Source organism: Herbaspirillum sp. Her2, from assembly GCF_057961375.1.
This window is the reverse complement of sequence record NZ_CM176331.1, coordinates 401,418-458,741: the sequence shown is the minus strand read 5'-3', so window position 1 is coordinate 458,741 and position 57,324 is coordinate 401,418. Positions and strand designations below refer to the sequence as shown.

General features: G+C 61.1%; 50 protein-coding genes, 1 tRNA gene and 2 pseudogenes (1 of these 53 cut by a window edge). 21 read left to right on the top strand and 32 right to left on the bottom strand.

Annotated elements, in window-relative coordinates; all coding sequences use genetic code 11:
- The 3 genes from ACWHXP_RS02030 to ACWHXP_RS02020 all read right to left on the bottom strand — a co-directional run.
- Positions 1-454, bottom strand: the start of a protein-coding gene (locus tag ACWHXP_RS02030) for an efflux RND transporter periplasmic adaptor subunit (RefSeq protein WP_489634608.1). 758 nt of this gene lie to the left of the window's left edge; the window shows 454 of its 1,212 coding nt (coding positions 1-454); its start codon is at positions 452-454; the stop codon falls past the left edge of the window.
- Between the two features lie 114 nt (positions 455-568).
- Entirely contained in the window at positions 569-3,235 is a 2,667-nt protein-coding gene (gene mdoH / locus ACWHXP_RS02025) for a glucans biosynthesis glucosyltransferase MdoH (RefSeq protein WP_489634609.1), read from the bottom strand.
- Complete coding sequence (locus ACWHXP_RS02020; RefSeq protein ID WP_489634610.1) at positions 3,208-4,833, bottom strand: glucan biosynthesis protein G; 1,626 nt, start codon at positions 4,831-4,833, stop codon at positions 3,208-3,210. Before ACWHXP_RS02020 ends, mdoH begins: the two co-directional genes overlap by 28 nt.
- A gap of 345 nt (positions 4,834-5,178) precedes the next feature.
- Between ACWHXP_RS02020 and ACWHXP_RS02015 the strand changes: the two genes are divergently transcribed.
- Both ACWHXP_RS02015 and ACWHXP_RS02010 read left to right on the top strand, forming a co-directional pair.
- Complete coding sequence (locus ACWHXP_RS02015; protein ID WP_310159853.1) at positions 5,179-5,673, top strand: dihydrofolate reductase; 495 nt, start codon at positions 5,179-5,181, stop codon at positions 5,671-5,673.
- A 211-nt stretch (positions 5,674-5,884) separates the two neighbouring features.
- A complete protein-coding gene (locus ACWHXP_RS02010; protein WP_121045317.1) occupies positions 5,885-8,137 on the top strand; it encodes an arginine/lysine/ornithine decarboxylase in 2,253 nt (750 codons plus the stop codon).
- 82 nt (positions 8,138-8,219) lie between these two features.
- Here ACWHXP_RS02010 and ACWHXP_RS02005 read toward each other — a convergent pair whose 3' ends face one another.
- Positions 8,220-8,750 carry a chromate transporter gene (locus ACWHXP_RS02005; RefSeq protein ID WP_088754808.1) on the bottom strand — a complete coding sequence of 177 codons (531 nt, stop codon included), beginning with the start codon at positions 8,748-8,750 and terminating at the stop codon, positions 8,220-8,222.
- Complete coding sequence (locus tag ACWHXP_RS02000) at positions 8,747-9,379, bottom strand: chromate transporter (protein WP_489635884.1); 633 nt, start codon at positions 9,377-9,379, stop codon at positions 8,747-8,749. Before ACWHXP_RS02000 ends, ACWHXP_RS02005 begins: the two co-directional genes overlap by 4 nt.
- A 100-nt stretch (positions 9,380-9,479) precedes the next feature.
- On the opposite strand from ACWHXP_RS02000, the gene ACWHXP_RS01995 reads away from it, so the two are divergent.
- Positions 9,480-10,406, top strand: a complete 927-nt coding sequence (locus ACWHXP_RS01995; RefSeq protein ID WP_489634611.1) for a LysR family transcriptional regulator — start codon at positions 9,480-9,482, stop codon at positions 10,404-10,406.
- A gap of 104 nt (positions 10,407-10,510) precedes the next feature.
- On the opposite strand, the gene dcd is transcribed toward ACWHXP_RS01995, so the two are convergent.
- Entirely contained in the window at positions 10,511-11,080 is a 570-nt protein-coding gene (dcd, locus tag ACWHXP_RS01990; protein WP_039784915.1) for a dCTP deaminase, read from the bottom strand.
- A 122-nt stretch (positions 11,081-11,202) separates the two neighbouring features.
- A complete protein-coding gene (locus ACWHXP_RS01985) occupies positions 11,203-12,024 on the bottom strand; it encodes an enhanced serine sensitivity protein SseB C-terminal domain-containing protein (RefSeq protein WP_489634612.1) in 822 nt (273 codons plus the stop codon).
- Between the two features lie 115 nt (positions 12,025-12,139).
- Here ACWHXP_RS01985 and ACWHXP_RS01980 point away from each other — a divergent pair, with 115 nt between their 5' ends.
- Positions 12,140-13,594: a HEAT repeat domain-containing protein gene (locus tag ACWHXP_RS01980; protein ID WP_489634613.1), complete on the top strand. Its 1,455-nt coding sequence runs from the start codon at positions 12,140-12,142 to the stop codon at positions 13,592-13,594.
- Positions 13,595-13,761: 167 nt separating this feature from the next.
- On the opposite strand, the gene hrpA is transcribed toward ACWHXP_RS01980, so the two are convergent.
- On the bottom strand, positions 13,762-17,820 hold the full coding sequence (gene hrpA, locus ACWHXP_RS01975; protein ID WP_489634614.1) for an ATP-dependent RNA helicase HrpA: 4,059 nt from the start codon (positions 17,818-17,820) through the stop codon (positions 13,762-13,764).
- A 185-nt stretch (positions 17,821-18,005) separates the two neighbouring features.
- Between hrpA and argA the strand changes: the two genes are divergently transcribed.
- The 3 genes from argA to ACWHXP_RS01960 all read left to right on the top strand — a co-directional run bounded on the left by argA (position 18,006) and on the right by ACWHXP_RS01960 (position 22,592).
- Positions 18,006-19,319, top strand: a complete 1,314-nt coding sequence (argA, locus tag ACWHXP_RS01970; protein WP_199725134.1) for an amino-acid N-acetyltransferase — start codon at positions 18,006-18,008, stop codon at positions 19,317-19,319.
- A 97-nt stretch (positions 19,320-19,416) separates the two neighbouring features.
- A complete protein-coding gene (locus ACWHXP_RS01965; protein ID WP_008331210.1) occupies positions 19,417-19,689 on the top strand; it encodes an oxidative damage protection protein in 273 nt (90 codons plus the stop codon).
- Positions 19,690-19,838: 149 nt separating this feature from the next.
- Positions 19,839-22,592: a M16 family metallopeptidase gene (locus ACWHXP_RS01960; protein WP_489634615.1), complete on the top strand. Its 2,754-nt coding sequence runs from the start codon at positions 19,839-19,841 to the stop codon at positions 22,590-22,592.
- An 88-nt stretch (positions 22,593-22,680) separates the two neighbouring features.
- Here the strand turns inward: ACWHXP_RS01960 and rpiA are convergent, their stop codons facing one another.
- The 3 genes from rpiA to ACWHXP_RS01945 form a co-directional block, all read right to left on the bottom strand.
- On the bottom strand, positions 22,681-23,361 hold the full coding sequence (gene rpiA / locus ACWHXP_RS01955; protein ID WP_039784469.1) for a ribose-5-phosphate isomerase RpiA: 681 nt from the start codon (positions 23,359-23,361) through the stop codon (positions 22,681-22,683).
- Between the two features lie 85 nt (positions 23,362-23,446).
- Positions 23,447-25,210, bottom strand: coding sequence for a cation:proton antiporter (locus ACWHXP_RS01950; protein WP_134223087.1), 1,764 nt, complete (start codon positions 25,208-25,210; stop codon positions 23,447-23,449).
- A 478-nt stretch (positions 25,211-25,688) separates the two neighbouring features.
- Positions 25,689-26,201, bottom strand: a complete 513-nt coding sequence (locus ACWHXP_RS01945) for an Lrp/AsnC family transcriptional regulator (RefSeq protein ID WP_008331218.1) — start codon at positions 26,199-26,201, stop codon at positions 25,689-25,691.
- 202 nt (positions 26,202-26,403) lie between these two features.
- Between ACWHXP_RS01945 and ACWHXP_RS01940 the strand changes: the two genes are divergently transcribed.
- Positions 26,404-27,546 carry a branched-chain amino acid ABC transporter substrate-binding protein gene (locus tag ACWHXP_RS01940; RefSeq protein WP_039784467.1) on the top strand — a complete coding sequence of 381 codons (1,143 nt, stop codon included), beginning with the start codon at positions 26,404-26,406 and terminating at the stop codon, positions 27,544-27,546.
- A 212-nt stretch (positions 27,547-27,758) separates the two neighbouring features.
- Here the strand turns inward: ACWHXP_RS01940 and ACWHXP_RS01935 are convergent, their stop codons facing one another.
- The gene (locus ACWHXP_RS01935) at positions 27,759-28,085 is read right to left on the bottom strand and encodes a plasmid stabilization protein (protein WP_489634616.1); all 327 of its coding nucleotides are present in this window, start codon (positions 28,083-28,085) and stop codon (positions 27,759-27,761) included.
- A gap of 297 nt (positions 28,086-28,382) precedes the next feature.
- Here ACWHXP_RS01935 and ACWHXP_RS01930 point away from each other — a divergent pair, with 297 nt between their 5' ends.
- The 3 genes from ACWHXP_RS01930 to ACWHXP_RS01920 all read left to right on the top strand — a co-directional run bounded on the left by ACWHXP_RS01930 (position 28,383) and on the right by ACWHXP_RS01920 (position 29,561).
- Positions 28,383-28,889 (top strand): hypothetical protein, encoded by a 507-nt coding sequence (locus ACWHXP_RS01930; RefSeq protein ID WP_209582772.1) that lies wholly within the window; start codon positions 28,383-28,385, stop codon positions 28,887-28,889.
- Positions 28,890-29,007: 118 nt separating this feature from the next.
- A tRNA-Thr gene (locus ACWHXP_RS01925) sits at positions 29,008-29,083 on the top strand.
- Positions 29,084-29,306: 223 nt separating this feature from the next.
- Positions 29,307-29,561: a hypothetical protein gene (locus tag ACWHXP_RS01920; RefSeq protein ID WP_489634617.1), complete on the top strand. Its 255-nt coding sequence runs from the start codon at positions 29,307-29,309 to the stop codon at positions 29,559-29,561.
- A gap of 181 nt (positions 29,562-29,742) precedes the next feature.
- Here ACWHXP_RS01920 and ACWHXP_RS01915 read toward each other — a convergent pair.
- Positions 29,743-30,067, bottom strand: a pseudogene (locus tag ACWHXP_RS01915) (replication endonuclease); the annotation flags it as partial.
- 244 nt (positions 30,068-30,311) lie between these two features.
- Between ACWHXP_RS01915 and ACWHXP_RS01910 the strand changes: the two are divergent.
- The 3 genes from ACWHXP_RS01910 to ACWHXP_RS01900 all read left to right on the top strand — a co-directional run bounded on the left by ACWHXP_RS01910 (position 30,312) and on the right by ACWHXP_RS01900 (position 33,033).
- Positions 30,312-30,662: a hypothetical protein gene (locus ACWHXP_RS01910; protein WP_310838959.1), complete on the top strand. Its 351-nt coding sequence runs from the start codon at positions 30,312-30,314 to the stop codon at positions 30,660-30,662.
- Between the two features lie 145 nt (positions 30,663-30,807).
- Complete coding sequence (locus ACWHXP_RS01905; RefSeq protein WP_489623547.1) at positions 30,808-31,155, top strand: hypothetical protein; 348 nt, start codon at positions 30,808-30,810, stop codon at positions 31,153-31,155.
- Positions 31,156-31,446: 291 nt separating this feature from the next.
- Positions 31,447-33,033 carry a methyl-accepting chemotaxis protein gene (locus ACWHXP_RS01900; RefSeq protein ID WP_489634618.1) on the top strand — a complete coding sequence of 529 codons (1,587 nt, stop codon included), beginning with the start codon at positions 31,447-31,449 and terminating at the stop codon, positions 33,031-33,033.
- A 125-nt stretch (positions 33,034-33,158) separates the two neighbouring features.
- On the opposite strand, the pseudogene ACWHXP_RS01895 reads toward ACWHXP_RS01900, so the two are convergent.
- From ACWHXP_RS01895 to ACWHXP_RS01870, 6 genes and pseudogenes are all read right to left on the bottom strand, one after another.
- A pseudogene (locus tag ACWHXP_RS01895) lies at positions 33,159-33,374 on the bottom strand (chemotaxis protein CheW); the annotation flags it as partial.
- Between the two features lie 137 nt (positions 33,375-33,511).
- Positions 33,512-35,122 carry a methyl-accepting chemotaxis protein gene (locus ACWHXP_RS01890; protein ID WP_489634619.1) on the bottom strand — a complete coding sequence of 537 codons (1,611 nt, stop codon included), beginning with the start codon at positions 35,120-35,122 and terminating at the stop codon, positions 33,512-33,514.
- A 280-nt stretch (positions 35,123-35,402) separates the two neighbouring features.
- Positions 35,403-35,687, bottom strand: coding sequence for a hypothetical protein (locus ACWHXP_RS01885; RefSeq protein WP_489634620.1), 285 nt, complete (start codon positions 35,685-35,687; stop codon positions 35,403-35,405).
- 453 nt (positions 35,688-36,140) lie between these two features.
- Positions 36,141-37,763: a methyl-accepting chemotaxis protein gene (locus ACWHXP_RS01880; RefSeq protein WP_489623551.1), complete on the bottom strand. Its 1,623-nt coding sequence runs from the start codon at positions 37,761-37,763 to the stop codon at positions 36,141-36,143.
- 370 nt (positions 37,764-38,133) lie between these two features.
- On the bottom strand, positions 38,134-38,700 hold the full coding sequence (locus ACWHXP_RS01875) for a hypothetical protein (RefSeq protein ID WP_489634621.1): 567 nt from the start codon (positions 38,698-38,700) through the stop codon (positions 38,134-38,136).
- A gap of 80 nt (positions 38,701-38,780) precedes the next feature.
- A complete protein-coding gene (locus ACWHXP_RS01870; RefSeq protein WP_121043219.1) occupies positions 38,781-39,122 on the bottom strand; it encodes a hypothetical protein in 342 nt (113 codons plus the stop codon).
- Between the two features lie 240 nt (positions 39,123-39,362).
- On the opposite strand from ACWHXP_RS01870, the gene ACWHXP_RS01865 reads away from it, so the two are divergent.
- Positions 39,363-40,553 (top strand): tetrahydrodipicolinate N-succinyltransferase N-terminal domain-containing protein, encoded by a 1,191-nt coding sequence (locus tag ACWHXP_RS01865; protein WP_489623554.1) that lies wholly within the window; start codon positions 39,363-39,365, stop codon positions 40,551-40,553.
- Positions 40,554-40,676: 123 nt separating this feature from the next.
- On the opposite strand, the gene ACWHXP_RS01860 is transcribed toward ACWHXP_RS01865, so the two are convergent.
- Positions 40,677-41,600, bottom strand: a complete 924-nt coding sequence (locus ACWHXP_RS01860) for a DNA/RNA non-specific endonuclease (RefSeq protein ID WP_489634622.1) — start codon at positions 41,598-41,600, stop codon at positions 40,677-40,679.
- Positions 41,601-41,831: 231 nt separating this feature from the next.
- Between ACWHXP_RS01860 and ACWHXP_RS01855 the strand changes: the two genes are divergently transcribed.
- Entirely contained in the window at positions 41,832-43,166 is a 1,335-nt protein-coding gene (locus tag ACWHXP_RS01855) for a methyl-accepting chemotaxis protein (RefSeq protein ID WP_489634623.1), read from the top strand.
- Between the two features lie 196 nt (positions 43,167-43,362).
- Entirely contained in the window at positions 43,363-43,611 is a 249-nt protein-coding gene (locus ACWHXP_RS01850; RefSeq protein WP_489634624.1) for a hypothetical protein, read from the top strand.
- A 14-nt stretch (positions 43,612-43,625) separates the two neighbouring features.
- Here ACWHXP_RS01850 and ACWHXP_RS01845 read toward each other — a convergent pair whose 3' ends face one another.
- The gene (locus ACWHXP_RS01845) at positions 43,626-44,252 is read right to left on the bottom strand and encodes a LysE family translocator (RefSeq protein WP_121043231.1); all 627 of its coding nucleotides are present in this window, start codon (positions 44,250-44,252) and stop codon (positions 43,626-43,628) included.
- Between the two features lie 225 nt (positions 44,253-44,477).
- Here ACWHXP_RS01845 and ACWHXP_RS01840 point away from each other — a divergent pair, with 225 nt between their 5' ends.
- Both ACWHXP_RS01840 and ACWHXP_RS01835 read left to right on the top strand, forming a co-directional pair.
- Complete coding sequence (locus ACWHXP_RS01840; protein ID WP_134223093.1) at positions 44,478-44,855, top strand: response regulator; 378 nt, start codon at positions 44,478-44,480, stop codon at positions 44,853-44,855.
- Between the two features lie 201 nt (positions 44,856-45,056).
- A complete protein-coding gene (locus ACWHXP_RS01835) occupies positions 45,057-45,359 on the top strand; it encodes a hypothetical protein (protein WP_034333405.1) in 303 nt (100 codons plus the stop codon).
- 90 nt (positions 45,360-45,449) lie between these two features.
- Here ACWHXP_RS01835 and ACWHXP_RS01830 read toward each other — a convergent pair whose 3' ends face one another.
- The 7 genes from ACWHXP_RS01830 to ACWHXP_RS01800 form a co-directional block, all read right to left on the bottom strand.
- Complete coding sequence (locus tag ACWHXP_RS01830) at positions 45,450-45,635, bottom strand: hypothetical protein (protein WP_232729560.1); 186 nt, start codon at positions 45,633-45,635, stop codon at positions 45,450-45,452.
- Positions 45,636-45,837: 202 nt separating this feature from the next.
- Positions 45,838-46,578, bottom strand: a complete 741-nt coding sequence (locus tag ACWHXP_RS01825; RefSeq protein ID WP_489623560.1) for a hypothetical protein — start codon at positions 46,576-46,578, stop codon at positions 45,838-45,840.
- A 61-nt stretch (positions 46,579-46,639) separates the two neighbouring features.
- The gene (locus ACWHXP_RS01820) at positions 46,640-47,263 is read right to left on the bottom strand and encodes an OmpA family protein (protein WP_489634625.1); all 624 of its coding nucleotides are present in this window, start codon (positions 47,261-47,263) and stop codon (positions 46,640-46,642) included.
- Positions 47,256-47,723 carry a FecR family protein gene (locus ACWHXP_RS01815; protein ID WP_252695523.1) on the bottom strand — a complete coding sequence of 156 codons (468 nt, stop codon included), beginning with the start codon at positions 47,721-47,723 and terminating at the stop codon, positions 47,256-47,258. Before ACWHXP_RS01815 ends, ACWHXP_RS01820 begins: the two co-directional genes overlap by 8 nt.
- A gap of 175 nt (positions 47,724-47,898) precedes the next feature.
- Positions 47,899-48,573, bottom strand: a complete 675-nt coding sequence (locus tag ACWHXP_RS01810; protein WP_286864414.1) for an SOS response-associated peptidase — start codon at positions 48,571-48,573, stop codon at positions 47,899-47,901.
- Positions 48,574-48,782: 209 nt separating this feature from the next.
- A complete protein-coding gene (locus tag ACWHXP_RS01805) occupies positions 48,783-48,905 on the bottom strand; it encodes a hypothetical protein (protein ID WP_255475323.1) in 123 nt (40 codons plus the stop codon).
- A 174-nt stretch (positions 48,906-49,079) separates the two neighbouring features.
- Complete coding sequence (locus ACWHXP_RS01800) at positions 49,080-50,459, bottom strand: iron-containing redox enzyme family protein (RefSeq protein ID WP_489634626.1); 1,380 nt, start codon at positions 50,457-50,459, stop codon at positions 49,080-49,082.
- A gap of 172 nt (positions 50,460-50,631) precedes the next feature.
- Between ACWHXP_RS01800 and ACWHXP_RS01795 the strand changes: the two genes are divergently transcribed.
- Positions 50,632-50,880, top strand: coding sequence for a DUF3297 family protein (locus ACWHXP_RS01795; protein WP_034334548.1), 249 nt, complete (start codon positions 50,632-50,634; stop codon positions 50,878-50,880).
- Positions 50,881-51,090: 210 nt separating this feature from the next.
- Here the strand turns inward: ACWHXP_RS01795 and ACWHXP_RS01790 are convergent, their stop codons facing one another.
- The 4 genes from ACWHXP_RS01790 to ACWHXP_RS01775 form a co-directional block, all read right to left on the bottom strand.
- Positions 51,091-53,031, bottom strand: coding sequence for a methyl-accepting chemotaxis protein (locus ACWHXP_RS01790; protein ID WP_489623564.1), 1,941 nt, complete (start codon positions 53,029-53,031; stop codon positions 51,091-51,093).
- A 463-nt stretch (positions 53,032-53,494) separates the two neighbouring features.
- Positions 53,495-55,036: a methyl-accepting chemotaxis protein gene (locus ACWHXP_RS01785; protein WP_489623565.1), complete on the bottom strand. Its 1,542-nt coding sequence runs from the start codon at positions 55,034-55,036 to the stop codon at positions 53,495-53,497.
- 243 nt (positions 55,037-55,279) lie between these two features.
- A complete protein-coding gene (locus tag ACWHXP_RS01780) occupies positions 55,280-56,074 on the bottom strand; it encodes a substrate-binding periplasmic protein (protein ID WP_489625578.1) in 795 nt (264 codons plus the stop codon).
- A 317-nt stretch (positions 56,075-56,391) separates the two neighbouring features.
- A complete protein-coding gene (locus tag ACWHXP_RS01775; protein ID WP_489634627.1) occupies positions 56,392-56,664 on the bottom strand; it encodes a hypothetical protein in 273 nt (90 codons plus the stop codon).
- 229 nt (positions 56,665-56,893) lie between these two features.
- Between ACWHXP_RS01775 and ACWHXP_RS01770 the strand changes: the two genes are divergently transcribed.
- Complete coding sequence (locus ACWHXP_RS01770; RefSeq protein WP_034334554.1) at positions 56,894-57,202, top strand: hypothetical protein; 309 nt, start codon at positions 56,894-56,896, stop codon at positions 57,200-57,202.
- The last annotated feature ends 122 nt before the right edge of the window (positions 57,203-57,324 follow it).

The following is a 57,324-nucleotide window of genomic DNA, read 5'->3' as shown; positions in this document are numbered from 1 at the left end:
GGAACTGCAGTTGCGCAAAGTCCAGCTGCGCATTCTGTCCGGCCAGCTCGGCCTTCAGTCGTGCCAGCGTGGCACGGTTGCTTTCGATGCGGCTGTTCTGCACGGCCGGCGCGACGGTGGCCAGCAGGCGTCCGGCCTTGACTGCCTCGCCGATCACCACTTCCACGTCCGAGATCTGGCCGGCCACCTTGGAGCCGACGTCCACATAATCCTGGGCCACCACATTGCCGGTGGCGTTGACGACCTGCTCCAGGTCGGCACGTTCGACGGCCACCGTTTCCAGCTTCACCGGAATCGGCTTGGGCGGAGCAGGCGGCGGCGACTGCCGCGCATAGAGCGCATAGCCGCCGCCCAGCACCAGCACCAACGCGACGACACTCCACCAGGCTTTCTGCCGGGCAGGCGCATGGGTGGTCGGGACTACGTGCGGGAGTGGGTCGTGCGGCTCGGTCATGTCACAGGCGGCAAACGTTGAATCAAGTCAGGGTCAACAAAGCGTGATGATCCCTGCAAAAGATGACGGCCGAATGTCTTCGGCCGTCCCCTGTTCCGGTCGTGGTCCGCCCCCTCAGGCGGCCAGTGCCGGTGATGCGACGGCGGCGGCAGGTGCCGCTTGCTGGCGCGCGGCATGCCAGTCCGGATGGACCTCGGCAGCACCGCTCCAGACCGCCTGGTGCAGTTGCGACAGCAGGCCCGGTTCTTCCAGGATGCTGTTTTTCTGCTTGTCGTTGAGCGCGTCCGGCCCATCCTTGAGCGCGGTGCGCACCAGCTTCTCGCGCAGGTGCTGCGTCAGTTGCGGCACGTGCGGATGCGCATGCGCCGTGGCACAGACCAGCGCATTGAAGGACGGATCGACCACGGCCTCGACGAAGCCCGGCAGCGGCGGGGTCTCTTCATGATGGCGCACGGTTTCGCGCAGCTCGAACGGTGGCGTGGTCTCCTCAGGGATCTTGAACAGACCCGCACGGCGGAAGCCACGGCCATACGTCACACGCGAGGACAGTACCGATACCGGCACCGACACCGCCAGCGAACCGGCAATCGGAATGAGCCAATAGATGAAGGACGGATTGAGCCAGTACACCAGCGCACCCCATGCCACGCCCAGCACCGAGTGCCAGCCATGGCGGCGTACCGCCTCGCCCCAGCCGGTTTCATTGTCGGCACGCGGCGGCGACTTCCAGCCGGCATTCCAGCCGAGGAAGGCCCCCAGCACGAAGCGGGTGTGGAACAGCATGCGCACCGGCGCCAGCGCCATCGAGAACAGCAGCTCGATCACCATGCTCACGAACAGCGCCAGCGCACCGCCGAAGCCGCGCGCGCCCTTCACCGCAAACAGCAGCACGGCCAGGATCTTGGGGAGGAACAGGATGGTGGCGGTGGCCGAGACCAGCGCCAGTGCCTTCTCCGGATGCCATTCCGGCCAGATCGGGAAGAGCTGGCGCGGTGCCGTGAAATACTGCGGATCGATCAGCGTATGCGCTGCCAGCAGCACCGTGGAGAGGATCAGGAACAGCCCCCACAGCGGTGCCGACACGTAAGCCATCACACCGGTGACGAACACCGCGCGATGCACCGCGTGCATGCCACGCGCCAGGAACAGGCGGAAGTTCATCAGGTTGCCCTGGCACCAGCGGCGGTCCCGACTGAGTTCATCGAGCAGGTTGGGCGGCATTTCTTCGTAGCTGCCGTCCAGGTCATAGGCGATCCACACCGACCAGCCTGCACGACGCATCAGCGACGCCTCCACGAAGTCGTGCGACATGATCGGACCGGACAGGTTGCCCTTGCCCGGCAGCGGCGCCAGCGCGCAGTACTTCATGAAGGGCTGCAGGCGGATGATGGCGTTGTGGCCCCAGAAGTGCGACTCGCCCAGTTGCCAGTAATGCAGGCCGGCCGTAAACAGCGGGCCATACACGCGGGTCGAGAATTGCTGGATGCGCGCATACAAGGTATCGCGCCCGGCTGCGCGCGGTGCGGTCTGGATGATGCCCGCGCCCGGATGGGCTTCCATCAGGCGGGTCAGCTTGGTGAGGCATTCGCCGGTCATGACGCTGTCGGCGTCGAGCACCACCATGTAGCGGTAATCGGCCCCCCAGCGGCGGCAGAAGTCGTCCAGGTTGCCGCTCTTGCGCTTGACGCGGCGACGGCGGTGACGATAGAAGATGCGTCCGAAACCGCCGGTCTCGCGGCAGAGGCGGTCCCATGCCGCAGTCTCGGCGGCGCAGATGTCGGCTTCGCCGCTGTCGCTCAGGATGAAGAAATCGAAGTGCTGGATCTGCCCGGTGCGTTCCAGCGACTCGTAAGTCGCGCGCAGGCCGGCGAAGACGCGTGCCACATCTTCGTTGCAGATGGGCATGACGATGGCCGTGCGGGCCTCCGGCGCGATCTCGGTATGGCCGGCCTTCTCGTGCGAGATGAGGTACTTGTCATCACCGCGCATGAGGAGCAGGAAGCCGGTCATGGCCGTCCAGAACCCGGCCGAGACCCACAGGAACAGCAGTCCGAACAGGAACAGCACCACCATCTCCAGCGGCTTGGTGCCGTGATACGGCAGCACGTCGCTCATGAAATAGGTGGCCATGGAGGTCTGCAGCGCCATCAGCACCAGCAGCGTAATACGGCGGATGTTGCCCGTATGCTGCCAGTGCCCCTTGGGATCGGGGGCCTCGGACTGGTCCAGGTGATCCTCGATGTAGCGCGGTTCGTCATCCACCGGCGGCGCGGCTTCAGCCACCTTGGCGCGGCCCTTGCGGGCGCGGCGCCAGCGGCTGGGACGGCGTTCCAGGCGGCGGTTTTCCTCTTCCACCCAGCGCGAGAAAGGATTGAGTTCGCCCCACGGGCGCGGCACCATCGATTTGCGATGCATCGGCGGGCCGACCGGAATGCGCGGCTGGCCGCGCTCTTCACCAATGGGAGGAACGGGCGCACCCTGCACCGCCTGTGCCGCCTGGGCAACTGGGACGGCCGCCGGTTGCGCGGCGGGATACATGAGACGCAGGCGCGCATCGACCGAAGCTTGCGCTGCGGCCGGTACCAGGCTGGCATCGCGCCCGGAGGCCTCGGCCAGCACGCGGTGCAGGTCGGCCACCGGATCGCCGGAGCCGATTGCACCCGCGCGCGCAGCCAGGTCCTGGCGTTGCTCAGGCGACAGCGGCAGACGCGCGAGGTAATCCTCCAGCGTCTGCGAGGCTGCCGAAGTCTGCCTTAGTTGGGGGGTAATATGTAGCTCCACGTTTCAGACAAAGTTGTGCCGCCGTTGGCATTGCGCAGGAAACCGCGCAGCTCGACGGGCTTGTTTTCTTCCAGGCGGCGCAGCTTGACTTCCACGCGCCAGCCGCCGGTCATTTCGTTCTTGCGGGTGGTGACGCTGGCCAGCTTGCCATTGGCATCGGCCTCGACCACGCCTTCCACGCGCGCATTGGCGGGCAGCTTCTTGAGGTTGCCGCCGTCGAAGTCGATCGCCAGCTGCTGCACCTCATCCTGCTTGCCTTCCTGCTTGGGACGGTAGCCGTGGCCGAACAGGGTCTGCGTGACGAAGGCCAGTGGCGGACGCTTCTCGTTGTCCTTCTGCCAGGACAGGCGGTATTCCACGTTCAGCGGCTGGCCCGGCTTGGGCAGCGTGCTGGGAATCCAGTAGGCCACGATGTTGTCGTTGGTCTCGTCGGGCGTGGGAATCTGCACCAGCTCCACGCGGCCCGAACCCCACTTGCCCTTGGGCTCGACCCAGGCGCTGGGGCGCGACTGGTAGTTGTAGTCCAGGTCTTCGTAGTGCGAGAAATTGCGGTCGCGCTGCATCAGGCCAAAGCCCTGCGGATTGTCGAAGGAGAACGAAGTGACCAGCAGGCGCTTGGGGTTCACCAGCGGACGCCACAGCCATTCGCCGGTACCCGACTGCATCGACAGGCCGTCCGAATCATGCACTTCCGGACGGAAGTCATCAGCCGGACCCGGCTGGTTCTCGCCGAAGAGGAACATGCTGGTCAGCGGGGCGATGCCCAGCTTGGTGACATTGCTGCGCAGGTAGAGCTGGGCCTTGACGTCCATGGCGGTATCCACGCCAGGCTTGAGGACGAAGCGATAAGCCCCGGTAGCGCGCGGCGAATCCAGCAGCGCATAGATCACCAGTTCCTTGGCATCGCCCGAGGGACGCTCCAGCCAGAATTCGGTGAAGCGCGGGAATTCCTCGCCCGAATAGAGTGCGGTATCGATGGCCAGCCCGCGCGCGGAGAGGCCATAGCTCTGCCCCTTGCCCATGGCGCGGAAGTAGCTGGCACCGTGGAAGGTCAGCACGTCATCCTTGACCTTGGCCGAGTTGAGCGGGAAGCGGATGCGGAACCCGGCAAAGCCGATGTTGCGCAGGGTGCGCGGATCGACGCTGCGGTTGGCGCTGTAATCGAAGAGCGCCGGATTGAAATGGATCTCGCGCACGGCGTCGCCGACCACTTCATTGATCTTGACCGGCTCGGTATAGCTCGCGCCCAGATGGATGAAGGACAGTTCGAAAGGCAGCTTCTGGGCGCGCCAATACGACTTGTCATCGCGGAAGTAGATCTGGCTGGCCTGCTCGTAGCTCAGGTCCTTGAGCGACTTGGGCAGGTCATCGGCGGGCTTCTTGTACGACTTGCCGGCCAGCGCCTTGGCGCGGGCGGCCACCGTATTGAAATCAAAGGCCAGGGCAGCTTGTGGCAAGGCCAGCGCCAGCAGACCCGCCAGGGTCGCCGGAGCGGCGAGGCGACGCCACCAGGTCGATCGTGCGGCACTGCGCCGGGAAACGAGTCCCTCGCGCGGCCAGGAGGTGGTGTGAAGCAGCATTATTGTTTTGTCTGACATGCAATTTTCTGGTTGATTGCCCCGGCAGACACTGGAAGCAGCGCCGCACCGGAAAGCAGGCGCTAGTTTACCCAAATGTGGCGGGGATTGTTCGCTAGTTCATATGAAGATGGCATGCTTGCAGAGGGAATCGCCCTGAGGGACAGTATTTCCTGAATGAAACTTCATTCGACTGCAAACCCGGCCCCGGCGCGCGCAAGCGGCCAGCCGGTTCAGGTATAAGGGCAGGTGGCGGCGCATAAAGTTCCGTGCTGCAGCATGGCTGCTGTAACATTATGCTTCTGTCGCCCTTGCATCCGGCCGTGCGCCGGGCTGCAGGCCTTCCGTCCGAACCCAGATTCCCGCATGACCACAGCTTCCGGCTCCCTCACCATCGTCGTCGCCACCGACCTCAACAACGGCATCGGCATTCGCAACACCCTGCCCTGGCATCTGCCGGAAGACCTGGCCCATTTCAAGCGCACCACCTCGGGGCATGCCATCCTGATGGGCCGCAAGACCTTTGAATCGATCGGCCGGCCGCTGCCCAACCGGCGCAACATCGTCATCACCCGCAATGCCGAATGGCAACACGCGGGCGTGGAGACGGCGGCCTCGCTGCAGGACGCCGCCGCGCTGGCGCAGGGTGCACCGGCCTTCATCATCGGCGGTGCGCAGATCTATGCGGAAGCCCTGCCGCTGGTGGACCGGCTCATCATCACCCGCATCAACCAGGCTTTTGATTGCGACGCCTTCTTCCCGGCCCTGGACCCGCTGCTGTGGCAGGAGACGGCACGTGAGGACCACCGGTCCGAAACTTCCGGATTGGACTACGCTTTTGTGACATACGAAAGACGTTGAACCACGTCGGCGCGAGGCTGTTGTTTTTTCCCTTTTTTGCTTAAACTGCGCACCTCTTTAGCGCAGTTGGCGCGCACGTTGCGCGCATATCTGCGACAATCCCGCTTTCATTTTTCCGGCGCGCAAGCACTGCCAGCCCAGGCGCTTTTCTTTTCACCCCCTGCGCGCGCCCGCCTACCCGGTCCCACGCGCGCAAAGCCTGGAGAAATCCATGAAATTCCGATTCCCCATCGTCATCATCGACGAAGACTTCCGCTCCGAAAACACCTCGGGCCTGGGCATCCGCGCCCTGGCCGACGCCATCGAAGCCGAAGGCATGGAAGTGCTGGGCGTGACCAGCTACGGCGACCTGGCCCAGTTCGCCCAGCAGCAGTCGCGCGCCTCGGCCTTCATCCTGTCCATCGACGATGAAGAAATGGGTGCCGGCTCTGACGAAGAAACCGACCACGCCCTCAAGGCCCTGCGTGCCTTCGTGAGCGAAATTCGTCACAAGAACGCCGACATCCCCATCTACCTCTACGGTGAAACCCGCACCTCGCGCCACATTCCCAACGATGTGCTGCGCGAACTGCACGGTTTCATTCACATGTTCGAAGATACGCCGGAGTTCGTGGCGCGCCACATCATCCGCGAAGCCAAGTCCTACCTGGACGGCCTGGCCCCGCCGTTCTTCCGCGCCCTGGTCGATTACGCCCAGGATGGTTCCTATTCCTGGCACTGCCCCGGCCACTCCGGCGGCGTGGCTTTCCTGAAGTCGCCCGTGGGCCAGATGTTCCACCAGTTCTTCGGCGAACGCATGCTGCGCGCCGACGTCTGCAATGCCGTGGAAGAACTGGGCCAGCTGCTGGACCACACCGGCCCGGTGGCCAACTCGGAACGCAATGCGGCGCGCATCTTCAATGCCGACCACTGCTACTTCGTCACCAACGGTACCTCGACCTCCAACAAGATGGTCTGGCACTCGACCGTGGCACCGGGCGACATCGTCGTGGTGGACCGCAACTGCCACAAGTCCATCCTGCACTCCATCATCATGACCGGCGCGATTCCCGTGTTCCTGATGCCCACGCGTAACCACCTGGGCATCATCGGACCGATCCCGCTGGAAGAGTTCACCCTGGAAAGCATCCAGCGCAAGATCGAAGCCAACCCCTTCGCCCGCGAAGCCAAGAACAAGAAGCCGCGCATCCTGACCATCACCCAGTCGACCTACGACGGCGTGGTCTACAACGTCGAGACCCTGAAGGACATGCTCGACGGCGAGATCGAAACCCTGCACTTCGACGAAGCCTGGCTGCCGCACGCGACCTTCCACGACTTCTACAAGGACATGCACGCCATCGGCAAGGACCGTCCGCGCGCCAAGAAGTCGCTGATCTTCTCGACCCAGTCGACCCACAAGCTGCTGGCCGGCCTGTCGCAGGCCTCGCAGATCCTGGTGCGCGAGTCGGAAACCGTGAAGCTCGATGAAGATGCCTTCAACGAAGCCTTCCTGATGCACACCTCGACCTCGCCGCAATACTCGATCATCGCCTCCTGCGACGTCGCAGCCGCCATGATGGAAGCGCCGGGCGGCACGGCGCTGGTGGAAGAAAGCATCCTGGAAGCGCTGGACTTCCGCCGCGCCATGAAGAAGATCGACCAGGAATTCGGCGATGAATGGTGGTTCCAGGTCTGGGGCCCCAACAGCTTCGCCGCCGACGGCATCGGCGAGCGCGAAGACTGGGTCATCAAGGCCGAGGACGACTGGCACGGTTTCGGCAACCTGGCACCGGGCTTCAACATGCTGGACCCGATCAAGGCCACCATCGTCACCCCCGGCCTGGCCCTGAACGGCCAGTTCGGCGAGAACGGCATCCCGGCCTCCATCGTGACCAAGTACCTGGCCGAGCACGGCGTGATCGTGGAGAAGTGCGGCCTGTATTCCTTCTTCATCATGTTCACCATCGGCATCACCAAGGGCCGCTGGAACACCCTGGTGACGGCGCTGCAGCAGTTCAAGGACGACTACGACAAGAACCAGCCGATCTGGCGCATCCTGCCCGAGTTCGCGCAGCGCAATCCGCGCTACGAGCGCCTGGGCCTGCGCGACCTGTGCCAGCAGATCCACGAGACCTACCGCGCCTACGACGTGGCCCGCCTGACCACCGAGATGTATCTCTCGGACATGCAGCCGGCCATGAAGCCTTCGGACGCCTTCTCCAAGATGGCGCACCGCGAGATCGAGCGCGTCCCCCTGGACGAACTCGAAGGCCGCGTCACCTCGATCCTGCTGACTCCCTATCCGCCGGGCATCCCCCTGCTGATCCCGGGCGAGATCTTCAACAAGACCATCGTCGATTACCTGAAGTTTGCGCGTGATTTCAACGAGAAATTCCCGGGCTTCGAAACCGACGTGCATGGCCTGGTCAAGCGTGAAGTCAACGGCCGCCGCGATTACTTCGTGGATTGCGTCAAGCAGTAAGCCTCAGCGCTGCACGTAAAAAAAAACAGCCGATGCCTGCGAGGGCATCGGCTGTTTTGTTTTCGCTCCGGCAGAGGCGCCGTCAGAAAGTACCGAGATAGAAGAATCCCGCCAACGCCCCGCCAAACAACAACCACAACGGATGGATTTTTGTCTTGAGCGCGATGATGGCAGTGGCCGCCGTGATCGCCGCCAGGAAGCCGTGGGTGATCGACGCCTGCGTGATCAACAGCGCCGACGCCGCGACCAGCCCGCCCGTAACCGGCAGCAGCCCGGCCTGAACGTGCCGCCGCCAGGGCTTGTCCTTGAACCTCTCCCAGACGTGCAACATGATGATGGTGATGAGGGAGGACGGCCCGAACTTGGCCAGGCTGGTCACCAGCATCCCCCAGAAGCCGGCCACATGCCAGCCCACCAGCGTGACCACCATCAGGTTGGGACCGGGTGCCGCCTGCCCCAAGGCGAACAGCGCACTGAAATCCTCGGCGCTCATCCAGTGATGCACTTCCACTACCTGGCGCTGCATCTCCGGCAGGATGGTATTGCCGCCACCGAAGGCCAGCACCGACAACTGCGTGAAGATGATGGCCAATGCGATCAGGGTCTGGCTCATTGCGCGCCCTCCTTCTTGCCCTCACGCTGCGCCGGCACAGCCTGCGGCTTGGCGGCAAAGCGATCACCGTAACGTGCGGTGAGGACCACGCTGATGGGTGTCATCACCAGCATCACCCACAGCAAGGGGATACGCAGGAAGGCGATGGCGATGAAGCAGATCACCGCCACGGCCGCCAGCACCAGATTCTTGCGCAGCGGCAGCGCGATCTTGACGGCCATCTGGATCAGCAGGCCCGCAGCCGCCGCAGCCAGTCCGGCGAACAGATGCTTGAGGTTGGGATCATGCTGGAAATGCTGGTAGATCATCCCCAGCAGGATCACCACCATGGAAGGCACGGCGATCAAGCCGGTGATGCCCGCCACGGCGCCCTTCCAGCCCCGGAACTTCATGCCCAGCGCCACCGACAGGTTGATGATGTTGCCCCCGGGCAGGAACTGGCACAGGCCCAGCAACTCGACGAATTCAGGATCGGTCAGCCATTTTCGGCGTTCGACGATCATGCGGTGTGCCAGCGGCAGCGCGCCGCCAAAGGCGGTCATGCCCAGGCCGAGAAAGCCCAGGAACAATTCCCTGGTAGCGGGGATAGGCCGTTGCTCGGCCAGGAGGTCAGGAGTGCTCATCATCATCTCATGCAAGCGCGGCGTGATTGCCGCATGCATGAAAGGCTACGCTTGAGGAGGGTTTTTGTCTAATATATGTCAGACACCCTATCCATATTTTACCGATATGTCACCATCCATCGACCTGCGCCTGTTGCGCTACTTCATTGCCGTGGCTGAAGAGGGCCACCTGACCAAGGCGGCCGAGCGCATCGGCATCCAGCAGCCGCCGCTGTCGCAACAGATCCGCCTGCTGGAGCGCGAACTGGGCGTGACGCTGTTCAACCGCCTGCCGCGCGGCATGGAACTCACCGACAGCGGCACCGCCCTGTTCAACGATGCCCGCGCCCTGCTGGCGCAACTCGATACGACGGTGGCCAGCGTGCGCCGCATCGCCCAGGGCAAGATGGGACGCATCGCCGTGGGCTTCACCGAATCGGCCTCGCTGCATCCCTTCGTGCATTCGGTCATTCGCGCCTTCCGTGCCGATGCGCCGGACGTGGCGATGACGGTGGAAGAAAGCAATACGAATGAACTGATCGAAGCACTGCGCGCCAAGCGGCTGGACCTGGCCTTCGTGCGTTCTCCCGTGGGGGATTCCGGCGGCCTGACCATCGAGACCATGCTGGTGGAAGACATGGTGGCCGCGTTGCCGATCGACCATCCGCTGGCCGAGCAAGGCAAGCGCAAGAGCATCGCCCTGCACGCGCTGGCCGAGGAATCCTTCATCATGACACGCCGGCCCAACGGCCCCGGCCTGTACGACACCATCATCGCGGCCTGCCATGCGGCGGGCTTCTCGCCACAGGTGATCCAGGAGGCGCGCAAGAATCTCTCCACGCTCTCGCTGGTGGCGGCGGGCGTAGGGGTGGCCGTCATCCCGGCGTCGATGACGCGGGTCAATGCGGAGGGAGTGGTGTACCTCAAACTGAGCGGCGCAGCCGAGCTGAAAGCGCCGCTGCACCTGGCTTACCGCACCGGCAGCATCAGCAGCGCGGCACGGCTGATGCGTGAAGAGGCGCTGAAACTGAGTGCGGGACGCAAGCGGCGCTGATGTCGGCAGGCATATTGCCGAGATATGGCAATCCGTTGATCGATACAAAAATGGCTTCCCGCAGGAAGCCATTTTTTGTACTGCCGATATGGTTTATATCGTTTTCAGGTCTTGGGCAAGGTCACGCCATGCTGTCCCTGGTACTTGCCGCCGCGATCCTTGTAGGAGGTCTCGCAGACTTCATCGCTTTCGAAGAAGAGCACCTGGGCGCAGCCTTCACCGGCATAGATCTTGGCGGGCAGCGGCGTGGTGTTGGAGAACTCCAGGGTCACGTAGCCTTCCCATTCCGGTTCGAAGGGGGTGACGTTGACGATGATGCCGCAGCGCGCGTAGGTGGACTTGCCCAGGCAGATGGTCAGGACGCTGCGCGGGATGCGGAAGTATTCGACGGTACGCGCCAGGGCGAAGGAGTTGGGGGGGATGATGCAGACATCGCCCTTGAAATCCACGAAGGATTTTTCGTCGAAGTTCTTGGGATCGACGATGGTGGAATTGATGTTGGTGAAGATCTTGAATTCGTTGGCACAGCGGATATCGTAGCCATAGGACGAGGTGCCGTAGGAAACGATCTTGCTGCCGTCAGCGGCCAGGCGCACCTGCCCGGGCTCGTAGGGTTCGATCATTCCTTCCTGCTCCGCCATGCGGCGGATCCACTTGTCTGACTTGATGGCCATGGTATTCAACGTATTCAAAGAATCCGGCATTTTACGCGAAAACCGGCCCAAGTTGGGCCATCGCGGGCCATCCTGGCACGCCCGGGCCTGCCGCAGCTGCCCGGCAGGCCTGCTTGCCTCAGTTATCGTCCCCCGCCGAACAGGGACTTGAAGAAACCCACGCGTTCGGGTTGGCGGCGTTCATAGAAGGGCTTGGTCTCGGTCAGCATGAAGTCGGCGATGCTGTTGCCGGCCTCCACGCGCAACATGTCCACCGGTGCATTGGCCGGTCCGTGCTCGGCGATCACGTGCGTGATCTCGCGCATCAGGCGTTCCATGTGGCTGGCGGGAAGATCGACGCCTATCACCAAGGTGGGCTGTGGATCGTGACCAGGGTTGTGCATGAGAGCGAGATAGGCGGCCTTGACCTTGTCGTGGCGGGTAAAGAACGCCGACAGCGCGTCCAGCATCGCCTGCGGCGGCTGATCCGGCACACCCAGCTGCACATTGGCACCGCCCATGTCGCGCGAGGGCGGCACGCCGCCGTTGTCTTGCTGCAGCACGTGGGCCACTTCGCCGGGGACGAAGTACTTGGGGAGGGGGCTGTCAGGATAGAGGATGAAAATCGTCCGGCCATCGCCACACATGCGGAAGAGCTCGCGCACCGTCATGCCCAGACAGGAAGCGCCTTCCTCGAAGGCTTGCCCGATTTCCTCCATGGAACTGAACATGGGCAGCATCATCTCGCCGTCTTCGCCGGGCCAGCGCATGATCTGGACCTGCTCGCGGTTGCCGTCGGGCGGCAGGTTGCCGCGCACGAACACGGTGGACTCCAGGAGCATGCGATAGAAGGCCGGACGCGCTTCCGGGTCTTCGTGGGCCCGGCGCAGGGCTTCTTCGAGGGGGGTGACGGCAGGGGAGGATTCGGCTTGCATGGCGCTCTCTTTCTGGTTGTTGGGGTCCATGCCGTACCGTTCCGGCGAATGGCACAAGGCGCACTTTTGAGCAGGCTGCAAATCGAAGGTTCCCATCTTGTGGGATATCGGCGACAATGAACCGATATTTCCAAAAGGAAACAATATGTTCTTCCTGATTGCGCGTTTGCTCAAGGCCTGGACCCGCCCCATTCCCGGCCCGACCGGCGAAGGCAGCCGGGACCACCTGCCGCACGCCGACGGTGGCGAGCCTGCCGACTGGGGGCCGCGTGTTCACCTGCCGGGCCACGGAGACATTGCATTGCGCCGCGCCTTGCCCAGAGTCGCCGCCATGGAGAAGCCGGAACTGGTCTGCGAGTGCATCACGCAGCATTCGGGCTATCTGCGCCAAGCCGGCATCGAACGCGCGATGGTGTTGAATGACACGCGCTACCTGCCGCTGCTGGCGGCTCGCCTCAACGATTGGAGCGCTCCGGTACGACAGGCAGCGCAGCAGGCACTGGCGCATTACCGCAGCACGCATCCTGCGGCCGATTTCGTCCCCGCCCTGGCCGCGTTGCATGGCGCGGCACGCGGGCAGCGCTCGGACCGCGCGTGGATCGCCGCATTCGTGCTAGGGCTTGATGCGGAAGACAGTGCGGATTGGCTGAAGTCTGCGCTGACGTCACGCGATGCGCCCCTGCGGCGCGCAGCGTATGCGCTGGCAATGGATTACCTGCCGCAACGACTGGACGAACTGGTGGCCTTCGGCTTGGGCTCGCGCGATCTGATGCAGGCGCACCGGGCGCTGCTCGCCCTGCCCCGGCTCGATGACGAGCGTCGTCGTGCGCATACACCGTTGGGCCTGCGCTCGCCGTTCGGACAGGTGCGCCAGTTCTCGGTCGACCATGCGCCTGCGCCGTTGCCCCGGGAAACGCTGCTGACGCTGCTGTTCGATCCGATGCCGCGCATCCGGCAGACGGCGGCAGCGCAACTGGCAGCGTTGGGAGAGGATGTGAAGGGCCACGTGCATCAGGCCATCCAGGGTGGACAACTGGCCGCGCGTCCGCTGTGCGCCGCACTGGCGCTGCTGGTGCAGTGGCGGCAGCCGGATGTGGAGAATTTGTTGCGCCACCATGCGGACGATGCGCGCGAACGGGTGCGGCGACAGGCCTTGTTCCTGTGGGCCAGAGTGTTGCCGCAGGAACGCGATGCCGTGGCCTTGCGGGCTCTGCTGGACGCGGCGGGCTCAGTGCGCAAGCTGGCGGTGCAGCTGTGCCGGGATGGCGCCTACATCCGCTTTGAGGATATCGCCACCATGCTGCGTGAGCATGGACATCAGACGGCGGCGCTATCGCTCTGTGCGCGCCATCCCTGGGATATGGTGGCTTGTGTCGTTTTCATTGACAGCCTCGGGGAGCGTCAGCCCTGTCAGGATGAACGCCTGCGCGCCGCGCTGATACCGTGGCTGGGCAATGCGGAGGCTGGATGGACCAGTCCGCAGCCTTGGCATCTCGCGTTGATGCAGGAGCGGGATGGGGTGCGGAGGCTGCGGCGGATCATGTCGCCGGGTTGGGATGCGGAGTTGGATGCGTTGCTGAGCGGGTTGATGGAGCGGTGATGGACTGAAGGGCCGATGCAAGTTTCTGGTGTGACGCTGTGTTGACACTGCTTCGCCAGCGAGAGTGTTGCGGGTACCAGCGGCTTTTTGGCTCACATCACTTCTGCACTTTCTTCTTTCGCACAACATCCGCCAGGACGAAGAGCAAGCCTCCGTCTGGCTCATCCTTACCGCTGCATGCTCTCCCACACCTTCTGCAAACGCTTCACCGACACCGGCATCGGCGTCTTCAGTTCCTGCGCATAAAGCGACACGCGCAGTTCCTCCAGCATCCAGCGGAACTCGGTCATCTTGGGATCAACCCGGCCGGCGCGGTCCTTCAGGGCGCGCTGGTAGGGCAAGGCCACCGAATTCCACTCTGCCAGCAGGCGCGTATCGCGGGCGGGATCGGCGCGCAGCTTGTCCAACCGCACGTTGATGGCCTTGAGGTAACGTGGATAGTGGCTAAGATTTCCGTAATCCGTTTCCGCCACGAAACGCTTGCCCACCAGTTGCGACAACTGCGCCTGCATGTCAGCCGCCGCAGCCGCATGGGCCTTGATGCCCTGCAACTTCTTGGGCAGGGCGTGATATTCGGCCAGCACCTGGCCGCACAGGCGCGCAATCTCGTTGACCAGCAAACCCAGACGCGCCTTGCCTTCATCACGGCGGCGGTTGAATTCATCGGCGTTGCGCGGCAGCGGGTCCTGCAGGAAAGCCCGTTCCAGACCGGCGTTGAGGATCTGTTCACGCAACTCTTCCTGCGAACCCAGCGCCATGAATTGCATGCCCATCTGCTGCAGGCCCGGAATGTTCTTCTCCAGATACTTCAGCTGCTCCTTCATCTGCAAGGCAAACAGCCGACGCAGGCCGGCGTAATGGAAACGCGCCGCCTCGGCCGGATCATCGAAAACTTCCAGATCGCAATGCGTCTTGCGATCCACCAGCGCCGGGAATCCAATCAGTGTCTGCGCCTGCTTGCCACTGCCACGCGTGATCTCCAGCAGCTCCGGCAATTCACCGAAACTCCAGCTGGTGAGATTGCTGTACTCGCCCACCGAAGCGGGAGCCGCCGGGGCTGCGCTCGGACCGGGCTTGCCGGGTGCGGCAGCGGGCGCGGGTGCGGCGCTGTCCTCATCCTCGCGCGGGGCAATGGCCACCTGCTCGGCCAGCTTCTGGAACTGCTGGCGCGCCTGCCCGCCGAATTCGGCCTGCAGGGCAGCGAGATTGCGGCCCATCTCCAGCTGGCGTCCATGCTCGTCGACGATCTTGAAGTTCATCGCATGGTGCGCCGACAGCGTCTCCTGCTTGAAGTCGCTGGGCTTGACCAGAATCGTGATCTGCTCGCGGATGTCGGCAATGATGGCGTCGATCAGGTTGCCCCGGCCGAAGGTCTTGCGCTCTTCCATGCGGTCGCAGAAACGCGCAGCGTAATCGGGCAGCGGCACACAATGGCGGCGCAGTTTCTGCGGCAGGGATTTGAGCAGCAGGTGCACCTTCTCCTTCAACATGCCCGGCACCAGCCAGTCACAGCGGTCCGACGAGACCTGGTTGAGCGCATACAGCGGTACGGTGAGGGTCACGCCATCGCGCGCCGCACCGGGTTCGAAGTGATAGCTCAAGGCCATGGCGATGCCCGCCACGTTCATGGTCTTGGGGAAGAGCTCGGTGGTTACGCCCGCTGCCTCGTGACGCATCAGGTCGTCACGGTTCAGGTACAGCAGCTTGGGATCGGCGGCCGTCGCCTCCTTGTGCCACTTCTCGAAATCGACCCCATTGCAGATGTCGTGCGGGATCAGCTTGTCGTAGAAACCGATGATCAGTTCATCGTCCACCAGCACATCGAGGCGGCGCGATTTGTGTTCCAGGTTCTCGATCTCGCGCACCAGCTTCTGGTTATGCGCAAAGAACGGCGCGCGCGTCTCGAAGTCGCCACCGACCAGCGCGTCGCGGATGAAGATCTCACGCGCTTCAGTCGGGTTGATCTTGCCGTAGTTGATGCGGCGCTGGCTGTACACCACCAGCCCATAGAGCGTGGCGCGCTCGGAGGCGGTGACCTGGGCGGCACGCTTTTCCCAGCGCGGCTCGCCCCAGGATTTCTTGAGCAGATGGCCGCCGAGTTTTTCCAGCCACTCGGGCTGGATGTTGGCCACGCAGCGCGCGTACAGGCGCGCAGTGTCGACCAGCTCGGCCGCCATCACCCAGCGGCCGGGCTTCTTGGTCAGGTGCGCACCGGGCCAGATGTTGAACTTGATGCCGCGCGCGCCCAGGTATTGCGCATCGTCCTCGCTCTTGAAACCGACGTTGCCCAGCAAGCCGGTCAGCAAGGCCAGGTGCAGTTGATCGTAAGTGGCCGGTGCTTCGTTCAGACGCCAGCCCTGTTCCTTGACGATGGTCAGCAGCTGCGAATGGACATCGCGCCATTCACGCAGGCGCAGTTGCGAGAGGAAATTCTCGCGGCAATGTTCCTGCAACTGGCGATTCGATTTCTTGTGCGCGATGGCCTCTTCGAACCACTTCCAGATCTTGAGATAGCTGGCAAATTCCGACTTCTCGTCGGCGAATTTCTTGTGCGCGTTGTCAGCCGCATGCTGCGCATCCATGGGCCGGTCACGCGGGTCCTGCACGGAGACCGCTGCGGCGATGATGAGCAATTCGGTCAGGCAGGCATTGTCGCGGCCGGCCAGGATCATGCGCCCCACGCGCGGATCCAGCGGCAGGCGGGCCAGCTGCTTGCCCAGCGCGGTCAGGCGATTGACGCCGCCCTGCTCTTCCACCGCGCCCAGTTCCTGCAGCAGCTGGTAGCCGTCGGCAATGGCGCGGCCCAGCGGCGGTTCGATGAAGGGGAAGCTCTCCACATCCGTCAGATGCAGCGACTTCATGCGCAGGATGACCGAGGCCAGCGAAGAGCGCAGGATCTCGGGGTCGGTGAACTTGGGGCGCTGCAGGAAATCCTGCTCGTCATACAGGCGGATGCACACACCCGCCGCCACCCGGCCGCAACGGCCGGCACGCTGGTTCGCTGCCGATTGCGCCACCGGTTCGATCTGCAACTGCTCGACCTTGTTGCGGTAGCTGTAACGCTTCACACGGGCCAGACCGGCATCGACCACATAGCGGATGCCCGGCACGGTCAGTGAAGTTTCGGCCACATTGGTCGCCAGCACGATGCGGCGGGCATTGCTGGTCTTGAAGACGCGCTCCTGCTCCTGGGCGGAGAGGCGCGCAAACAGCGGCAGGATCTCCACATGCGGCGGATGATGCTTGCGCAGCGCTTCGGCAGCATCGCGAATCTCGCGCTCACCCGGCAGGAACACCAGCACATCACCGGAACCGATACGCGCCAGTTCGTCCACGGCATCGACCACGGCATCCATCAGGTCGCGCTGTTCGCGGTCCTTCTGGGCCTGGCTGGCGCGGCCTTCGGCGCGTGCACGCGCCTGCGCGACTTCGGTGGAAACGCCGCTGCGGTCAGCATTGTCGATGGGACGATAGCGGATCTCCACCGGGTACAGGCGGCCCGAGACCTCGATCACCGGGGCCGGCACGAGCTCGCCCTTGACCTCGCGGCCGAAATGGCGGGCGAAGCGGTCGGCATCGATGGTGGCCGAGGTGATGATGATCTTCAGGTCGGGGCGCTTGGGCAGCAACTGCTTCAGGTAGCCCAGCAGGAAATCGATGTTGAGGCTGCGTTCATGCGCCTCGTCAATGATGATGGTGTCGTACTGGCGCAGCAGCGGATCGGTCTGCGTCTCGGCCAGCAGGATGCCGTCGGTCATCAGCTTGATCCACGCGCCCTTGGACAGCGTGTCGTTGAAGCGGACCTTGTAGCCGACCAACTCGCCCGGCGGGGAATTGAGTTCCTGGGCGATGCGCTTGGCGGTGGAAGAGGCGGCGATACGGCGCGGCTGGGTGTGACCGATCAGGCCCTTCTCGCCACGACCCAGCTCCAGGCAGATCTTGGGCAACTGGGTGGTCTTGCCGGAACCGGTCTCGCCGCTGACGATGATGACCTGATGGGCCCGCAGGGCCTCGGCGATCTCGTGGCGGCGGCCGGAAACCGGCAGCTCTTCGGGGAAAGTGACCGGCGGCAGCGGATTGCGCACGGGCAGCGCGGCATGGACGGCAGGCTCGGCGGCGGTGCGACGCGGACCTCGCTGCTCGCGCGGGCCGCGCGGACGATCTTGTTGCGGGTTCTGCTGCGCCTGGCCGCCGGGGGGAGTGTTGGGTGCTTTGGTAACGGACATGAGGCCGACATTATACCTGCCACCGCCCGCCCGGACAGGCTGCATGCGGCTGGACGGCCGATGGTGCAGGTTTGGGGGCGGCTTGCGGGCCGGTTGGCTCCGCTTTGCAACATCCGCACAAGAAATCTGCCCCGAAGCGGCCCGCAAGCCTACGGCCCGCCGCGACGCTGGTTATAATGCGCGTCATGGAAAAACAGACCGAATTCGTCAACTGGCTGCGTTCCGTCGCGCCCTATGTCCACGCCTTCCGCGGCAAGACCTTCGTGGTCGCCTTCCCGGGTGAGCTGGTCACGGCCGGCGGCTTGCAGGTGCTGGCCCAGGATCTCTCGCTGCTGCATGCGCTGGGCATCCGCGTAGTGGTGGTGCATGGCTCGCGTCCGCAGGTGGCCGAACAGCTGGCCCTGCGCAATGTCGAGGCGCGCTTCCAGAACGGCTTGCGCGTGACCGACAGCGCCGCCCTCGAGTGCGCCAAGGAAGCCGCAGGCGAACTACGCCTGGACATCGAGGCTGCCTTCAGCCAGGGCTTGCCGAATACACCCATGGCGCATTCGGCCATCCGTGTGATCTCCGGCAACTTCGTCACCGCCCGCCCGATGGGCGTGATTGATGGCGTGGACCTGCAACTGACCGGCGTGGTGCGCAAGATCGCCGCCGACGTCATCCAGCCCATCATGAACGCAGGCGGCATCGTGCTGCTCTCGCCGCTGGGTTTCTCGCCCACCGGCGAAGCCTTCAACCTGACCATGGAAGACGTGGCCGTGTCCGCCGCCATCGCGCTGCGCGCCGAAAAACTGATCTTCCTGTCTGAAACCCCGCTGATGAAGGATGCCGGCGGCGCTGAAATCCGCGAGCTGTCTTCTCACCAGGCCGAGGCCGTGCTGTCGGCCGGCTTCCTGCCTTCGGATGCGGCCTTCTATCTGGCCAGCGTGGTCAAGGCCTGTAACGCCGGCGTCTCGCGCGCCCACATCGTGCCCTTCTCCACCGATGGCTCGGCCTTGCTGGAACTGTTCACCCACGATGGCGTGGGCACCATGGTCACCTACGAGAACCTGGAAAGCCTGCGCCAGGCCACCATCGAGGACGTCGGCGGCATCCTGAAACTGATCGAACCGCTGGAAGCCGATGGCACCCTGGTCAAGCGCGGCCGCGAACTGATCGAACGGGAAATCCATTACTTCTCCGTGATCGAGCACGACAACGTCATCTTCGGCTGTGCTGCGCTGTATCCCTTCCCCAAGGAACGCATGGGCGAGATGGCCTGCCTCACCGTCAACCCGGAAGTGCAGGGCCAGGGCGACGGCGACCGTATCCTGAAGCACATCGAAACCCGTGCCCGCGAAGCCGGGCTGACCAAGCTCTTCGTGCTCACCACCCGTACCTCGCACTGGTTCCTGAAGCGCGGCTTCGTGCTGGCCGGTGTCAACGACCTGCCGCAAGATCGCCAGCAGATCTACAACTGGCAGCGCAAGTCGCAGGTATTGATCAAGAATTTGTATTAATCATTTTTCCGTCAGGACGTGAGCAGGCTCAACCGCTGACCCCCATCGCTGGCCCGCCCGTCCCAGGCATTTCAACTTAACGAACCAAGGAATCGACATGGCACGCATGGTCCATTGCATCAAACTGAACAAGGAAGCCGAAGGCCTGGACTTCCCGCCCTATCCGGGCGAGCTGGGCAAACGCATTTATGAAAGTGTCTCCAAGGAAGCCTGGGCCGCCTGGCTCAAGCACCAGACCATGCTGGTCAACGAAAACCGCCTGATGCTGGCCGACGCCCGTGCCCGCAAGTATCTGGCCGCGCAGATGGAGAAGCACTTCTTCGGTGAAGGTGCCGATGCCGCCGCCGGTTACGTGCCGCCGAGCGAATAAGCTGCCCTCTGATCGCTTGAGCAAGGCCGCAACGCCGCCCTGGTTCGCCACGGCGGCGTTTGTTTTGGCTGACGCATCGCGGCAGCCGGCTCGTCTACAATGCCGACTCCGAACCCTGATTCCCTACCGACTTCCCGCTGGAGCTCATCTTGTCCCTGCGTCATCTGCGCCTTGCCGTGCTTGCCGTCAGTCTCGGCTTTACTTTTGTTTCCCCCTGGGCCCACGCGGCCACGGCCAGCGCTGCACCGACGCTGCCAGCCGGCGTCACGCAAGGCCCCAGCGCCGAGGGCATCAGCGAATACCGCTTTGCCAATGGCTTCAAGCTGCTCCTGCTGCCGGACGATTCCAAGCCCACGGTCACCGTCAACATCACCTACCTGGTCGGCTCGCGCCACGAGAACTATGGCGAGACCGGCATGGCGCACCTGCTGGAACACCTGATGTTCAAGGGCTCGCCGCACAACCCGGCGATCCCGCAGGAATTCAGCAAGCGCGGCATGAACTTCAACGGCACCACCTGGCTGGACCGCACCAACTACTACGAGACTTTCGAGGCCGGCAAGGACAACCTGCAATGGGCGATCGCCATGGAAGCCGACCGCATGGTCAATTCCCGTATCGCACGCAAGGATCTCGACAGCGAGATGACGGTGGTGCGCAACGAGTTTGAATCCGGCGAGACCTCGCCCTCGCGCGTGATGTTGAAGCGCATGCAGAGCGTGGCCTACGACTGGCACAGCTATGGCCGCAACACCATCGGCGCGCGCAGCGACATCGAGAACGTGCGCATCGAGAACCTGCAAGCCTTCTACCGCACCTACTACCAGCCCGACAATGCGGTGCTGCTCATTGCCGGCAAGTTCGATCCGACACAGGTACTGCAATGGGTCAACCAGAGCTTCGGCCGCCTGCCCAAGCCCAAGCGCAAGCTGCCTGAATTCTGGACCGTGGAGCCGACTCAGGACGGCGAACGCCAGTTCGCCATTCGCCGCCGTGGCGACCTGCAACTGGTGGCGCTGGGCTACAAGATGCCCTCCGCGCTGCATCCGGATGCCACCGCCCTCTCGTTTGCCAGCGACATCCTGACCGACACGCCCAATGGCCGCCTGCACAAGCTGCTGGTGGAAAAGGGACTGGCCACGCAGGTCTATGCGATGCCGCTGAGCGGCTACGCGCCGGGGCTGCAGATGATCGTGGCGCAGGTCAAGGCAGGCGCTGACATCGAACCGGTCAAGCAGGCCATGATCAGCGCCGTCGAATCCTTCAGCACCACCCCGCCGACCGCCGAGGAACTGGCGCGCCTGCGCCGCGAGAGCGCCAACAACTTCGAGACGCTGCAAAACAATCCGCAGCAGATGGCAGTGGCGATGTCCAATGCGATTGCACGCGGCGACTGGCGCCTGGTCTTCATCGAACGCGACCTGGAACAGCGCCTGACCAGCGCTGACATCGCAGCGGCGGCTGGCCGCTACTTCCGCCGCGACAACCGTACGGTCGGTCTCTACCTGCCGGAAGATCATCCGCAGCGTGCCGAGGTCCCGCCCGCACCGAGCGTGGAATCGCTGCTGGCGCAATACCAGCCGCGCCCGGCCATCGCCTCGGGCGAAGCCTTTGATCCGGCACCGGGCAACATCGAGCAGCGTACCACCCGCATTGCGCCGGGCCAGCCGCCCCACACCGCACTGAAGCTGGCACTGCTGCCCAAGCAATCGCGTGGGCAGACGGTCTCGGTGAGCATGAACCTGGAGTTTGGCGATGCCGATAGCCTGTTCGGCCAGCGTGCGGTCGCCTCGCTGACGGCGGCCATGCTCATGCGCGGCACGCGCGATCTGGATCGCCGCCAGCTGGCGGACGAATTCACGCGCCTGAAGATCAACGGCAACGTCTATCGCTTCCAGACCACGCGCGAGAATCTGGTCCCGGCGTTTGCGCTGGTAGGCGAAGTGCTGCGCCATCCGCGCATGGATCCGGCTGAATTCGCGCAGTTGAAGAATGAGACCGTGGCGGCGCTGGAAGCCACGCGCAAGGAGCCGGACGCGCGTGCCGGCGAAGCGCTGCAACTGCACTTCAACCATTACCCGGACGGCGACTGGCGCGCTGCGCAGACGCTGGAACAACGCATCGCTGCCGTGCAGGCGGTGACGCTGGAACAGGTGCAGGCCTTCCATCGCCGCTTCTACGGGGCCTCGCATGGTGAAGTCGCGGTAGTCGGAGACTTCGATGCGGAGGCTGCACGCAAGGCCATCGATGCAGCCTTCGGCGGCTGGACCAGTGCCGCCCCCTATGCGCGCGTGCTGCAGACCTGGGCCGACATCCCGCCCAAGCGCATCCTCATCGATACGCCGGACAAGGAAAACGGTGTCTACCTGGCCCGCCAGAACATCCGCCTGCGCGATGATGATCCCGACTATCCGGCCTTGGCCGTGGCCAATTACCTGCTCGGCGGCTCCAGCCTGAAGTCGCGCCTGGCGGATCGCATCCGCCAGAAGGATGGTTTGTCCTATGGCATCAACAGCGGCTTGCAGGTCGGTGCCATCAGCGATGCAGGCTACTTCAGCGTGCGCGCAATCGCTGCCCCGCAGAACCTGGACAAGGTCGATGCCGCCGTGCGCGAAGAAATCGCCCTTCTCATCAAGGATGGCTTCACCGAGGAGGAACTGCTGCGCGCCAAGTCCGGCATCCTGCAGCAACGCAACCAGCAGCGCGCCGGTGATGGCGGCATCGCCACCAGCTGGAGCGCGCTGATGAACCTGAACCGCAGCTTCCTGTGGCAGCAGCAGCTGGACCTGAAGCTGGCCGACCTGACGCTGGCGCAATTGAATGCGGCCGTGCGCAAGTACATCGATCCGGCGCGCATGACCGTGGTGATTGCTCGGGATGAGGCCAAGGCCAGCCAGCCGTGAGGCATCCGCCTGAAATCATCGAGATGAAAAAAATGCCCGTGTCCTGCGACACGGGCATTTTTGTTTGCGACCAAGAAAACGGAGCTTCTCAGAACTCCAGTTTCTTGACGCCTTCGGCCGTCCCCAGCAGGCAGACATTGGCCCCTTGGCGCGCGAAGAGGCCATTGGTGACCACGCCGACGATGTTGTTGATCTTGTCTTCGATGTCGGCCGGATCGGTGATGGCCAGGCCCAGCACGTCGATGATGTAGCAGCCGTTGTCGGTAACCAGCGGCTTGCCGTCGCCATTCTTGTTCAGGCGCAGGCGCGGCTCACCGCCCAGCGCGGCCAGCTTGCGGGCCACCACGGCGTGCGACATCGGGATCACTTCCACCGGCAGCGGGAAAGTACCCAGCACATCCACCAGCTTGGAACCATCTGCGATACAGACGAACTTCTGCGCCACGGATGCCACGATCTTCTCGCGCGTGAGTGCAGCGCCGCCGCCCTTGATCATGGCGCCGCTGCCATTGATTTCATCGGCACCGTCGATATAGACCGGCATGGTCTCGACCTCGTTGAGATCGAACACGGTGATCCCGTGCGAACGCAGGCGCTCGGCAGTCGCTTCGGAGGATGCCACGGCGCCCTTGATGCGGTGCTTGATCTTGCCCAGTTCATCGATGAAGAAATTGGCCGTGGAGCCGGTGCCCACGCCGATGATTTCGCCGTCGACCACGTAGTCGATGGCGGCCTTGGCGACGGCTTGCTTGAGTTCGTCTTGAGTCATGATGGTTCAGTTCAACGTAAATAAAACCGGGAGCGTTCCCTTTTTGGCAACGCAAAAAATTCTCACCTTGCAGGATCGGCAATGCTCAATGCACGTCATCCGGCTGTTCATCCAGGGTCTCGAAGAGCGCGATCTGCAGGCGCGAATGCAGCTTGACCAGCTTGCTCCAGAGCAACCACAGCAGCCCGGCGGCCCCGGCCAGCACGAAGGCCAGCAGGTTCAGCGGCGGCAGGATACTGGCACTCAGCACGAAGATCAGCAGCATGATGCCCACGATGGACATGATGGGCAAGATCTCCGAGACGATCTTGCGCACGCCCGAAGTATACGCTCCCGCGAACTCGGGCTTGACACTGACCTCTGCCAGCAGCATCGACAGCGCCTGCAGCTTGCGGTAAGTGGCGATCAGGAAGGGCAAGGAAATCACCAGCGCGCAACCCCAGATGATGGCCTTCTGCACCTCCGGATCGGGCGTCCACGCCGAGAGCTGACGCGAGAGGCCATCGACGAAGAAGGCCCCCGCCAGGAACACTGCAATCACCAGCGCCAGGTTCACCATCACCTGCATGAGGATACGGCGGATGATGCGCGTGAGTTCGGCGCGGTCGCCCGTTGGCTGCAGGCTTTCCAGCCAGCGCGAATACATGCCCAGCAGGCCCGAGACGCGCGCCGGCACCAGCGTGACCGCCTTGGCCGAGAGCGGGTCGGCGGCCTTGATGAGGTAAGGGGTGAGCAGCGCCGTCACCGCCGAGACCGCCACCACGATGGGATAGAGGAAATCGCTGGTGACCTTCAGACTCTGGCCAAGTGCGGCGATGATGAAGGAGAACTCGCCGATCTGCGCCAGGCCCATGCCCACGCGCATCGGCGTGCGGCCGCCCTGCCCGGCCACGAAGGTGCCCAGGCCGCAGCTGATGAGTTTGCCGAAGACCACGGCCAGCGTGATGATGGTGATCGGCATCCAGTACTTGACCAGCACGTTGGGATCAAACAGCAGGCCGATGGCCACGAAGAAGATGGCCGAGAACATGTCGCGGATCGGTTCCACCAGGCGTTCGATGCGGTGCAGCTGGCGCGATTCGGCCATGACCGCGCCGACCAGGAAGGCGCCCAGGGCCACGCTGTATTGCAGCTTCATCACCAGCAGGCAGAAGCCGAACAGCACGCCCAGCACAGCCACCAGCAGCATCTCGTTGCTCTTGAAGCGGGCGATGAAACTGAGCAGGCGCGGCACCGCGAGAATACCGACCACCAGCGAGACCGTCATGAACAGCACCAGCTTGCCCACCGTCGTAAAGACTTCTGTGGAATCCACCGAGCCGCTGGTGGCCACACCGGAAAGCAGCGCGATCATGCCGATGGCGAGGATGTCCTCGACGATCAGGATGCCGAAGATGATCTGCGCGAACTTTTCGTTCTTCATGCCCAGTTCATTCAAGGCCTTGACGATGATGGTCGTGGAGGACACGGCCAGCATCGCGCCCAGGAAGATGGCGTCCATGCGCTTCCAGCCGAAGTAGAGGCCGATCTCGTAGCCGATCCAGATCATCAGCAGGATCTCGGCCGCTGCCGCGATGAAGGCGGTGGCACCGACCTTGGCCAGTTTCTTCAGGCTGAATTCCAGCCCCAGCGAGAACAGCAGGAAGATCACCCCGAGCTCCGACAGAATGTGCACGGTCTTCTCATCCTGGATCAGGTCATAGGGCGGCGTGTGCGGACCGATGATCACGCCGGCCACGATGTAGCCCAGCACCACCGGCTGCTTCAGCTTGTTGAAGACAACGGTGACAATGCCGGCAATGAGCATGATGATGGCCATGTCCTGGATGAATAACTCGACTTCGTGCATCGTGCGGGATTTCCTTTCTGTGGTTCTGCAGCGTGCTGCAGGAGTGGCTGGATGGCTTCGCAGAACCTGCGGCACCGGGCAAGGCTGCGCCCTGCGGCATGGGCCGCGGACGGTGGATGATAGGGATTGCGGGTACTGCTGGCGGGCCGGCCACACGGGCCCGGCGCTGGGTGCTGATCTGTGTCCGCTCTTGTTGCTGATGACCACGGTACTGCTTCAGCGAAGACGCAGTGGCGGGAGGAGCTCTTCATCGCACGCTGCGGGATGCCCCCGAAAATAACACAACTGACAACCGCACTGCAATGCAAAGTACGTGCCTGCCCTGCCGTGCGAACACTCCTGCACAACGGGATCGCCGGCCAGCAAAATGAAAAAGTTAGTAAATCCAGGGGCCGTCCGAGGGATGGACGCCCCGAAATCTAACAAAACGCAATGGATGAGCTTGGCCGCCAATCCCGCGCGGGCAGGCGGCAAGCGTTCAGCCGGGCACGCGCACCTGTACTTCGACCGCCTTTTCATCGAAGGCGATGCGGGTGGTGAACTTGGCCCGCTTCATCGGGAAGCGCGACTGGAAGTGGCGCACATTGCCTGATCCCGAGATCACACGTCTGACGAACTGGTAGTAGGCATCCATGTCGATGACATGGACCGCCAGGAAGTAATCGTATTCGCCGGAGACGAAGTAGCACTGCATCACCTCGGCCTCCTTGGCCATGCGCTGCTCGAAGTCCTGCATGTGCTGGTCGGACTGGTTGTTCAGCGAGATCTCCAGGAAGGCCAGCATGCCGTAGCCGAGTGCGAAGGGATCGACCATGGCCACCTCGGCGCTGATGATGCCGGCCTCGCGCAGTTCGCGGATGCGGCGCAGGCAGGTCGGTTGCGAGATGTGCAGTTTTTCAGCCAGAACGCGCGTGGAGATCTGGTTGTCCTTCTGCAGCATGTTGAGCAGTTTGCGATCCACCTTGTCGAGGGTGTGAAGTTTGGCAGCCATGGGACAGAGTCGAGGATGATGGTTCAGGCCGGCCATTCAAAAATTGCTTGGCTTGGCCGATTCTTATGTTGTACCGTCGCATTATTCAGAAAGTCGGGGACGAAAGCAAAGCAGCACGCCTGGTCACCGCAACAAGGATCTGAATAACTGTGTTGTGAGACAAAACATTAAAAGTGGTCAATCCAATCTACAGAGGAGTGTTATGAAATTCAAGAGCGCCATTATTCCATTAACTGCCGCCATCGGTCTGGCATTCGCAGGCGCCGCGCATGCCCAGGAAGTCGTCAAGATCGCCCACGTGGGCCCGCTCTCCGGCCCCAACGCCCACATGGGCAAGGACAACGAGAACGGCGCGCGCATGGCCGTCGAAGAACTGAACGCCAAGGGTTTCACCATTGGCGGCAAGAAGGTCAAGTTCGAACTGCTGGGTGAAGACGATGCTTCCGATCCCAAGCAAGCCACTGCGGTCGCCACCAAGCTGGTTGACCAGAAGGTCGCCGCCGTGATCGGCCACCTGAACTCCGGCACCACCATTCCGGCCTCCAAGATCTACAGCGATGCCGGCATCCCGCAAGTGTCCCCCTCGGCCACCAATCCGAAGTATACCCAGCAAGGCTTCAAGACCACTTTCCGCGTGGTCGCCAACGATGCGCAGCTGGGCGCCGCACTGGGCAAGTATGCCGTGCAGAAGCTGGGCACCAAGCAGATCGCCGTGATCGATGACCGTACCGCCTATGGTCAGGGCGTGGCAGAAGAATTCGCCAAGGGCGCCAAGGCGGCCGGCGGTACCATCGTCGGCACCCAGTTCACCAATGACAAGGCCACCGACTTCAACGCCATCCTGACCTCACTCAAGGGCAAGAAGCCGGATGTGATCTTCTTCGGCGGCATGGACGCCGTGGGCGGCCCGATGCTGCGCCAGATGAAGCAGCTGGGCATCGGCGCCAAGTTCATGGGCGGTGATGGCATCTGTACCGGCTCCCTGCCGGGCCTGGCCGGTGATGGCCTGGGCGAAGACCAGGTGATCTGCGCCGAAGCCGGTGGCGTGGACGCTTCCGGCAAGAAGGGCATGGATGACTTCCGCGCAGCTTACAAGAAGAAGTTCGGCATCGATGTGGTCTACAACGCGGCCTATGCCTACGATGCCACGATGACCGTGGCTGACGCCATGGCCAAGGCCGGCTCCGCCGATCCCAAGAAGTACCTGCCCGAACTGGCCAAGATCAGCCACAAGGGCGTGACCGGCGTGATCGCCTTCGATGCAAAGGGCGATGTCAAGGATGGTTCGCTGACCCTGTACACGTACAAGGGTGGACAGCGTACCGTGCTGGCGGTGACCAAGTAAGGTCGGTCGCCCTGCCCTGCGGGCTGGCTTGCGGGCTGGACTTCAGGGCATGAAACAAAGCAGCGCCCCCGATGCAGATCGGGGGCGCTGTCGTTTGGCGACCTACTCGCGCATATTTTTTTAATTGTTTACGCTTTACGCCGGTTTACTTAGTTTTGGAACAGGGTATTGCGGACGGTTCTTTAGTTTTTGCGTGACGTTGCCATTTCCACTTATCGGGAAAGCGCCTTTTCCAGTGCAGCCTTGTTCATCGACGAACGCCCCTTGATACCGCGCGCTGCCGCTTCCGCATACAACTGCTTGAACGTGCGGCCGCGAGATCCGGCATGAGAGCGCAGGCCGCCCCGTCGAGAGGGTGACATATCTTGGGTGGACGTCTTGCTGGCCGTCTTGGATTCACCGTGCTGGGCCCGTTCCTTGTTGACGGTCCGGGCCGCGATCTCCTCGGCGCGCCGGGTGCTGGTGCCGCGTTTGACGGCACCGGACTTGATGTGTTCATACTGGCGTTCACGTTTCTTGCTCCATGCGGTCTGCGGCATGATGGCCTCCTCTGCGGTTGCGCCAGCCGGTGACATTCTGCACGGACTGGCTAGGGATAAGATCAGTGCTGATGGATCGATGTTGCGCTCGCCTATGCCGCCCTTGCATCCCGCTTCGTCTGAAAACGCTGTAAGACTGATGGAGGTCCCGGTCAGCTTCCTGCTTGCCGATGCCCGCAGCGCGCGGCCGTAGCCGATATTGATTCCCCGCAGCAACAAACAACGATGATCCGTGGCGACAACCTTTATGCAACTCATCAGTCCAATCGCTCATCACAAAACGGACGGGAGGAATCAATGAAACAGATCACGGCGGTCTTTGGTGTAGTGCATGCGGTGATCGCGCTGTTGTTTGCACTGGGTGCCCTGGCGCTGATCGCCATTGCGGCGAGCATGGGTTACGAGGCGGTCAGCGAAGGCCTGGGGCTGCCGCAGGCCCAGGAGCTGATCGAGGCCATCGGCATCCTGGCGGCTGCGGTGGTGGCATTCCAGATTGCCGAGACCATTACGGAGGAAGAGGTGGTGCGCGACGCCAACATCAGCGCGCCGACGCGGGTGCGGCGCTTCCTGTCACGGTTTTTCGTGGTGGTGATCGTGGCACTGGCTATCGAGGGCCTGGTGATGACCTTCCGTGCCGCGCATGAGGAAGCGGCGGACATGATCTATGCTGCCGCTCTGCTGGTCGGGACCGGTGTCTTGCTGGCGGCGTGGGGATATTTCATTTATTGCAACCGTTCTGCTGAGGAATTGGAACCGGATGCCATGGAAGAGGCCAAGGAAGAGGACAAGAAAATTGATGGCTGAGCGCGATGTTGTCGGACTAGCGCAGGGCTGGCGGGCCTGCACGAGGGGGCAGAAAGCCGAAAATTTCTGGCCGGGGTGTGGAAGAAGCGGAAAGAACCCGTTATAATCGCGGACTTTTGCTGATGTAGCTCAGTTGGTAGAGCAACTGATTCGTAATCAGTAGGTCGACGGTTCGATTCCGCCCATCAGCACCAGAACAGAAGCGGCTTGCAGCGATGCAGGCCGCTTTTTTTTGCTCCGCAATTCTGGCTTTGCTCCGCAAACTTTGTACTTACGGTCACTGCTCGACCTTAACTCGCATTACGTTCTCTTGAAACCTGCGGTCTTGTGATAGCGAGAAAAGCCGAGAACATTGGTTGAACTCACCCGACGCACTGGATAAAGCCCAGCTATACCAGCAGCTCGACCTTGGCAATAATGGCAACGCCACACAAGTCAGTTTCTTCCCTGGTGACCGACGATGGCAAGCGCACTGAAGGATTTGAGGGATGTCAATTTGGTAGGGTCATAGTCTTTCAAGACAATATAACGCTTACCTGCGCACAGTACGGCTACCAATATGCATATAGGCCGGATGCTGTAATTCTTGCCAAACCCATGACTTTCCAAAATGCCACCACCTACGATTACAAAATGATCGTTGCAGATGAAGTCTACGACATGCGCCGCTAAACGCTCTCTTCAAGCAATCGAACATGCGTCACTTCGTAGGAATGACCTTCTGTCTGCGCCGCTTCCGAACGTAGATCTCCGTGGTGGTCACGCTCCTGTTGCCGAGCTGTCCTTGAATTGCCCTGCCATCACGCCGTCATCGGGTGTATTGAACGTAATGCGGTCCATGGCCTGCGATGGTATCCGGCACGGGCACCACGCGTGACCAGAGGGTACGCCTTGACGGCACCCCAGGCATCCAGTGAGCGGCGCTGCTCATCTGCGGTTATGGTCGGCGCTGGCCATGTCGGCATGTCATCCACCACCGGCCGGGTCCGGGGACATGCACCTGGCGCCAGCCAGGCATGCTCAATCTGCGCTGCCTGGTCGGGCTGGAACATGACCGGTATCGGCGCGGTCTTCGGCTCGAAGGACACATCGGCCGCAAAGTCAGATCCGGCGGGCTGCGTACAGTTATTTACACGAGTCCGAGGTGGTGGTTTTCGGACAGGTGTTCCGTAATGCCGACTGTCGGGATGATTTCGAGCGCGTACTTGCTGCGAAAAAAGCGCGGTGAGTATTTTTAAGCTTTATCCCCGCGTTCGCGGACTTAATCCTAACCGTTGAGAGCGCGCGCGCGAGGTTCCATGAGGATTAACATTAAAGGCATCGATACGATCTAACCTGCGGAACCCTTTTTGAGCTCAACCGTCAATTCGATGAACACCGACACAGGTGTCGAATAACGGGGGGGCTCCACAAAGGGGAAAAATGCTTTACGCGCACAAACAAGATATTGCTCATCGCCATTTAACGGTCCTTGTAGGGCTTGCCGAAATGTCGCAAAAAGGGGAAATCGTCAGCGATCTCGTCCGCACCGTTGTCAGAAGATGTATGGTCACAATGCGAGCCACCGGGGCCGATTGTGCAGACATTCGAAGCATTTTTGGTCGCGCACTCTCCCGCTATTCCACCGAGTTGAACAGCGGCTTTCTTTCGAAGGACTCGGTTTTTAAGGTTGCGGAGCAGTTTCTAGAGCTTCTGTTGTTTTTCGAAGAGCAAAAAACCTTTTTCGATACCAATTCCTTGGGTGGGCCTGCCTACGATCGGATTCACCATTAAACGGCGGCCGTTCCTGTGAATCTCCATCTATCGCCTCTACTGCCTCTAGAGAGCAATACCATTAAACGATATCAGGGAATGTCAGGTTCTTCCCGATATCAACTCCTTCCTCAGCCATGTATAACTATCCAATGAGGAAATCAACATGCCATATGAAATTCTTAAACAGATCGTACAGCGCCATTTACTCACGATCCGTGAAGTTGCGAAAAAAGCCGCACAGGGAGAAATCGTCGGAGACCTGGTGCGTGCGCAAGTCAGAAAATGCTTGATCGAGATGCATGCGGCAGGAGCAGAGCCAGAGCATATCCGCGACATCTTCGATAATCTGGAGGATGGTTTGGATAAGAAATGCGCGGTAGTTGAGCCGAAATTCTGGCAGCTTCTGATGACTATGAAGCTTCACGTAGAGTTTCTCCTTTTTATAGAGGAGAACGACTATTCAAACGGTCCATCAATTAGGTGCCCTGGACCTGTATCTGACATTCATTAATTGTCCTTAGGATCCTAAAGCACGCTACCCGGGTTAGAAAATTATTTTTTAATTCCGCAGGCTCGACGAAAGCTCCGACTCTGAAAAGAGTGGGAGCTTTTGATTTTATAGAGTGCAAATTCTTACGAAATGTCAGGTTCCCGTTTCGAAAGAACATTAGATTTTAATCATCGACTAGATGTTTTTTTCAGAGGGTATCGGAAGGCCGATTAGTCTCACCGTCAAATTATTCGGATGATCCAAGAGCCTAAGATTTTTTATTTAACTGCAAATTGACTGTGAAAGTATGTGATGAAATTATCGAATATGAAGGTGGCCAATCGGCTCTATCTTGGATTTGGTTTGTTATTGCTGATGTCGATAGGCTTGACCATTTTCAGCTTCACTCGGCTGGCAGCGCTCAACTCGGACGTCAGATTTCTGGTGGATGACCGCTATGCGAAGACGCTGCTCGTAGATGCTATCGGCAAGGATGTCAATGTCATCGCGCGCGCGGTACGCAACGTCGCGCTGACCACGGATGAAGCTGTTAGAACGGCGGAATTGGAACGAATCAGCAAAGCACGCAAGGCCATTGCAGAACGGGAGGCTAAGCTTGATGGCATGATCACCACGGAGGCAGGAAAGAAATTCCTCGTGGCAGTCCAGGCATCTAGTCAAGACTATTATGAGGAGCAGCAGAAGCTGCTCAACATGCTAGCCTCAGGCGACACTGACAACGGGCGCAGGATGTTCTTTGGTTCGGTACGTGCCAAGCAGAATGCCATGTTCACCGCGCTACAAGAGTTCTCTGACTATCAGCGTGCTTTGATGGACCAGACTGTAGCAACCAGTCAAGAGACTTACCACACAGCGGCGATGATGCTCGTGATCGTTGGAATGCTATCGGTCTTGGTGAGTTTGGCTGCAACCTTGGTGATTTCGCGCAGCGTCACGGGACAGTTAGGTGGTGAACCCGCCTACGCCATGAATATCGCGAGCGACATTGCTGGCGGCGACCTGGATCGCCCAATTTCGCTTCGCAAGGGCGATAGCAGCAGTCTACTGGCCTCAATGGGCAGCATGCGTGATCGTCTAGCCGATATCGTAGGCGAGGTGCGCGCGGGGACAGATACAATCGCGACGGCCTCTGATCAGATTGCCAGGGGCAATCTGGATCTTTCGTCCCGAACCGAAGAGCAGGCAAGCTCATTGGAGGAGACGGCGTCTGCAATGGAAGAATTAACCGCCACCGTCAAACAGAATGCCGACAATGCTGTACAGGCAAATGAGCTGGCCTCTGCTGCGTCCGAAATTGCCGTCTCAGGCGGGAAAGTGGTGGGGGAAGTGGTCGAAACGATGAATGCGATCAATGAATCGTCTAAGGAAATTACAAATATCGTCACCGTAATCGATGCAATCGCTTTCCAGACAAATATCCTCGCTCTGAATGCGGCGGTGGAAGCTGCCCGCGCAGGTGAGCAAGGTCGAGGATTTGCAGTGGTCGCAAGCGAGGTACGAACCTTGGCTCAACGTTCTGCTACCGCCGCAAAGGAGGTTAAGCAACTCATCGAGCATTCGGTGGGACAGGTGCAAAAAGGCAGCAAACTGGTGGCACAAGCAGGGGAAACGATGACTAATATCGTTGGAAGCGTAGCGCGCGTTACCGATATCGTGAGCGAGATTTCCTCGGCCAGCCGGGAGCAGAGCGAAGGGATCGAGCAAATCAACCTTGCGGTCACACAGATGGATGAAGTGACGCAACAAAATGCAGCGCTAGTCGAGGAAGCCGCGGCTGCAGCGCAATCCATGCAGGATCAAGCGGAAAAACTCTCTCGTACGGTCAGCATCTTCCGATTGCCCGCCCGCACGCACACCCTATCTCTCGCCGCAAGTTAATGCTGGGCCGCACCGCATCTACTCTTGAAAAATCTCTCCCGTGAAGTCTCCGGCAACGGCGTCCCTGCCTGCACGCACAGAGCTGATGTCGTACTCTAAGCACAGCTGGGGACAGGTGTGCCGGCGTCCACCTGCACCAACATCGGCGACGTCATGCCCGCTGCCGCAGTGATGGGCATCATCGGAACGATTTCCCGGATCTTGAAAACATTGATGCCGTAAAGTTCTCCCGGCCTGTCGGTGGAGCCATCCGGAGTTCCGACACGGAAGAGCAGCAGTTCGAATTTATTGGTGGAAGTCAGGTTCGTGCGCCCATCGATTTCTTTTTGAAAATTGTCCATGATGGTTTGGTGAAGATGGAGATGCCTTGTTCTTTTGCTGAAGAACACTGAGCGTATGAGGGATGCCTATCGGGCGGCTGTACCAACGCACAGCCACCTAAAGCATAGGCATGAAGGCAAGGTTGTTAAGCTTGTCCTCAGGCGGGCAGCGTTTCGAACTGACGCCGCGGGATCTCGGCCACTACTGCGCCGGCCGTCGAAGACAGCTTGAAGGTACTGACCAGTTGCGTCAGCGAGGCCGCTTCCTGCTTCATCGTTGACGATGCAGCAGAAGCTTCTTCGACGAGTGCGGCGTTTCGCTGCGTCGCCTCATCGATTTGTGCGATGGCCTGGTTGATCTGCTCAAGTCCTCGGGTCTGCTCGGCGCTGGCAACGCTGATTTCCTGGACGATGCCCGAGACGTTCTTGATGCTCTCGACCACCCTGTCCATTGTCGCGCCGGCCTGGTTGACCTGTTGCTCGCCAGTGGCGATCCTGGTCACCGACTGATTGATCAATGCTTCGATTTCCTTCGCAGCGCTGGCGGACCGGTGGGCAAGCGCCCGCACCTCTGCTGCCACGACAGCGAATCCCCGCCCTTGCTCGCCCGCCCGGGCGGCTTCCACAGCGGCATTCAAGGCAAGTATGTTGGTCTGGAACGCGATACCGTCGATGACGCTGATGATTTCCACGATTTCGCGGGATGAACCGCTGATGGCTCTCATCGTATCGACCACAAGAGCAACTGCTTCGCCGCCCTCGGCCGCAATGTTCGAAGCATCGTTGGCCAGTCGATTGGCGTGAACCGCGTTCTCTGAATTCTGTTTGACGGTTGCCGTAAGCTGCTCCATGGCGGACGCAGTTTCCTCCAGCGAACTGGCCTGCTGTTCCGTACGCGCCGACAGGTCGACAGTTCCGCGTTGAATTTCTCCGGAAGCCGCGCCAATGGTGTGTGTCCCCTCGCGAACATCGGTGACGATGGCGGCGAGACTTTCATTCATATCCTTCAACGCGCCGACCAGCTCACCCACTTCGTCGCGGCTGTCCACCTTGATGCGGCTGGTAAGGTCACCGTCACGCACCTTTCGGGCAATCTCTACCGCACTCGCCAAGGGTGCTGCGATCGATCGGGTCAGCTTCCATGCGATCAGCATCCCGACGACCAATGCCAGCACACTGATACCCACCATCATCAATTTAGACCGTGAATAGGCGCGCTCCGCAGCGGCTGCGTTTTCCTGAGAGTTCTGATAGAGGTAATCGTTGATTTTCTGAACGTGCGTAATGACCGACTGAAGAATCGGCATGCATTCCTTGTTCAGGGCAACTCGCGCCTCGTCATTCTTCAAGGCCATGGCGAGCGCTACCACCTTTACCGCCACCGGGTAATACTGCTTTTCGAGATCGGCCAGTTGCTCGACCAGCTGACGTTCGGCATCAGAAGCTGCCGACTCGGCCACCAATCGTTTCATTTCCGCGAGCCCGTCATTGATATCCTTTTGCGTCTTGGCCACCAGCAGCGCGTCGTTCTTTTGCAAAGCGGGATCAGTGATGAGAGTGAGGTTGCGCGCAGCAATGGCACGCAACGTGATGCCAAACTGTGTCTTGGCAAGCGCCTTCAGTTTCCCCTCGTCCACTGAGGTCAGGAATTCTATACGGTCATTCAGTGAAGATATTTGCCGAAGACCGAATCCGGCGACACAGACAAGCAAAAAGATGACAGCAGCCAGTCCTAAGGTAAGACGCTGGCCGATCTTGAGATTCTTCATACTCCCCCCACGAGAATTGAAAAAGCGCAGCTTGTAGTTATAGGAGCATCACCCTATCTCAACGACCAGGAAATTCCCTGTAACCGGAAAAAATCTTTGAAGAAAAGCAGCAAAACATGATTTGGATCAAAGTTAGCCCGCAAGACCCTGGCGTGATGGATGAGGATCTACGAGTTTCCCCCAAGGACTTGTCCGCGATCGGCCGTGCCAGAAATCTGTAAAGGGCGAAAATGGCCATTAGATCCCCTTGCCAGGCCAAGCCTGGCAAGCCGAGATGAGATTAAGCAGGCAACAAATCAGCCGCCAACATTTCCTTGGCGAACCGCAGGGCCTCCGCGTATCGAGGATGCTCTAAGCGAGGCTGACCTAGTTCCTCTTCCACCGCATTCCGCAATATCAATATTGCGTCAGACTCTTTGACAATGCCTGAAGAACTGATATGGGCAACCGCATTGGAAAGAACCGGGAGCATCCGGCTGGTGAAATCCAATCCGCTGACTGCCAGGTAGGCAACGTTCTTGACGAGAATCATATGATGGCTGACGGCTAAGGCGGCGATGCTCATAGTTGCCTCCAAGAGAATTTTCAGCTCAAGCATAAAACAGCTGTTTTCCTGGCAGCATCAGGAAATCCCTGAAAATCCACTGGCAATGGCTCGCACTGACCTGCACTGTGTGGATGATGGACATCCTCAGCAACAGCACTCGGCCATGGAAGCGTTGGGTATGTCGCCAATCGGATAACGACGAATGCCATTCGCATTCCGCGCGAAGAATAGCGCTCCGCAAATCTAAATTGACCGCTGCCAAATTAGCTTTGCTGGCGGCACTTTTTTTGAATTGCGGAGCAAGGACCGACCTAAACTATTGATTTATATAATTTCCTCCGCGGATTCGAAATCAATAGGTCGACGGTTCGATTCCGCCCATCAGCACCGGAACAAAAAGCGGCCTGCAGTAATGCAGGCCGCTTTTTTTCGCCCGCGCCAAGCGGGCGATCTGCCATGTTTTCGGTCTTGTCAGCGCAGTGCCACGGCTCTGACAGCCGCTACCTTGTTTCTTCCAATGCCGGTGACCGTAGCGAAACCTTTTGCATCATCGAGCTTGAATGTGGACACCAATCCAGCCAATTCTCCCGCCTGCTCCATCATCGCATTCGCAGCAGCAGCGGCCTCTTCGACCAACGCAGAATTCTGTTGAGTCGCTTCGTCCATGTGGGTGATGGCGAGATTGACTTGAGTGATTCCGTGACTCTGCTCCTGGCTCGCATGGGAAATTTCCGCCACCACATCGGTCACCCGCTTGACACTGGTGACCACATTTTCCATGGTCATCCCGGCTTGTTCGACCAGGCTGCTTCCCTGGGCAATCTGCGCTACGGAATCATTGATCAGTTCGGTGATCTCTTTTGCCGCCGTAGCGCTCCTTTGTGCCAGGCTACGGACCTCCGATGCAACGACAGCAAAGCCGCGCCCCTGCTCACCGGCCCTTGCTGCCTCGACGGCAGCATTCAATGCAAGGATATTCGTCTGGAACGCAATCCCGTCAATCACGCTGATGATGTCGACGATCTTTCGTGAGGAAGCATTGATACCTTCCATTGTGCTGACCACCTTGCCAACCACCTCGCCCCCTTGGGTGGCAACGCCCGAAGCGGATACCGCCAGCTCGCTTGCCTGCTTGGCGTTATCAGCATTCTGCTTCACGGTGGACATCAGTTCTTCCATCGCCGAAGCGGTCTCTTCCAAGGCACCTGCCTGTTGTTCAGTACGCGCAGACAAATCCAGATTGCCAGTCGCGATCTCGGTAGATGCCTGCTCGATGGCGTGGGTGCCCTCTCTCACCCTGCCCACGATGCCAACCAGGCTGTCGCGCATCTTCTTGATAGCAAACAGCAAGCTGGTGGTGTCGCCCGCCTTCACGTTCACCTCAGAAGTCAGATCACCGGCCGCGATCTGCTGTGCAATATCTGCTGCATAGGCAGGCTCTCCCCCCAGCTGCCTCAACAGGCCGCGTGTAATCGCGAATGCGACAAGGGCCGAGATGAGTGCCACGATGATGGTCAAGACCGCAACCACTACAGACGCCTTGGACGCCATGGCGATAGTGTCCTCATGTGCCTTGTCGTTCTCGGCGTCCACCTCAGCGATGAGCTTGTTGATATCGAGTACGATCTGGCGGCGCAGCGGACTACATTCGTTGACCAGGAAGTCACGAAATTCTTCCGACTTTCCACCTTCACGATAGATACGCGGGCGCTTCAACTCCTCGGCCATCTGCAACAGACCGGCACGCACCTTTTCAAAACCTTTGTTGCCCGCAAAATGCGGCTCCATGTCTTTGAGCGCCTTCAGATAGAGCTGTTTTTGCTCATCAACGATGGCCAGCTCCTTCTGCGCATCCGCATCGGTTCTGAAGACATAGGCGTTGCGCGCGGCAAGGCCTGTCTGATCGAGAGCCTCCCGTGCAAGGTACAGCGGCACCAATCGCTCATCCTGAACTGCGTCCGCCGCCTTGATGGACACAGTCAGCGAATTGATGCTGCTCAGTGCTATTCCAGCGAGCAAAAACGTCAGCATCAAAAGCGCTGCGAACGCTAACGCCAGCTTGGTTCCAATCTTCATATTTCTGAGCGCGGTCATTGTTTCCCCTTTGGGTTAAATACGAGCATTTTTAATTGATCAATCCAAATGGGAATTAATCTCTACCGCCTCGAAATATAAAGTAGACCGAAATTATTAGATTTAGGGATTTTCCTTAGAAAGTCGCGTTGTGGTTTGATACACAAAATAAAGCGAGTAGTAACCCGATTTCATTGACGATGTGCCTATACTCGCTGGCTCTGTTTGTGAAACGTGGGAATGAGCACCATCCGGTCCAACCGAATACAACAGCTAACCGGATCCGGCACGATTCACCGGACACGCAGCCACCTTGATCCATCATCAAACGAGATCGAGAGATCCAAAACCGCACCCCGCACGTTTCACGCGTAATGTCTGAATGTGTTCATCAATGGAAAACAATGGCCCCATCGTGCGCACACATGGAAAACGCTTTCTTCCAGTTGTCATACGATTCCCGGAAATAATTTTCCGCATGTTCCCTGGCTTGATCGGCGTAGCGCATGAAATCTTTATAAATCTTCTTGCAGACGACCGGACCAATGACTCCCTCAGCATCAGAAAAATTGATGAGTTCCCAAAACGGTCCGCTCTTCAGATTCCATGCAGTCGCATCGTAGCGAAGCTCTGTTTTCCCGTTGAACACATGAGAACTCTGTTGGTAGCCTGCCAGTTTTGCCAACTCATTGCGCCAATGGTTATACCCCGAGTAAGTACCTGCCCGGAATTCGAAGTCTGATTTGAATGCATAAACTTTGCCCGCTTCCAGTCCTTCAAAACGCTCCGGGAAGTCGCTCGGAAACAATATTATTTGATTCTGCGCAACGGGAACGCCATCAGCGCTCAGTACGGGAGATTTCACCATGGTCAGGTTTTCATAAGCGGTGATATCCAACCCCGCCTGTGCAGATGCTGTGGTCAGCGAAAAAACTAAAAAGAGGAATATGATCTTCATGGTTGGTCGAATGGATGTTTCGCCACATTGTGATTTTCCGGGCGAATCGATGAAGGCCAACTGTCTTGGGACGGATCAGATCAGGAGTACTCAATTGCGATCATATGCACACTCTGACCATGGTCGATCAATACCGCGGCAATCCAGAGCAATATGATAACGCTCCAGACAGCGAACGCCGTCCGCTTCTCATGGACATGCCGGATGATCAGATAAAGCGTCGCAAAGTTCGCCACCGCAAACACCAGCAGGATTGGCCAAATGGCAAAAACAATGAAGAAGGCGTCGCCGGGACCTCCCGGTGTATTCTCTTCTCCCTTGGCAGGCCAAAGCGTCGAAGCCAGGTACAAGTAGAACCCGATACCAATGAGATTGACGATGGCCCACTTCGCTAGTGCAGGCAATTTCTGCAGCCGTATCATGCGAGGCCTTCTCCTGTTGGACTGACTTCAAACCAATCTCGGCCATCACGGCGCGCCCCTCCCCCGCTCCGACCGCAGTTCTGGCTCCAGATACAAAGGGTAAAGGGCAGCAAGGATGTGGCCATGGGAAGCAATACCGGGCCACCCTACTTCAACAACGCCCTCCACAACCCGAACCGACGCTAAAATAGCGCTCCCAACGCGCTATAACACTCAAGAAGCATTTCTCAGCAGAAACCCATGAACCAACCACAATCCACCTATCCCGCCACCGTAGACGCTTTCAAACAGGTCGTCGAAGAGTTCAAGGCCAGCGCCGGCTACAAGGAGCCGCTGCTGTTCGCCGTCGGCAGCCGCGTCTTTACCGGCAATGGCACCCTGGCCTCCGTGCGCTATCCGGTCGTCAATGGCCCTGGCCAGAATACGGCAAGCGCAGCGATCTGGATGAAAGTGCTGGGGGTTACCCCGGCTGGCGTGCAGAATATCTCGGTGTCCGCCGCCCAATTGACCGAGATCCTGGCCTATTTTGCCCCGTTCAAGAACGACGGCAAGTATCACGGCAACGTCATCGCGCTGGAACAAGCGCTGGAAGCCACCAAGGCCGGCCCGGCCAATCGCGTCGTCATCACCTTCATCTTCGATGACATCGATCCCCAAGGCGTGGAAGACAGTACCCTCAAGCTGTATGGCCTGAGCCATCGCTGCTTCAAGCCCAACCAGCTGAACCTGACCAAGGTGTTCACCAAGCTGCCCAATGTGGCCTGGATTGGCGATACCCCGATGGACGCCGAGGAAGTCGAGCAATCCCTGATGTCGGCCGCTTTCGGCGATGGCAGCTTCGCACCGCACATGGTCGACAAGTTCCCCCTGTATGTCCACCGCATCAATTCCCTGAAAATGGGCGTGCGCATCACCGATCAGCACAAGGTTCGCCTGGGTGCCTACCTTGGTGAGGGCACCACGCTGATGCCGGGTGCCAGCTACATCAACTTCAACGCAGGGACCGAAGGCGCTTCCATGGTGGAAGGCCGCATCAGCTCCTCCGTGCTGGTCGGCGCCGGCACCGATATCGGCGGCGGCGCGTCCACGCTGGGTGTGCTCTCCGGCGGCAACAACGTGTTCATCTCCCTGGGCCGCAACTGCCTGCTGGAAGTCAATTCCGCCCTGGGCATTCCGGTCGGTGATGCCGTCATCGTCGCGGCCGAAACCGCGGTCATGGCGTCGTCCCGCGTCTCGGTGCAGATTGAAGGCCACCCGCTGAACGGCAAGGTAGTCAAGGCCGCAGAGCTGGCCGGCATCAATGCGGCGACGTTCCGCCGCAATGACGTCACCGGTGCGCTCGAAGTACTGCGTACCGGCCGCAATATCGACTTCGCGAAAAAGCTGGAAGATGGCGAAGACATCCTGAACAGCGATCTGCACAAGAACTGACAGTCGCCCCGTCGGATACTTCAGTACATGAAAAAAGCTCCTCGATGAGGAGCTTTTTCTTGGGGATCACGATGTGGCGATATGAGATAAACCTGAACAGCTGCAGGAGATGGAGCCGGCCACTCACCCCCGCCCCGCCCCCTGCCCCAGCAAGCGCAACCCGGTCTTCCGCACGAAATCCTCATAAGTGATCGGCGCTCCCACCTCGGTATCAGCGCGATTGGCCTGTATATACGCCCATGACCTGCCCGTGCTGGCGTCAACCACCAGCTTGAACAAGCGGGCCGGGACGGCAATGTGGCCCCGCCCGATCGTGGCCGGTGCCGCATCGAAGAGCGGCCCGGTGAACACGAAAACATCCCCGCTTGCCCGCATCACGTACTTGCGCGTATCCCTTTCGATCTTGGACCAGGGTCCGGAATTGTTCCGAGGATTCTGCGGGACCATGTTGGCCAGCGAAAAACTCTGGGCCATTGCCTCCGGTGTGGACATGTCGCCGGCCGGCGCCATGTGGCCGCGCGCATACCCCGATCCCCGGTAGTCGTCCAGTTCCGCGCGCTCTGCGCGCGGCAGCCGCGCCTCCGGGTAGAAGCGGTCCGTGCGATGCTGCTCGCGCGCATGCAGAAGAGCGGTCCGGTTCAGCCGCTCGACTACCACAAAGGGCGTCTTGGTCTGACTGTTGTAGAGCACCGCAAACGCGCTGAAACACAATTCCCGCAAATGCGCACCCGCAGGCAATTGCGGCGGATGCGCGCCGGGGAAGAACCGCGGACATTGCGCAAAACGCGCAACCGTGTGCCCCGGCTCGGCCTGTCGCACCGGGGCGGGCGCGTCCTCCGCCGGCAATTCGAGGTGCGGCAGACTGAAGCGCTCGCGCAGGCCGTCCGTCAGGTGCGGGTTGAGGACGCAACTGGCGATGCCGAAGACAAGGATCGTCGTGCTGGTGAAGGAAATCAGAAAGCGACTGAATGATCCCAGTCCCTTCTGCCGGCTTTTTTTGGAGGTGGCCCGCTTGCGGGGTGCTGCCTTTTTCTGTCTTGTTACCATGCTGGCGGCATGTTAACCCGAGTCGACTATTGTTGCCAGTTCATCAGGAAATCCCCGATGGATTTCTCCCTCGCGACTCATACAATGAGAAGCGGAATCGGGGCAGGTCCCGCGTGGCATGAGACAACGATATTCCTGCCTCTGCTGACGTCCCCAACAATAAAACCGGAAGCATCTCGACGACGGTGATGAGATGCGTTTCAAGAACATTTTCAGGATCAGGCGCCCATCATGGCTTTCTTCGACTCGCTCTCGTTTTTCTCACGTCTCAGCAAACGCAAGGCCGACATGCTGGGTCAACTGGCCGCCATCGACAAGGCGCTGGCAGTCATTGAATTCACGCTGGATGGCAAGATCATCAAGGCCAACAAGAATTTCCTCGATCTCATGGGCTACACGCTGGAAGAGATCAAAGGCCAGCACCATCGCATCTTCGTCGCCGAGGAAGAGCGCAACGCGCCTGCCTATGCGCAGTTCTGGCAGAAACTGGGGCGCGGTGAATATGACCAGCGCCTCTATCGCCGCATTGCCAAATCCGGACACGAGGTCTGGATCCAGGCGACCTACAATCCCATCATCGATGCCATTGGACGCCCCTTCAAGATCGTCAAGTACGCGCGCGACGTCACGCAGCAGCAGCTGCAGGCCGCCGATTTCTCCGGACAGATCACCGCCATCAACAAGGTGCGGGCGGTGATCGAGTTTGATGTGAATGGCAACATCCTGCACGCCAACAACAACTTCCTGCGCGCGGTCGGTTATTCGCTGTCCGAAATCGTGGGCAAGCATCACGCCATCTTCGTCGAGCCCGCCGAGCGCGCCTCGGCGCAATACCAGGAATTCTGGAAGCGGCTGGCGGCCGGCCAATACGATGCCGGCTTGTATCGCCGCGTGAAAAAGAATGGCGATGCGCTCTGGCTGCAGGCCAACTACAACCCTATCTTCGACATGGACGGGCGGGTCTTCAAGGTGGTCAAGTACGCCACCGACGTGAGTATCCAGACCCACGCCACGCAGACCCTGCAGGCCGCCGTGGGCGGGCTGTCCGAAGCACTGAGCACGGGCTCGGCCAGTGCGCAGCAGGCCAACGATCTGGTCAAGGCCACCTCCTCCATCGCGGAACAAGGCGGGGTGGTCATGCAGGAGGTCGTCAACAAGATGGCCGCCATCAACGCCAGTGCCGCCAAGATCACCGAGATCATCGGCGTGATCGACGAGATCACCTTCCGCACCAATCTGCTGGCCCTGAACGCGGCCGTCGAAGCGGCCCGTGCCGGCGAACATGGCCGCGGCTTTGCCGTGGTGGCCGGCGAGGTGCGCAGCCTGGCGCAGCGCACGGCGGCCTCGGCCAGCGAAATCAAGACGCTCATCAGCGGCTCGGTCAATGAAGCAAGACAAGGTACCGAGCTGGTCATGAATGCCGGCAAGACCATGAGCACCATGGTCAACTCCATCAACGACATCACCGGCATCATCGAGACCATCAGCACCTCCGCGAACGACCAGATCAATGAGATCGGGCAGGTCAACGAAGCGGTGACCCAGCTGCAGGTGCTGATGAAATAAGCGCCACCCGGCTACGGCAGCGCCCGCCGCCACACGCGCACTCGTGCAGTGCCGCAGCTTGTATGGATCATGTCTGCTGGACCCGCCTGCGTCGCCTTGGTTAGAATGCACAGGACACTGTTACGGAAACAGTGACTCGCCTCTGCTACTTTCAGATTCGCAACGCTGGCACCGGATTTTTCTTCCAGCGATTCAAATGGTCGACATCATGGATTGGGTCCCAATCGTCTTCATCATCTTCAAGGTCGCCGTGCTCGGCATCGGCATGTTCTACGCCATCAAATGGCATTACGATCAGGGCAAGAAGGGCAAGCAGGCCGAGCGCAACGCAGTGCTGCGCGCCAGCGGGAAAGTGGCAGCGCTGTTCGTGATCTCGCTGCTGGTGCTGGGAATGGCAACCTTTTTCATCTCCAGGATGATGGGGCTGGAGCTGAGCTTCTCCTGACGCCCCGCAGTCCCTCAGGCTGCCGGCCGCTTGGCCAATGCCAGCAAGGTTCCGAAGAAGATCATCATGCCGCCGCTGATGCGGTTCATCCAGCGCAGACCACGCGCGTTCTGCATCAGTCCCGACAGCCGCGTGCCGGCGTAGGCATAGGCGGCAATGGCGACCACCTCCAGCGCCAGGAAAATCGCGCCCAGGGTCAGGAAACTGGATAAATAATTTTCCGGTACCACGAACTGCGGGAAGAATGCCGTAAAGACCAGGATGGCCTTGGGATTGCCGATGGCGACCAGAAACTCCTTGCGCACATAACCGGCAATACTGCGCTGCTGCGGCTCAAGCGGCTGGCCGCCCAGCTCCACCCTGGCGAAGAACAGTTTGCAGCCCAGCCAGATCAGATAGGCCGCCCCCAGCACCTTGACCACCGTGAACGCCATCTGCGAGGCCATCAGCAGTGCGCCCATGCCCACCGCTGCCACCCCTATCATCAGCGCGAATGCCACCAGCCGGCCGGCCGCCGCCAGCAAGGCCGGGCGCAGACCGTGATGGGCGCCGATGGTAATGGAGAGCAGATTGTTGGGGCCGAAGGCCATGTTCAGTGCAAAACACGAGGGAATGAACAGCAGCAGGCTTTCCAGAGACATCGCGGCTCCTTGGCAGATGAGGGCGACGCGTCGCGTCACCGGAGCCGGTATTCTAGCGGCACGCCACCTGACGCGCAGGTGACGCGCATATTCTTACGAGGATGTCAGCGCGATTTTCCCGCGATACAGGAATTGACTGATGCAACCATGATCATTTCGGTCACATAATCGCGGAGCCGTTCGTTCTGATCTCAGGACGTAGCCCATCCACCCGGAGATCGCTTCATGAATCCGAGCAGTCACGCTCGCACCCTGCTGATCGTTGAAGACAACAAGGATGTCAGAAACATTTTTGCAGAAGTCTTTCAAGGCGTCGGCTATCACGTGATCGAAGCCGGCAACGGGGAAGAGGCGCTGGCACTGATGGCCCATGAGCACACCGCAGTCAGCGTGGTCCTCACTGACCTGCGCATGCCAGTGATGGATGGCCTGGAACTGGCGACCCGCATCAAGGGCGATGAACGCTTTTCGGCCATTCCGGTGGTCCTGCTCAGTGCCACTCCCATGAGCAATTCCTGGCAGGCACTCGAAGTGTTCTCCGCCCTGCTCACCAAACCCTGTTCCTTCGAACACCTGCTGTCCACCATCGAATCCGTGCAGTAAGTCCGTGCAGCACGCTCATGCTCTGCCCCCGCTGAGCGACGACAGACGTCCGTCGGCCAAGCTGATGTATTGCATTGGAGACGCGTCCGACAGTCACAGCCGACAGGATCAAGGGAGCTTGGCCGATGTCTGCGGCGAAGTCGGGGGACGATGATGTAGTTACTGCGCACAAGCGCAGGGCATTCATCAAGGAGTGACATCATGTCGAATCAGAATCAAGGCAACAGCCGCGGTGGTTCCCACGAACAGCACGTCCAGGCAGGCCAGCAAAGCCACAAGAATGACCAGCAGAACCAGAGCAGCAGCGGCTCCGGCCAGCAGCAAGGTGGGAACACCCGGGGCGGCTCGCATGAACAGCACGTACAAGCCGGCCAGCAGAGCCACAAGAACGACCAGCAGAACCAGAGCAGCAGTGGCTCCGGCCAGCAACAAGGCGATTCGAGCCGCGGCGGTTCACATGAACAGCACGTGAAGGCGGGACAGCAGAGTCACAAGAACAGCTGACAGCAACGCTGATCACGCTGCCTTCCCGGGCAGGCCCGGACACGCTCTCCAGGAGATGGAGCGCGCGTCCGGGCCTTTTTCATTACGATTTCAATGCAAGGCAGCGTGGGATTCGTCGCCCGCTGTCGGCTCGACCCTCGCCGGCAGGCTCTGCATCGCCGGCTTGCGCGAGAGCACACGCCACAGAAACACTCCGGTCAACGCCATGCCGACCACGACATAAGCCGCATAGAACGCAGCGAGATAGCTGCCGTAGTGCAGAAGGGACTGGATCATGGCCATGCTTCCTTGAGATGGAAAGGTCGATGCAATGGCGTGATCTTATGTTTTATATCATTTCGCGAATATCAGGAAATTTCCTAGTTGTGTCGCGCACACGCCATTGATGAGCTATTCGATAGTCCACGATCAAACTCAACAATAAGCGATGTCCGAAAGACGGCGCATCCCTGCGTTCAGCTCCACCCGTCTGCGGAGATCAACGCTTCCAGAACATCCACCAAGGCGATGGCGCGGGCAACGCAGCAGTCGCCCCGGCGGACTGTTCCGGCTGCTGTGGCTGCGCCAGTGCGGGCGGCCAGCGCGTGGCCCCGTTGGCCGAACCGGCCAATGTCCAGCTGGCCACCTCGCTGATTGCCTGCTCTTCGTACAGGCCGGTCAGGTCATGCAGCAAGGGGCTCATCTGCCATGCCTGCCGCTCGTCCATCACGGCCAGTTCCTGATACGCCGCGCGCAGCTGCTGCTCCAGCTGGCCCTCATCGGACATGCCGTCCAGCTCTTCCGTGTTCACCACGATGTTGCGCCGGGGTTCGGCTTCCAGGCGCGCGATCCAGTCCTCGTACAAGGCGTGGCGCTCCTCGCCCAGCACCGGACGCAGCATCGCCGAGCGCTGGCGTAGACGGGCGATGCCCGCCAGACGTTCGCACCCCAGGTAGGCAAACGGACGCGGCGCATCCTCATCGACCTCCTCGTACTCATCATCATCGTACTCATCATCGTCCCCCGCACCTTCAGGGCCTTGCTTGCCACTGTGCTCGCCCTCGGTGGCAGGGCCGGACGAGACGTGAATATCGTCCCCGGAAAACAGGCACATCCAGAACAAGGGAAGGCGCGCGGTGGCCTCGTATTCGGTACCGATCATGGTAAAGAATTCGTCGGCCTGTTCCTCCGTGGGCATACCCTCGAAGTCGGTGCAGTAGAGATAGACGCGATTGCCCATGTGATTCCCCTGAGAATGCCAGGACGACAGGCGGCGCTGCATCGGCAGCGTGCCGCCCGGCTCACCTGATCTTGATTTCGACGAAACGATTGCGCGGCTCGGCCACGCCGCGCTTCTGCGGCACACGCGGATCACGCGCCCCCTTGCCGATGACCTCAATGCTCAGGGCCTTGACCTCCGCCCGTTGCAGTTCACGCTCGATCAGGCGCGCGCGCCGCAGCGACAAGGCGTCGTTGGTGGCATCGCTGCCGATGCTGTCGGCATGGCCGGTGAGGATGAATTCCCCGGCGGTGAATTCCTTGATTTCAGCGATGGCCTTCTTGAGCAATTCCTGCGAGGCCGGCGTCAGACGGTCAGTCCCCAGCTCGAACAGCAGATCGTAGCTGCGCGGACGCGCCGGCAGGCTGCGCATGACCTCGGCATATCGCCGGTCCACCTCGGCAGCGGACAGGGTCTGGGTCGGCGCGGGCTTGCCGCCGCGCGTCTCGACCGCTGCATAGGGCGAAGTCAGTGCCGTCTCGCCACTGGCCGTCCTGACCACGATGCTGCTGGCCGAACCATCGGCCTGCGGCAGCAACACGAAACGTTCCGCCGGCCCGGCACATGCAGCCAGCAGCGACACCACGGCCAGCAAGGCGCAGCGCATCAGCGGCCGGTACAGTGAATGGAGCGATGGCTTATTCACCGGCCACCTCCACGATGAAGTCGGTACCACGGATGCCGATGGTGGCCGTCGGGGTCGACAACCGCTGGCTCTCCGGCGAGCGCTTGCCGATCAGCCCCGAGACGTAGCGCAGCGTGCCCTTGGTCAGCCGCACGGCAACGCTGCCCTCGTCGGTCTTGTCGTTGTAGGCAAATTGTTCGAGCAGGAACTGGCTGTTGGAGCCGAGCGAAATGAGCGTATCGTCGCGCAAGGTAAAACCGACCGCACTGGCGGCACCGGTCAGTACCCGGTCACCCGCATAGAGCCGTTCGCCGGTGGCCAGCGGGCGGGTCTTGCCGCTGCGCTCGGCGCGCACGTCGCCTTGCAGGACCTTGACGATGCCGGCCTGGCTGGCCGTGGCTTCCTGCGCAGCTGCACTGCCCTGGCCCAGCAGCGAAGCGCTGGCCAGCAGCACGCCAGCCCACCCGGATGCCCTCCACATCGGCCCCGCCCTCTTGATCCGCATGCCGCGTTCCCCTGATGTTGTGATGATGACGTGAGTCCTGCCTGTGCCGCACCTGAGCGCGGCAATGATGCCACCGCGCAATTTCACAGAAAATCATGGGGAAGGTCAACAATTCTTTACATCTGGCGTGCGAAACGGCAGCGGCCGGCCCTTAAAAGAGCAACGAACCCTGCCCTGAGCTGCTCCGCGCTTCGCTCTTGGGCGCAGGCCAGGCCTTCATGGCGCTGGCGGGATAGTTGACCAGCATCCTGCGCGCGTTTTCCGTATCACCGACGTTGAGCCAGTCCGCATAGTCGGCGGGCGGGATGATGACGAGGTTGCGTTTTTCCTCGCCCGGCTTGTGAAAACGATTCATCAGAGGATGCGCATCGGCATTGATGGTGATCTGGGTAAACGAAAATGCATACCCTCCTTCAGGCTCCTCCCAGGCGCGCCACAGGCCGGCCACGCAGAACGGCTGGTCGTCGGCCATGCCGATGGCCCAGCGCTGCGGGCGTCCGGCTTCGTAATTGGGCTCATAAAACCAGTGCATGGGCAACAGGCAGGTTTGCAAGGCCCGCCAGGGGCCGGCGTAGCTGCGTTTCTCGCCGATGGTCTCGGCGCGGGCATTCATGGTGGAGATCTGCAATCCGCCCTGCAGCTTGCGCCGGGGCATCATGCCGTAGGTGCCGACGATGAGTTCCGGCTCGCCCTGCAGCCCGGCCCGTACCACGGGGGCGGCATAGTCCTGCCAGGTTTCCTCTGGCCAGTCTGGCGTGGCGGAGGTGTCGGCACCGGTCAGCGCGGTGATGATGGATTTGGGAGTGGGCTTGTAGTTGACGCACATGGCAGGACGGATCCCGGTCGCAGCAAGGAGCCGCGATTGTGCCACAGCGCGGGCGCGGTGGCGGAGGGTCTGCTGCGGCCTGGCGCGGATGGCAAGGGCGCAGCGTCTACCGCTCATCGACAGCCGCTGCACCCAAGAAAAAACCGGCCTGCTGTCTGCAAGGCCGGTTCTTCAACGGATCACGCTGCTGGCAGCGCGCCTGGGCGGACTCAAGCAGCCTGCTTGCCTTCCAGGATCGACTCTTCCAGGGCGATCAGGGATTCGATGGCGGCGATCAGCATGCCGATGCGGTGACGGCGATAGATCAGGCGTTTTCTTGCACGAATGTTCATGGTTTCTCCAGCAGCCGGCGGAGTGCCGGCGGGTTGACGGGTCGGGCCGCCGCCTCCGCGCCTGGAACTTCACATCGGCTGCGAGCGTGCATCCTGCGGGGCGGCCAGCGGCCAAGGCCCGACATTATAGCCGACTGCCGCTGCGCTCCCCTCACCGGCTGTGTGGCGCGGCGCTCACGCCACACATGCACGCCGGTAACGCTCGCTGTAGCGCCGCGTCGCCTCCAAACCGGGCACGAAATGATGCCGCCCCGGTGCCAGCTCGGCCACGAGCGCATCGAGATCGACCTCGCCCAAGGCCACGGCCGGCACGGCAGGGGCTTCGGCAGCGGCGTTCTCACGCCCGCGCGCCAGTGCGCGGAAGCTCGGCTGACGGCGGCCATCGCTCCACCCTTCCTCGATCCACTCACGGATAACCTGCTTTTCATAGCCCTCGAAGACCCCGAACATCTGGCCGCCGGCGGCATCGATCAGCCGCCAGAAGCGGCTCTCCTCGGCTGGCTTGCCGCGCGTGATCCACTTGGCCTTTTCCATCTCGGCCAGGAAGCTGGCCATGCCGTCAGGCTGTTCCAGCCACTGGTTGACCGTCTTGCCGCCGATGCGGCAATAGTCCGAGTGCATCATGCGGCCGAAGGGCGCTTTCTCGGCCAGCACCCTGACCAACTCATCCTGCAGGACAAAGGAGCCGATCACGCCCAGCGTGCTCGCGCCCAGCTCATTGAGCAGATAACCGCGCCGCACGCCCTGCATGAAGGCTTGCGGATCCGCAGCCTGGGCGGCCGCCTGCGCGACCGCCTCGGCGGCCTTGCGGGCGTGCCCGCTGGCAGCATTGTCGATGGTGACGTGCAGGGTGAAGTAATAAGGGTCGATGCCCAGTTCATTGAGTTCGTAGGCGGTAATGAGCAAGTGCAGCGGCAATTGCTCATAGCCGAGGTTGAAGCCGAACACCTCGGCCTCGAATTCCGCCCCGTGATGGGCCAGCCCCAGCTGGATGCATCCTTGCACATAATGTTCTTCGGACAACGCCGGTCCGTGCTCGCAGCCGTTGGCGGCCAGCAGGCTGCGATAGAGGGTGACGTGATTCATGGCGGCATCGCCATCGCCCAGCTCTTCCAGATAGGTGAGGATCAGCGGACGGAACAGCGGATCACGCCAGCGCCGGATGGCGCTGTAGAGCCAGGCGCCATCGACCATCTTGGTCGGGCACACGCAGCGCAGGAAATTGAGCGCATGGGCGCGGCCACTGAAGTAGCGGCGCGGCGCGCCTTGCTGGCGTTCCTTGAGATAGCTTTCGTAGGCAACGCCGACTTCAGCGGCGCGCGCTTCGATCCAGCTGGCCAATGCGGAGGGCTCCTGCGGCAGGTCGCAGGGCAGTTCTTGCGCTTCCTGCATCTGTTGCACAAGGTAGTCGCGGCCCATGGCCAAGGCGGCCTCGTCGGGCGTTGCGACGAACAGTTGCGCATACACGTGCGCGGCCTGCAGGCTGCCGGGCTGGTGGCGGTAGGCTTGGGCGGCCGAGCGGGCGGCCTGCATTTCCTCGACGGTAGATCGCATACATCCTCGCGCAAAGTCAGATGCATGGAGCATGCGCGCCGGCACAGGCCAGCGCTATCAGCGGGCGGCCAGCCTTGGTGTCGGAAAATGCCCGGCGGGCGGTAGGAGGATGCAGCAGGGCGGCGTCGGAGGCCCATTGTCTTGGCGGTTCTTATGTCCGATAATCGCGCCCATGAACGATACCGCACAACGCCCAGCCCTCCCCGACCGCCTCAGCGTCGATCCCCGCAGCCCGCACTACGTTGCCGCCATCTTCGAGCATGACATCGGCATCAAGCTCAACGACAAGGAATTCAACAACGTCAGCGAGTATTGCATCAGCGAAGGCTGGATCAAGATCCCCGCCGGCCGTGCACTCGACCGCAAGGGCAATCCCATGCTGACCAAGCTCAAGGGGCGGGTTGAACCGTTCTACCGCTGAGCCGCGCGACACAGTCAGCGCCATCACATTTCTTTCCCGCATGCAAAAAAGTCCGCAGCAAGATGCTGCGGACTTTCCTTTTTGCGTGGCAGATCGGACAACACCCCGTCGGGATTCATCAACAGCATCGCTCAATCTGCCTTGATTGATCGATCGGGCAGATGATCCGTCCAGCCGATATCAGACCGGTACTGCCATCAGCCAAACCGATCATGCCGCCAGTGCTGCCCTTCCGACACGGAACACGGCCACCGCCTGCACCAGCTCGCGGGCCTGGCCCGAGAGGCTGATGGCCGCAGCGGCGCTTTCCTCCACCAGCGCTGCATTCTGCTGGGTGGTGCTGTCCATCTGGGTCACGGCCTGGCCGACCTGGGCGATGCCGGTGTTCTGCTCGGCCGTGGCGGCGTTGATGCCGACCATGATGTCGCTGACACGGCGAATCGAGGTCACGATCTCTTCCATCGTCTTGCCGGCCTGATCGGCCAGCTGCGTACCCTGCCCGACCTGGTCGACGCTGGCGGTGATCAGTTCCTTGATCTCGCGCGCCGCCGTGGCCGAACGCTGGGCCAGGCTGCGCACTTCGGTGGCCACCACCGCAAAGCCGCGTCCCTGCTCGCCGGCACGGGCGGCTTCCACCGCCGCGTTGAGCGCCAGGATGTTGGTCTGGAAAGCAATGCCATCGATCACGCCGATGATGTCGCTGATGCGGTCCGAGCCGGCGTGGATAGCCTGCATGGTCTGCACCACCTGCTGCACCACCGCGCCACCCTGGCTGGCCACCTCGGCGGCATCACGCGCCAGCTGGCCGGCCTGGCGGGCACCGTCGGCATTCTGCTGCACGGTCGATCCCAGTTCTTCCATGGAAGCGGCAGTCTGCTGCAGGGCGCTGGCTTGCTCTTCGGTGCGCTTGCTCAGGTCCGCATTGCCCTGGGCAATCTGGGCGCTGGCGGTGGCCACGCTCTCCGAATTGCTGCGCACACTGCCGACCACCATGCTCAGTTGCGCCGTCATGGCCTGCATCGCCATGAGCAGGCGCGCCACTTCATCACTGCCCTTGACCTCGACATGCTGGGTCAGGTCACCGGCCGATACCGCCTCGGTCAGGCGCACTGCTTCCGACAGCGAACTGGTGGTGGCACGGGTGATGGCGACCATCAGCCACAGCGCAGCCATGGCCAGCACCGCCAGCGAAGCACACAGCACGATCAGTTCATTGCGCAGGCGCGGGATCTTGGCTTGCAACTCGTCACGCATCATGTCGAAGGACGTCGTCACCAGCACGAATTGCGTATCGATGATGCGCGTCATGGTGGACACCCATTGCGGGGCCGGCATGGTCAGCTGATCTGCGCGCACGATGGCGCTGTCGGCCAGTTTGAAGGCTTCGTCGGCAGACGCGACGGCTGCTGCACGGGCGCTTTCCACCTCGGCCGGCAGGGGGTGGCGACCCGCAGCCAGCGTCAGCGAACGGCGGGCGCTTTCATAGCTGCGGCGGGCACGGTCGGAGAGGTTTTCCAGGCGGGCACGTTCTTCCGCATCGGCCTGGCCGCGTCCCAGCATCACGGCACCGCGCGCACGGGCCTGGCCCAGTGCTTCGGTCAGTTGCGGCAGTTCGGACATGACCGCGCGCTGCACGTAGAACAGCGCAGCCTCCGCTTCCAGCGCCAGGCCGGAACTGTTGGCCACGTCGTCCAGCAGATCCAGCTCGCGCTTGATCAGTTGCGCATGTTGCACATTGCTCTGCGCGCCATTGATGGACTTGCTGGCGATACTTTGCGTGAGTGCGCGCCAGTCCGCATTGAGGCCGTCGAGCGCATCGGTGAGGGCCTTGTCCTCCAACGGCTTGAGGCCGCTGCGCACACGGTCGAAGGTGGCATCGACTTCCTTCTGGCGCTCTGCGCGGCTGGCGGCTGCGCCATCACCATCGGCCAGATACAGGGCCGACAGGCCGCGATGCTGTTGCATCTGCTTGAGCAGCAGCAGCAGTTCCCGTCCGGGGGCCAGGGCCAGCGTTTCGCGCTGGGCTGTGGCCAGGTCGTCGAGGTTGGTACGGACCAGGATGGTGGTCGGCACGATGAACAGCATAAAAGCGAGTGTGCCGATGAGGAAGAACTTGCGTGAGTAATTGAGATGATTGATCCAGGAGCGCATGATGTTGTTGGTGTTGGAGTGTAGGAAGGGCCATCGTTGGCCGCTTGCGCTGTTGCGCGAGACGCTCCGTTGCGCCATCAAGCCGCGTCATTGCGGCTTTTTGCAGTCGGGCAATTCTACGGATGCCACCCTGTTTTCACTAGGGATTTGAACAGTGGCGTCCGGTTTTGTTGTGCAATTCCGACCGTCTCGCCTCACATCGCTGTTCCCGATGCAAATACGAGTGCAGACTAGACTATGGCCGTGCAGACAGAGTTCCGTACGGAAAGAAAAATTGGCATGCAAACCTGCATGTGTCACCGGAACTCACCGCGTCTCATTGAAACTCACGCGATTTTCCCGTGCGCGCGACAAAAGAAAATCCGCCGCTTCTGCGCGCTGCGATGTGCAGCGCCGGAGACGGCGGATGTGAGAATGAAGGAATGGAAAGCGAGAACGCCGCAGCCCGGGCAAGCCGTGGGACTTAGCGCAGGCCCTGGGCAGCGTCCTGCAGCCGGAACACGGACACCAGTTGTGCCAGTTGCGCGGCCTGGTCCTGCATCGAAGCGGCAGCGGCGGCCGCTTCTTCCACCAGCGCCGCATTCTGCTGCGTCACCTGGTCCATCTGCGTGATGGCGCGATTGACCTCTTCGATCCCCGCACTCTGTTCGCGGCTGGCGGCGCTGATCTCGGCCACCACGTCGGTCACGTGGCGCACGCTGGTGACAATCTCCTGCATGGTGCGGCCTGCCTGCTCCACCAGCTGCGAGCCGTTGTCCACCTTGCTGACCGAATCCTCGATCAGTCCCTTGATCTCCCGCGCCGCCTGCGCACTGCGCTGCGCCAGCGAGCGCACTTCCGAGGCCACCACCGCAAAGCCGCGTCCCTGCTCGCCGGCGCGCGCCGCTTCCACGGCAGCGTTGAGGGCCAGGATGTTGGTCTGGAAGGCGATGCCGTCGATCACGCCGATGATGTCGGCGATCTTGGTGGAAGCGCTGTTGATGTCGGCCATGGTACCGACCACCTGTTCGATCACCTTGCCGCCATTGGTCGCCACGCCCGAGGCGGTGATGGCCAATTGATTGGCCTGGCTGGCGTTGTCCGCATTCTGGCGCACGATGGACGTCAGCTCTTCCATCGAAGACGCGGTCTCTTCGAGCGCGCTGGCCTGCTGCTCGGTACGCGATGACAGATCAAGATTGCCCGCAGCGATTTCGCCGGAGGCGGTGGCGATGGTGTCCGTGCCCTGGCGCACGCCCTGCACGATGCCAGAGAGGCTGCGGCGCATGGTCTCGATGGAATGCAGCAGGCTGTGGCGGTCATTGGCCTTGAGCGCGACGGCCGTGGACAGGTCGCCTTGCGCGATCTGCTCCACGATCTGCACGGCACGTACCGGCTCGCCACCCAGCTGGCGCAGGATGGAGCGCAGGATGAAGGCGGCCATGGTGGCGATCGCGCCCATCAGTACGCCGCCCAGCAGCAGCAGCACCAGGGCATTGCGATAGAAGGCCTGATTGATGTCGTCGATGTAGGCGCCGAAACCGATGGTCCAGTCCCACGGGGCGAAGCGCGTCACGGCATAGAGCTTCTGCACCTTCTCGGTAGTATTGGGCCGCGTGCCTTCGGCGATCAGCAGGCCGATCTCCTTGCCCTGCAGGGCGGCGCGATAGCGGTCGCCATCCTCCTTGGCGGTCTTGTCCTGAATGCCCACGCGCTTGGGATTGGGATGCACGTAGTTGAAGTCGTCCGTATAGCCGCGCACGAAGTAGTAATTCTGCTCCTTGACGAAACTGCCGATGACCAGCTTGGCCTGGGCCTGCGCCTGTTCGCGCGTGAGCTTGCCGGACTGCTCCAGCGCCTGCGCCTTCTCGGCCGCGGCCTTGGCCAGCGTGACCAGCAGCGAGAGCTGGGCTTCGCGCTCTTCCATCATGGTGCGCCTGAGCGTGGTCAGCGACACCATGGCAATGATCAGGATGCCCACCAGCGTGGTGGCGCACAGCCAGATGATCTTGGTTCGCAGCTTCAAATTGTCCTCTCCGTCTTTTGAATGAAGGCAGGCGCGCGCGCCTGCCTTCTCGGATGGGCATGGTCGTCGCGTGCGGCACGATGTGATGTGTGTGATGCGGCAGCGCGTCCGGGCGACGCACTGCTCCCCAGCCTGTCACTCTATCCTGCGCATGCCATGCGGCTGGTGAGGAACAGCGAGGGTTTTACGCTTCTTTCCCGCTGTTGCAGGGGCAAGCGCCGGCTCGTGAGAATGGGCCGGATTTCATTTGGCACGGCCGCTTTGGTCGGGGTTGGCGGTGTCGATGCGCAGATCGGTTTCAAAACTCTGCAGCACCGCCCGCAGCTCACCACTCTTCTGCATCGCTTCCAGCTGCGCGTTGATACGGGGCAGCAGCTTCACGCAGGGACTGGCGCGGCTCATGGCGATGTAGTTGTCACTCTCGCTGACGAAGGGGCGCAGCGGCATGAAGCGATCGGCCAGGCCGTTCTGGTTCAGGTAGATCACGCCGTTGTAGTAACCGGTGATGAGGTAGTCGATACGGCCCGAATCGAGCTTGGAGAAATTCATGTAAAACTTTTGCGCGGTCTCGATGGTGAGATTGTCACGCAGGAATTCATCGAAGCCGCCCCCGAACTGGTTGCCCAGCGTAATGGCACCGCGCTTGCCGATCAGATCCTTCCAGCCGGCGTAGGCGAAGCGCTTGTCGCGCGCCACGAAGACCGCAATCGGATTGGAAAACAGCGGCACCGAGGCAAAAGCCAGGTAGGACTGGCGTTCCGGCGTGTTCTTGAGCGAGGACACCATCGCCACTTGCCCGCTCTCGGCCTCCTTGAGCACGCGGTGGAAAGGACCGACGTAGCGTACCTCATAAGGGATATTGAGCGCACTCAGGGCACGCGTGGCGATCTCGATGCTGGCACCGGTCAGGCGCTTGCCGTCGTACCAGTGCAGGGGCGCGTAATCGGAATCAGCCGAGATGACGACCTTGCTGCATTCGGCAGCGTGGACCGTCAGCGGTGCGCTGAGCACAGTCACTGCTGCCAGCACGGCCAGCATCGCAGTGCTTGTTGCCTTGTTCATGATGTCCCCCTTGTTCTGCTTCCTCAGCCCCCTTGGACAGGCGGCCTGAGCAACCCCATGCGACTGAGAATAACCCGGTTGTGCCACCTGCGAAAACGCAATTCGCGCCGCTTGGGAGAGATACGCATTTTTGCCACAGCGAGTTGCACTTCCCTGTCGCAGATCAAGCGGGCGTGGGGTCGAATGGGTACGGATGTGGACGGATGGGCGCACATTGGTCCGACCCTCTGTCCGTCTGAACGCATTTGCCCACATTCTCACACAAGCTCGCAAAGGACATTTACAAAGGACATTTACTTAGCGTTTTGCCACTGCGCCAGAATGAGGCAGTGATACGTTTTGTAACGAAACCAGGGCGACGTGTCAGCTTGCAGACTGACACGTCCGGCGCCTGTCACCGCGAAGATGACTCGCACTTTGATCATTTGCACAGGCTGGATTGATGAGGCCTGTGCATGGATGAGCTGGATTGAACTCAATTCTGCATCAATCGAAAATCCTGGATTTGCGCTCGGACGCCGATCAAGCCGGCTGTCAGACGCGCGCGAAATGTCCGACAAGAACATGCTGGGCTTTCCGACTGTCGCGGCGCTGCGGTCTTCCTATGATGAACCCAAGTTTTCAGGCAATGCAGGCCACCCGACACATTTTTTCAAGTCTTATCGTGCCGTGCCTGCTTTTGGGAAACGAAGGCCAACCTGTGGATGCATGCATGATCGTATCCGCCACTGCAACTGAAGTCCCGATTGCATTCAGCGCCATCGAATGCACAACCAAGGATAAAGGAGAACAGCCATGACCAAGACCTTCCTCACCGCCGCCGTACTGGCCGCTGCCACTTTCGCCACCGGTGCCTATGCCCAGTCCTATGATCAGGGCGGCAGCTCGATGCAGGGCGCGCAGCAGCAGCAATACGATTCGTCCTCGCAGTCGCAGTACTACAACTACCAGGGCCAGCAGACCGCCTCGCCGGCGGCCATGCAGGAAAGTGGCCAGAATGGCCAGTACGTGGACCGCAAGAGCTATGAAGTCCCGAACGGCCAGCCCAACAACTATGCGCGTGAACAGAAGGATGGCCCGCTGGGCACTTCCCCGGGCGCATAATTTCCTCCCTCGCGTCGACCTCAAAGCCCCGGCTCCGGCCGGGGCTTTTTGCATGCGCGCGACCCGCAGTCCCGGCTTGCCGTAGAATCGCGCTTTTGCCGGTGCCTCTTCCTCGCGCCGGA

Coding starts and splice junctions, on each gene's coding strand:
- ACWHXP_RS01815 (WP_252695523.1), bottom strand. CDS start 47,723: ATGTGGAGGGCATCCGGGTGGGCTGGCGTGCTGCTGGCCAGCGCTTCG.
- ACWHXP_RS01940 (WP_039784467.1), top strand. CDS start 26,404: ATGAAATTCAAGAGCGCCATTATTCCATTAACTGCCGCCATCGGTCTG.
- ACWHXP_RS01860 (WP_489634622.1), bottom strand. CDS start 41,600: ATGGTAACAAGACAGAAAAAGGCAGCACCCCGCAAGCGGGCCACCTCC.
- ACWHXP_RS01830 (WP_232729560.1), bottom strand. CDS start 45,635: ATGATCCAGTCCCTTCTGCACTACGGCAGCTATCTCGCTGCGTTCTAT.
- ACWHXP_RS01800 (WP_489634626.1), bottom strand. CDS start 50,459: ATGCGATCTACCGTCGAGGAAATGCAGGCCGCCCGCTCGGCCGCCCAA.
- hrpA (WP_489634614.1), bottom strand. CDS start 17,820: ATGTCCGTTACCAAAGCACCCAACACTCCCCCCGGCGGCCAGGCGCAG.
- ACWHXP_RS01845 (WP_121043231.1), bottom strand. CDS start 44,252: ATGTCTCTGGAAAGCCTGCTGCTGTTCATTCCCTCGTGTTTTGCACTG.
- ACWHXP_RS01835 (WP_034333405.1), top strand. CDS start 45,057: ATGTCGAATCAGAATCAAGGCAACAGCCGCGGTGGTTCCCACGAACAG.
- ACWHXP_RS02005 (WP_088754808.1), bottom strand. CDS start 8,750: ATGAGCCAGACCCTGATCGCATTGGCCATCATCTTCACGCAGTTGTCG.
- ACWHXP_RS01775 (WP_489634627.1), bottom strand. CDS start 56,664: ATGTTCTTGTCGGACATTTCGCGCGCGTCTGACAGCCGGCTTGATCGG.
- ACWHXP_RS02020 (WP_489634610.1), bottom strand. CDS start 4,833: ATGTCAGACAAAACAATAATGCTGCTTCACACCACCTCCTGGCCGCGC.
- ACWHXP_RS01995 (WP_489634611.1), top strand. CDS start 9,480: ATGTCACCATCCATCGACCTGCGCCTGTTGCGCTACTTCATTGCCGTG.
- dcd (WP_039784915.1), bottom strand. CDS start 11,080: ATGGCCATCAAGTCAGACAAGTGGATCCGCCGCATGGCGGAGCAGGAA.
- ACWHXP_RS01930 (WP_209582772.1), top strand. CDS start 28,383: ATGAAACAGATCACGGCGGTCTTTGGTGTAGTGCATGCGGTGATCGCG.
- ACWHXP_RS01795 (WP_034334548.1), top strand. CDS start 50,632: ATGAACGATACCGCACAACGCCCAGCCCTCCCCGACCGCCTCAGCGTC.
- ACWHXP_RS01880 (WP_489623551.1), bottom strand. CDS start 37,763: ATGACCGCGCTCAGAAATATGAAGATTGGAACCAAGCTGGCGTTAGCG.
- ACWHXP_RS01865 (WP_489623554.1), top strand. CDS start 39,363: ATGAACCAACCACAATCCACCTATCCCGCCACCGTAGACGCTTTCAAA.
- ACWHXP_RS02010 (WP_121045317.1), top strand. CDS start 5,885: ATGAAATTCCGATTCCCCATCGTCATCATCGACGAAGACTTCCGCTCC.
- ACWHXP_RS01945 (WP_008331218.1), bottom strand. CDS start 26,201: ATGGCTGCCAAACTTCACACCCTCGACAAGGTGGATCGCAAACTGCTC.
- ACWHXP_RS01900 (WP_489634618.1), top strand. CDS start 31,447: ATGAAATTATCGAATATGAAGGTGGCCAATCGGCTCTATCTTGGATTT.
- ACWHXP_RS01935 (WP_489634616.1), bottom strand. CDS start 28,085: ATGCCGCAGACCGCATGGAGCAAGAAACGTGAACGCCAGTATGAACAC.
- ACWHXP_RS01810 (WP_286864414.1), bottom strand. CDS start 48,573: ATGTGCGTCAACTACAAGCCCACTCCCAAATCCATCATCACCGCGCTG.
- ACWHXP_RS02015 (WP_310159853.1), top strand. CDS start 5,179: ATGACCACAGCTTCCGGCTCCCTCACCATCGTCGTCGCCACCGACCTC.
- ACWHXP_RS02000 (WP_489635884.1), bottom strand. CDS start 9,379: ATGATGATGAGCACTCCTGACCTCCTGGCCGAGCAACGGCCTATCCCC.
- ACWHXP_RS01985 (WP_489634612.1), bottom strand. CDS start 12,024: ATGGACCCCAACAACCAGAAAGAGAGCGCCATGCAAGCCGAATCCTCC.
- ACWHXP_RS01965 (WP_008331210.1), top strand. CDS start 19,417: ATGGCACGCATGGTCCATTGCATCAAACTGAACAAGGAAGCCGAAGGC.
- rpiA (WP_039784469.1), bottom strand. CDS start 23,361: ATGACTCAAGACGAACTCAAGCAAGCCGTCGCCAAGGCCGCCATCGAC.
- ACWHXP_RS01910 (WP_310838959.1), top strand. CDS start 30,312: ATGCTTTACGCGCACAAACAAGATATTGCTCATCGCCATTTAACGGTC.
- ACWHXP_RS01805 (WP_255475323.1), bottom strand. CDS start 48,905: ATGAACATTCGTGCAAGAAAACGCCTGATCTATCGCCGTCACCGCATC.
- ACWHXP_RS01790 (WP_489623564.1), bottom strand. CDS start 53,031: ATGCGCTCCTGGATCAATCATCTCAATTACTCACGCAAGTTCTTCCTC.
- ACWHXP_RS01875 (WP_489634621.1), bottom strand. CDS start 38,700: ATGAAGATCATATTCCTCTTTTTAGTTTTTTCGCTGACCACAGCATCT.
- ACWHXP_RS01890 (WP_489634619.1), bottom strand. CDS start 35,122: ATGAAGAATCTCAAGATCGGCCAGCGTCTTACCTTAGGACTGGCTGCT.
- ACWHXP_RS01780 (WP_489625578.1), bottom strand. CDS start 56,074: ATGCTGGCCGTGCTGGCAGCAGTGACTGTGCTCAGCGCACCGCTGACG.
- ACWHXP_RS01885 (WP_489634620.1), bottom strand. CDS start 35,687: ATGAGCATCGCCGCCTTAGCCGTCAGCCATCATATGATTCTCGTCAAG.
- ACWHXP_RS01840 (WP_134223093.1), top strand. CDS start 44,478: ATGAATCCGAGCAGTCACGCTCGCACCCTGCTGATCGTTGAAGACAAC.
- ACWHXP_RS01770 (WP_034334554.1), top strand. CDS start 56,894: ATGACCAAGACCTTCCTCACCGCCGCCGTACTGGCCGCTGCCACTTTC.
- ACWHXP_RS01920 (WP_489634617.1), top strand. CDS start 29,307: ATGGCAACGCCACACAAGTCAGTTTCTTCCCTGGTGACCGACGATGGC.
- ACWHXP_RS01950 (WP_134223087.1), bottom strand. CDS start 25,210: ATGCACGAAGTCGAGTTATTCATCCAGGACATGGCCATCATCATGCTC.
- ACWHXP_RS01905 (WP_489623547.1), top strand. CDS start 30,808: ATGCCATATGAAATTCTTAAACAGATCGTACAGCGCCATTTACTCACG.
- ACWHXP_RS01855 (WP_489634623.1), top strand. CDS start 41,832: ATGGCTTTCTTCGACTCGCTCTCGTTTTTCTCACGTCTCAGCAAACGC.
- ACWHXP_RS01825 (WP_489623560.1), bottom strand. CDS start 46,578: ATGGGCAATCGCGTCTATCTCTACTGCACCGACTTCGAGGGTATGCCC.
- argA (WP_199725134.1), top strand. CDS start 18,006: ATGGAAAAACAGACCGAATTCGTCAACTGGCTGCGTTCCGTCGCGCCC.
- ACWHXP_RS01870 (WP_121043219.1), bottom strand. CDS start 39,122: ATGATACGGCTGCAGAAATTGCCTGCACTAGCGAAGTGGGCCATCGTC.
- ACWHXP_RS01850 (WP_489634624.1), top strand. CDS start 43,363: ATGGTCGACATCATGGATTGGGTCCCAATCGTCTTCATCATCTTCAAG.
- ACWHXP_RS01980 (WP_489634613.1), top strand. CDS start 12,140: ATGTTCTTCCTGATTGCGCGTTTGCTCAAGGCCTGGACCCGCCCCATT.